The following is a 54,392-nucleotide window of genomic DNA, read 5'->3' on the forward strand; positions in this document are numbered from 1 at the left end:
CCGGAGGCCTCGCCGACGACGGGCCGGACGGGCCACGCGGGCACGTCGGCGCCGGGAAGCGGCACCCACCCCGCCGGTCCGTTCGTATCCGGAGACTCCGGCACCGCCGTCCACCCCGCCCGTCCGTTCGTGACCGGAGACGCCGGCACCGCCGCCCGGGCCTCCCAGCGGCCCCAGGACTCCGCAGGACCGCACGCGTCCGACGCGCCACAGGTCCGTCCCTCGTTCCAGGGGCTGCGCCCTCGTACGGTCCGCGCCAAGATCGTCTCGCTCCTGATGGTCCCGGTCGTCTCCCTCCTCGCCCTCTGGGGCTTCGCCACCGTCAGCACCGCGCAGGACGTGGCCCGCCTCCGCCAGCTCCAGCGCGTCGACGCAGAGATCCGGGAGCCCGTCACGGCCGCCCTCGCCGCGCTCCAGGCCGAACGGCGCGCCGCCGTACGGCAGGTCGCGGCGCCCGGAGCCGCCCGGGCCGCCGAGCTCAAGGACCGCGTCCGCCGTACGGACGAGGCCGTCGACCGGCTCCGTCTGGACGGCACCCACACCGTCGGCGACACCGGAGACCTCCCCGGCGAGGTCGCCGACCGGGTGAGCGTCTTCGTCGGCAAGGTCGAGGGCCTCGCCCGGCTCCGTACCGCCGCGGCCGACGGGCGTGCCGACTGGGACCAGGTCTACGCCGCGTACACGGACACCATCTCCGCCGCCTTCGCGGTCGGCGGCGCCCTCAGCGGCATCCAGGACGCCGAGCAGGGGTCCGACGCGCGCGTACTCCTCGAATTCGGCCGGGCCGGCGAGATGCTGTCCCGCGAGGACGCCGTCCTCACCTCCGCCCACCTCACCGGCCGGCTCACCGCGGACCGGCTCCGTGCCTTCTCCGGGGCCGTCGAGACCCGGCGTACCCTCACCGCCTCGGCCGCCGCCGACCTGCCCGCCGCCGAACGCGCCGCGTGGGTCCGGCTCGCCGCCGGCGACGACCACACCCGGCTCACCCGGGCCGAGGACCGGGTCGGCGCCGCGAGCCCGGGCCGCCCCGCAGCCCAGGCCGTCACCTCCGCCGAGTGGGACGACACCCTCGCCGCCGTACGCGGCGGACTCACCGCGATCGAGAACGACGCGCGCGGTGCGGCGGCCGGCCGCGCCGACCCCTTCGCCGGCGGTGCCCTCAGCGCGGGCGGCGCGGCGGTCATCCTCGGCCTCGCCGCCGTCGCCGCCTCGCTCGTCATCTCCGTACGCATCGGCCGCGGCCTCGTCGTCGAGCTCGTCAGCCTCCGCAACACCGCCCTCGGCATCGCGCGCCGCAAACTCCCTGCCGCCATGCGCCGGCTCCGCGCCGGCGAGGAGATCGACGTCCAGGCCGAGGCCCCGCCCGGGCCCGTCTCCCACGACGAGATCGGCCAGGTCGGCGAGGCCCTCACCACCGTCCACCGCGCGGCGCTCTCGGCGGCCGTCGAACGCGCCGAACTCGCCAGCGGCATCTCCGGGGTCTTCGTCAACCTCGCCCGCCGCAGCCAGGTCCTGGTCCACCGCCAGCTCAACCTCCTGGACAGCATGGAACGGCGCGCCGACGACCCCAACGAACTCGGCGACCTCTTCCGGCTCGACCACCTCACCACCCGCATGCGACGCCACGCCGAGAGCCTGATCATCCTCTCCGGAGCCGCCCCCGGTCGCGCCTGGCGCATGCCCGTTCCCCTCACCAACGTCGTCCGCGCCGCCGTCTCCGAGATCGAGGACTACGCGCGCGTGGAGGTACGCCGGCTCCCCGAGACGGCCGTCGTCGGCGGAGCCGTCGCCGACCTCACCCACCTCCTCGCCGAACTCATCGAGAACGCCGCCCAGTTCTCCCCGCCCCACACCAAGGTGCGGGTCAGCGGCGAACCCGTCGGAAACGGCTATGCCCTGGAGATCGAGGACCGGGGGCTCGGCATGGGCAAGGACACCCTCGCCGAGGCGAACGCCCGCATCGCCCAGTCCGAGGCCCTCGACCTCTTCGACAGCGACCGGCTCGGCCTCTTCGTCGTCAGCCGCCTCTCCTCCCGCCACGACATCAGGGTCCACCTGCGGCCCTCCCCCTACGGCGGCACGACAGCCGTCGTCCTGCTCCCGACCGACCTCCTCCAGGGCGCCCTGCCGCCGGGCCGCGGCGCGTCGGCGAGCGCTACCGGCACCCCTCACGCCGACACCCCTCCCGCCGGAACCCCGCGCGCGGGGAACCCTCCTCCGCACATGTCGGGCGGTCCGGTCGTCGACGGCAGGACCGGCGAGGCCCCGCACCACGACAACGCGCGCGCCGCCCGGGAACGTGAGGAGGCGCACCGCGCGGAGGCCCGCCGCTTCGGCCGGCCCCAGGCACCGCCGCCGGCCCCACCTGCCCCGATCACTCCCGCGCTCGCGGGGAATCCGGCCTCGCCCGTCGCCACCGGACGCCCGGTCCCCCAGCCGTCGCAGGGCGCGCGGCCCGGGAACCTGCCCCAGCAGACGGGCGGATCCCGCCCGTCGAACCCTCCGCAGCCCCCGACGCCCGCCCGCCCGCAGCCGTTGGCGCGCCCGACCGCCGTCCCCGCGCTCGGGGCACGGCCGGAGCCCGGCCCCGGCCCCGCTCCGGCACCCGCCGGCGTCACCGAACTGCGCCGCCGCGGGCCCTCCGTACCACCGCCCGTGCCGCCGCCCTCCCGGGAGCGGCCGCCTGCCGCACCGGCCGGCGAAGGGGCCACAGGTCGCGGTGAATCCGGGGTCGCTGCGGGTTCCGCGGGCTCCGCGGGCTCCGCGGGCTCCGCGGGCTCCGCGGGCTCCGCGGGCTCCGCGGGCTCTGAGGTCTCCGAGGTCTCCGACGTCTCTGGGCTCTCCGAGGGCGAACTGCCCCGTCGCGTACGGCAGGCGAGCCTCGTTCCGCAGCTGCGTGAAGCACCGGCCCCGCAGCCGGTGCCCGTACCGGTCGCACCCGGCACCGACGCACGGACACCGGAACAGGTCCGGGACCGCATGACGGCGTACCGGGACGGCTGGCAGCGGGGCGGTGGCGCCGCCCCGGGTGTCAGACGACCCCTCGGTACGGGCTTCGCCACCGACACGCGCCAGGACCAAGGCCACGGCACCGCCCCTCTCGACCCTCGCTCCCAAGGAGACGACGCATGATCGACCACGAGCGGATCTCGTACCACCGGTCCGGCGAACTGGACTGGCTCCTCGACGACCTCGTCATGCGGGTCCGCGAGGTCCGCCACACCGTGGTGCTCTCGAACGACGGACTCGCCGTGGGCGCCTCCAACGGACTCAGCCGTGAGGACGCCGAGCACCTGGCCGCCATCGCCTCCGGCTTCCACAGCCTCGCCAAGGGCGCCGGACGCCAGTTCCACACCGGCGGAGTCCGCCAGACCATGGTCGAGATGGACGACGGCTTCCTCTTCGTCGCCGCGGCGGGAGACGGCTCCTGCCTCGCCGTCCTCAGCTCCGTGAGCGCCGACATCGGCCTCATCGCCTACGAGATGGCCCGCCTCGTGAAGCGCGTCGGCGAGCACCTGCACACCCCGCCACGCCTCACGGTGACCCCACCGGCCGCCGGCTGACCCGGAGAAGCCCATGAACGACGACAGCACCGGCGCCGACCCGACCGTGCCGGGCAGTCAGTGGTACGACGCCGACGCGGGACCGCTCGTACGCCCGTACGCGATGACCGGCGGACGGACCAAACCGGGCCCCAGCAACGTACGGTTCGACCTCATCGCCCTCGTCGTCGTGGACGACGAGCCGCCCGGACCGGCCGAGGAAGCGCTCCTCGGCCCCGAGCACCGGTCCCTGCTCACCCTGTGCCGGGCCGAGACCCAGTCGGTCGCCGAACTCGCCGCGGACGCCGACCTGCCCGTCGGCGTCGTCCGGGTCCTCCTCGGCGACCTCCTCGAATCGGGCTTCGTGCGCGTCAGCCGGCCCGTACCCCCCGCACAGCTCCCCGACGAAAGAATCCTGAGGGAAGTAATCGATGGCCTACGAGCGCTCTGAGAGCACCGGCGCCGAGGACGGCGCGGACACCACCGCCCTCGCCCTGAAGATCCTGGTCGCCGGCGGATTCGGCGTGGGCAAGACCACCCTCGTCGGCGCGGTCAGCGAGATCCGGCCCCTGCGCACCGAGGAACAGCTCAGCAGGGCCGGCGAACTGGTCGACGACACGGGGGGCGTCGACCAGAAGACCACCACGACCGTCGCCATGGACTTCGGCCGCATCACGATCCGCTCCGGGCTCTCCCTCTACCTCTTCGGCACGCCCGGACAGGACCGGTTCTGGTTCCTGTGGGACGAGCTCTCGCAGGGCGCCCTGGGAGCCGTCGTCCTCGCCGACACCCGGCGCCTGGAGGACTGCTTCCCGGCGGTCGACTACTTCGAGCACCGGAAGATCCCGTTCGTGGTCGCGGTCAACTGCTTCACGGGCGCGCGTACGTACGGGGCGCACGACGTGTCCCGGGCCCTCGACCTGGACCGCGGCACGCCCGTCGTCCTGTGCGACGCGCGCGACCGCGATTCGGGAAAGGAAGTGCTGATCCGGCTGGTCGAGTACGCGGGGCGGATGCACACCGCCCGGCTCCTGGACTCGGTCGGCTGACATGGGCGGGGCGGTGGCATCCCGAGGCGGCCTGGCGGGACCTCAGTCGGCGATGCCGGCCTCGGCGATCACCTTCTCGATCCGCACCCGGACGAGGAGCTCGCCGGGGACCGCGTTGCGCTCCCCGAACTCCTCCGCCCGGTCCGCCCCCATGTAGCGGCCGCCGATCCGGGCGGCCCAGCGACGCAACTCGCCCAGTTCCTCACTGAGTTCGGCCCGACCGCGGATCGACACATAGGCGAAGGGCGGGGTGTCGTCGTCGACGCAGAGGGACACCCGGCCGTCGCGGGCGAGGTTGCGGCCCTTCACCGTGTCCTTGCCCGTGTTGAACACCACGTCGTCCCCGTCGAGCACGAACCAGACGGGGACGACGTGCGGACTGCCGTCGTCGCGCACCGTCGCCAGCTTGCCCGTACGGGTCCCCTCGGACACGAAAGCCCGCCACTGTTCCTCGGTCATTCTCGTCATGGCACCATCCTGCGGCACGCGCGAGCGTGGTGCGGTGCTTGCCCTGTCCACGACAGTGCGTAAGGCTTGCGGCGATACGAGGACGACGACGGTACGGACCACGAGGGCCGTGCGGACCAACAAGGCCCGCCCGAGGGGGACGTACCGGCTAGGGGGAGGACCACTGATGGCATTGGACAAGGGACTGGACTGGCTCCTGGACGACCTGACCCAGCGGGTCGGATACATACGGCACGCGCTGGTGCTGTCCAACGACGGTCTGGTGACGGGCGCGAGCAGCGGACTCGTCCGCGAGGACGCCGAGCACCTTGCGGCCGTCTCCTCCGGACTGCACAGCCTCGCCCGGGGCTCGGGCCGGCACTTCCGAGCGGGCAGGGCGCGGCAGACGATGGTGGAGTTCGACGATGCGCTGCTCTTCGTGACGGCGGCCGGCGAGGGCAGCTGCCTGTGCGTCCTGAGCGCGGCCGAGGCGGACGTCGGTCAGGTGGCGTACGAGATGACGCTGCTGGTCAACCGGGTCGGCGAACACCTCGGCGTGGCCGCGCGGCAGCCCGGAATCCCGGACGGCGGCGTCATCTGACGCACCTGCGGACGGTTGTCCATAGGGCGTTGTCCACAGGTCGTGCGACTGTCGTCACTCTGCGTTACGTTCTTCTGTGTGGGTCCGAGGGCCCGCGACGGGAGCGAACACGGACGCAAGGGGGAGGGCCGCCGAATGACGGTGGACGAAGGAGCGCGCACGGTGACACCGGGGCGGGCCGCGCTGGAACTGGAGCTGAGGCGCGACGAGTTCCGGCTCGCGGTCCAGCTCGGCCTGGTGAGGACGGTGCCGGCCGGCGAGGGAGAGCGGCGGCGGGTCGAGCGATGCGAGCTCGACCGGCTCAGGGCCGCCCCGGACTTTCCCGCAGGCCTGCGCGAGCGGGTGCGCGCGGTCGGTACGGGGGAGGCCGCCGTCCTCCTCGGGATCACGGCCGACCGGTTCACCCGGCTGGCCCGGACGGGGCACGTCAGTCCGGTGCGGTTCTCGCTGAACCGCTACCGGGCCGTGGTCTGGATGTATCTGGCGCAGGAGGTCGCCGAGTTCGGGCTCACGCGCCCGGACCTCCTCACGGGGCGGCTGCCGCTGGAGCTCCGTGCGCGTCTGGCCGCGCACGAGGACCGGCGGGCCAGGAACTGGCGGGCGCGGCGGCTCGCCCTGCTGCTCCGTGCCACCGAGGACCCGTGGGCACGGGCAGCCGCCATCGCGTCGCTGCTCGACCCGGTCCAGGTGGCCGAGGTCGTCGACGATCCTTATGAGCGCACGCACCTCGACCGATTGCGCCCGCCTCCGCCGCCGGGGATGCCCGTGCCGCCGGTCGCGCGCGAGCTCGCCGAACGGCTGACCCTGGCCGACGACCCGGACGAGATCCTCTGGCACCGCCTGAGCCTGGCCCTGGCCCTGGACGAAGCCCGCGCGGAGCGTCAGGCGCCGCATCCCGGGGATGCGGGAGCCGCTTCGCGGGTACGGGAGGCGTTGGGGAGGCCATGGGCGCCGCTGAAGGGGCCGGCTCCGAGGGCGGAGGCGCCCGGGGCGCCGGTCGGCGCTGTGGGGATTCCGGCGCCGTGGAGTTCGGCGGTGCCGGTTCGTGTGAGGGAGGCTCCGGTCGTTCGGGCTTCTGGGGTGCTGGTTCGCGGGGTAGAGGCTCCGGCGGTACGGATTCCCGCCGGGGTGGTTACCGAGGCGCCGGAACCTGGGGTGCGGGAACCCGCGGTGCCGGAGGCCGGGCAGCTGGTGCGCGCCGTGCCGGACGCTGGCGGAGCAGGTCCGGGCGATCGGTCGGCGGTGGTCGGCCGGCCGCCGGGGCGGCCCAGGCGGAGCGGGCTGTTCGAGCGTTTCCGGCGCGGGAGGGCGGCGGGTGCGGCGCGGCCCCGGCGGCGGAGGCGGCCGGTGGACTGGCCGTGCGGGGCCGCTCCGGCGTGCGGTCGGGGCGGCGGGCCGAGAGGATGGGCCCATGCTGCTGGCGCGTGTCGCGGAAGTGTCCCGGGAGGTCGCCGCCACGTCCGCACGCTCGCGCAAGATCGCTCTGCTGGGCGAGCTGTTCGCCGAGGCGGGGCCTGAGGAGAGCCCTCTCGTCATCGCGTATCTGTCCGGGCGGCTGCCGCAGGGGCGGATCGGGGTCGGGTGGAGCATCCTCAAGGAGGTCATCCCGCCGGCCGTTCCACCCGCCGATGAGCCCCGGCTCACGCTCGGGCAGGTCGACGAGGCGATGGCGGAGCTCGCCGCCGTGTCCGGCGCCGGGGCCCGCGCCGAGCGGACCCGGCTGGTCCACGCTTTGCTTGCGGCCGCCACCCTCGACGAACAGGAACTCCTGCTGCGGTTGCTCGCCGGAGAGGTTCGTCAGGGGGCTCTCGACGCCATCGCCCTGGAGGGCGTGGCCAAGGCCGCCGGGGTGCCGGCCGGCGAACTGCGGCGCGCCGTGATGCTCGAAGGCTCGCTGCCCCCGGTGGCCCAGGCCGTGCTGGCCGAGGGGGTGTCCGCGCTCGACCGGTTCACGCTGCGGGTCGGCAGTCCCGTGCAGCCGATGCTCGCGCACACGGCCGCTTCCGTCGCCGAGGCGATCGCCGGCCTGGGGTCCTGCGCGGTGGAGGAGAAGCTCGACGGGATCCGGATTCAGGTGCATCGGCGCGGCGAGGACGTGCGGGTGTACACCCGCTCCCTCGACGACATCACCGACCGACTCCCCGAGGTGGTCGCGACCGCCGGCGCGGTCGACGCCGACGCGTTCATCCTGGACGGCGAGGTGATCGCCCTCGACCCCGGAACCGGGCGCCCCGTGTCGTTCCAGTCGATCGCGTCCCGGGTCGGCTCCCGGTCAGACGTGGCCGGTGCGCGCGCCGCGCTTCCCCTGACGCCGGTGTTCTTCGACGTCCTCGCGGCGGAGGGGGAGAGTCTGATCGACCGGCCGGGCGTGGAGCGGCACGCCGTTCTCGCCCGTCTGCTGCCGGAGGCCCAGCGGGTCCGCCGGACCGTCGTGACCGATCCGGCCGATCCCGGGCAGACCGAGGCCGCCGAGGGGTTCTACGCGGACGCCCTGGCCCGGGGGCACGAAGGGGTGTTGGTGAAGGCGTTGGAGGCGCACTATGTGGCCGGGCGCCGGGGGCGTACCTGGCTGAAGGTGAAACCGGTCCACACCGTCGACCTCGTGGTGCTCGCGGTGGAGCGGGGCCATGGCCGCAGGACCGGACTGCTCTCCAACCTCCACCTCGGCGCACGGACAGCAGACGGCGGCTTCGTCATGCTGGGGAAGACCTTCAAAGGGCTTTCGGACAGCATGTTGAGCTGGCAGACCGAGCGGCTCGGCGAGCTCGCCGTGTCGGACGACGGCTTCACCGTACGGGTACGGCCCGAACTCGTCGTGGAGATCGCGTACGACGGACTCCAGGCCTCCACGCGCTATCCGGCCGGTGTCACGCTCAGGTTCGCCCGGGTCGTACGGCACCGGCCCGACAAACAGGCCTCGGAGGCCGACACCGTCGAGCGGATCATCGAGGGCCACTGACCTCGTTCGGCGGCCCTCGCGGGGTGGGCTCCCGAGAGGGATGCTGGAGACCTGGCACGACGAGCGCCCGGCCCGAGGAGCGCGTGGCACCACGAGCGGCCGACGGGCCGCGAGGAGATGAGCGACGTGTACGACTTGCACATCGACACCGACGTCACCGTGCAGCTGAGCGACTGCTGCAAGGAGGACGCCCAGGCCGTGTTCGACGTCCTCGACCGCGTCTACCAGTTGGAGGACATGGAGACGGTGAGCCCGCAGGCCGCCACGGGACCGGAGCCCACGGTCTGGAGCGCCACGTTCGACACTGCCGCCGGACGGCACGAGGACGTGGGGCCCACCCATCTGACCGCCCCGGTCGGCGCCACCCTGACAGGTGGCTACCACGCCGTCGACGAGGTCGAGAAGGTGCTCGCCACCGGCTTCGACATCCAGTCCCTGCAGTCCGTCTCCGGTGACCAGGAGACGGAGGCCAGGCTGTTGCTCGCGTCCCGCTGAGCGGGACGCGTGGACACTCCGGGCGACGCGGACGGGCGCCGCCCGGGGTTCTCGTGTGCCCGTGAGAGGTGAGAGGCCGGGGGACCCCGCCGACATCCCCGCTATACACCGTATGTAGAGTGCCTTCCGATCAAGCGCACCGCCCTGACCAGCGGTGACGGCTGTACCGAAGACACCACGGGGAAAGCGGGTCCACCCATGTTCCGATCCAGGCCTGGCCGCGCCAGGACAGTGACCACCGCCCTGCTCGCCGCGGCATCGCTGATGCTGACGCTGAGCGGCTGCGGAGTCGATCCGATCACCCCGCAGGACGCCCGGGGCGAGGCCGGAACGGACGGCAAGGCGGGCGGCGCGGCCCGCCGCGTCGACTGCGCCAAGGTCACGTGCATAGCCCTGACCTTCGACGCCGGACCGGGCAAGGACACCCCCCATCTCCTCGACGTCCTCAAGGAGAAGCAGGTGCCGGCGACCTTCTTCCTCCTCGGCAGCAACCACGTCGACCGCTACCCCGAGGTGGTCAAGCGCATCGCCGACGAGGGCCACGAGGTGGCCAACCACACCTGGTCGCACCGGATCCTCACCGACCTCGACGAGTCGGAGGTCCGCGAGGAGCTGTCGAAGACCCAGGACGCCATCGAGAAGATCACGGGCCGGAAGCCCACGCTCATGCGCCCGCCGCAGGGCCGCACCGACGGCACGGTCTCCGACGTCAGCCGCGAGCTGGGACTCGCCCAGGTCCTGTGGAGCATCACCGCCAAGGACTACTCCACCACCGACACGGCGCTCATACGCCAGCGGGTTCTGGAAGCCGCGCACCGCGACGGGATCATCCTGCTCCACGACATCTACGACGGCACGGTGCCCGCTGTGCCCTCGATCATCGACGAGCTCAAGCGGCGCGGCTTCACGTTCGTGACGGTCCCGGAACTGCTCGCTCCCGGAATGGCCGAGCCCGGTGAGGTCTACCGCCCCGAGAGGGACTGACGGACCTGCCGAAACCGGGTGAGGTGCCTCACATCGTCCACCCGGGATTTCTCGGAACATTCGGGAAAGGTTTACCGTTCATACGTATGTGACTGCGAAGGGGTCCGGTCCCCAAGGTCCCCCCCGAGAGGTGACCGCTCTTCGTCCGTCACGGCGATCGGCCCCGGTTGGAATCCCCCGTCCAACCGGGGCTTTGTCGCGCAGGCGTCCTGACACCCCCCTTTTCCTCCGCCGCCCCTTCATGACACGTCGGCTGGAGACACGTCAGCGGCGCGGCTACGGCGCGTGAGGGGCGCGCACCCCGGCGCGTTCGACTCGTTCGAGTGAGCCTCGGCATGGTGGCCCGACCGCCGGGCAGTGATCTTCCCGAGCCGGTCAAGACGATCACCGCCGGCCGCTCCGACCAGGGACGATCGAAGGGGGAGCCCCATGGTCCGCACCACCTCCCGCATCACCTCCCGTGCCCGTCGCGGCCTCCTCGCCGCGGCCGCCACGCTCCTGCTCTCGGGCTGCGCCACCATCGGACCCGGCGGGCCGGCGCCCCCCGGTGTTCCGGCGGGCACCGCGGCCCAGGACGAGCTCCTCAGGGCCGCCGAGCACCGCCTCGTGGCGGACTGTCTCGATGCCAGGGGACTCACCCTCGCTGCCCGGCCCCGCGCTCCGGACGAGGACCGCGCCTTCCAGGCGGCGCTCTTCGGCGCCGGGCCCCACGAGCTCTCCGTCACCCTCGCCACGGGCGCCACCGTCACCGCCCACGAGGACGGCTGCCTCGCCACCGCCCGCCAACGGCTCTACGGCGACCAGCGCCGCTGGTTCCGGGCCCAGGTCACCGTCGACAACCTCCGCTCCGAAGCCCAGGCTCGGATGCGCGCCGACCCGGCCCACCAGGCGGCGCTCGCCCGCTGGACCCGATGCGCGACCCAGCCCGGTCACCCCCGCTCCGACCGCCCCGCTCCCGCCGTCGCGGCCCGCTGCGCCCGCGAAACCGGACTCACAGACGTCCGCGCCCGGCTGGAAGCCGCGGAACTGGTCATGGTGCGCACCCTGCGCCGCGACGAACTCACCACCTACCGGCAGCTGCGCGCCCGCGCACTGCGGCGGGCAGTCGAACTGTCCGCCTCCACCCACCCGCAGAAGGGCTCCACCCACTCGTGAAGCGACTCATCGCCACCTCCGCCGCTGCCCTCCTCGCCATCACCTCCGGACTCGCCCTCGCCACCACCGCCGGAGCCGCCGAATGCCCCAGCGGCGAGTTCTGCGTCTGGCAGGACGCGAACTTCGGCGGTCAGCGCGCCAACTGGAGCGGGGACGACGGCTGGTGGGAGAGCTGGATCTCCGACACCGACTCCTCGTGGGCGAACCACGGCATCTCGGGACCAGGGATCAAGGACCACGTCCAGGTCTACGACAGCGCCTGGCAGGGCGGCAGCATGACCATCTGTCTCGCCCCGGGGCAGGAGGTCGGCTACGACGGCGCCGCCAACGACCGCGGCGACTCCCATATCTGGTCCACCGGCTGCTGATCCCGGCGTCAGTCGCGTGACAGGGCGCCGGCCGGGTGGCGGAGGGCGGAGGCCAGCATCAGACCGGCGCCACGGACGACGCTCGTGGACGGATCGTTCGCCAGACGGAGCCGGGCACGGAGGAGGTGGGCCAGCCGACCTGTCACATCGAGGCGCAGGGCGCCGCCGCCGGTCACCAGGACGCCCCGGCGCAGCGCCCCGCGGACCGCGCCGGTGCGGTCCTCCCGCCACAGGTCGCTCACCATGTCGGCGGTCGTCGCGGCGATCGCGTCCGGCGCGCTCCCCGACTCGGGCAGGTCGTCGAGGCCCACCTCGGCGAGCCGGGCGTCCTCGACGAGCCCGTCCACGACGAGCGTGACCTCCGTCAGCTGGGCGCCGAGGTCGACCACGAGCAGCGGGCCCCCGCCCGACGGGGCGGCGTAGGCGGCGGCCGCCCGGGCGCTGTCCACGGCGATGACCCGCACCGGGCCGAGACCGTCCACGAGCCGCTTCGCGGCCGCTCGCTCGTCCGGGGCGGCGAGGACCGGGTGGGTCAGCATCACGACGGTGTCGTGCCCGCTGTCACCCGGGGCCGAGGCGGCCAGGCGCCGGAGCAGACGGAGCTGGGAGTCGGCATCGGTCACCCGGCCGCGGCGCACCGGACCGCTCGGCACGTCCGCGAAGACGCCCGCCCCCGGAGCCCAGGCGCGGGTCCGGGAGCTGCCGATGTCGAGGGCGATCCCGCGCACCGGCCGCCCCGGGCCCCTGCCGTTCCCTGCTGCTCCGAACGATCCCATCGCTTCCGTCCATTTCCTGCGAACCCGCTGATTGCGAGGTTGATATGGCACCTCACTATGCAATACCCATGGAATTAACGCCATGGTGCTTGGGGATCGAAGGGGGCTGAAGGGGGTTGAAGGGGGCTGAAGGGAGGTGAAGGGAGCTGAAGGGGGAGGGTGGCGAGAGGTCAGCCCTCGGCGCCCAGCCACAGGTCGGGGCCGAACACCTCGTAGTGGATGTCGGCCGCGGCGGTGCCCCGGCCGAGGAGGTCGCCGCGCACCGCGCGCAGGAAGGGCAGCGGACCGCACAGGTACGCGGTGGTGCCCGCCGGCAGGTCGATGAGCGTCACGTCCGCGCGGCCGGGACGGGCGCCGGACGCGGCCGGCTCCTCGTACCAGAGGTGCAGTGTGCCCTGCGGGAGGGCGTCCACCAGGCGTCGCAGCTCGCTCGCGTGCGCGTGGGAGTCGGGCGTGCGGTCGGCGTGCACCACGACGACCGGCCGGGTCGATCCGGCGGCGGCGAGGTGGTCGAGCATCGCCAGCATCGGGGTGCTGCCGATGCCCGCGGAGGCGAGCAGCAGGGGGCTGTCGCCCTCGGGCAGGACGAGGTCGCCGAACGGGACCGAGACCTCCACGGTGTCGCCCGTGCGGGCGTGCGCGTGCAGCCAGGAGGAGACCTCGCCCGCCGGGTCGCCGTCGACCCGCTTCACCGTGATCCGCCACTGCGGGTGCCCGGGAGCGGCGGACAGGCTGTACTGGCGGATCTGCCGGGCGCCGTCGGGCAGCGCGACCCGGACGCTCACGTACTGGCCCGGCCGGAACGGGGTCGTCGGCGACCCGTCGGCGGGGCGCAGGACGAAGGACACCGTGTCGGCGGTCTCCTCCCGCCGCTCGGTGATCTCCATGGCCCGCCAGACCTGGCCCTCGGTGACACCGGCCTCCTGGTAGAGACGGGCCTCCACGGCGATGAGCGCGTTCGCCATCAGCCAGTAGACCTCGTCCCACGCCTGTGCGACCTCGGGGGTCACCGCCTCGCCGAGGACCTCCACGATCGCGGCGAAGAGGTGCTCGTGCACCGTCTTGTACTGCGCGGAGGTGACGCCGAGCGAGGCGTGCTTGTGCGCGATCCGGGACAGCATGGCGTCGGGGCGGCTGTCCGGGTTCTCGAGCAGGGCGACCGCGAAGGCGGCTATCGAGCCGGCGAGGGCCTTCCGCTGCTCGCCGTTGGCCTGGTTGCCCCGGTTGAACAGGTCGCGCAGGAGCTCGGGGTGGGCGGCGAAGAGGCGCCCGTAGAAGCGCTCGGTGATCTCGTCGAGCGCGCCGCCGACGGCGGGCAGGGTGGCGCGGACGACCGGTACGGCCTGCTCGGACAGCATGAGAGCTCTCAATCTGGTAGATGATCTACCTATTTAAAGGTGTGCGGATGCCCCTCCGTGGCCCATCGGAAGCGTGTGGAGGGGGGAGGAGGGGGCTCGGTCAGGGGGTCTGTGTGGGACGTGGGCTGAGAGTGAGGAGCAGCGGGCCGGTCGGCGACTCCACGAGCGAGGCCACGGTGAGCGGGTCGAGCGCGCGGTAGAAGGCCTCCTGCGCCTCGCGCAGTGCTCCGCGCAGCCGGCACGCGGTGCGCAGCGGGCACGGCGGGTCGCCCTCGCAGGCGACGACCTCCTCCTCGCCCTCCAGGGTCCTGGTCAGCCAGCCCACCGAGGAGCGGCGCCCGAGTTCCGTCAGGGCCAGGCCGCCACCGCGGCCCCGCCGCGCCTCGACCACGCCGAGATGCTGGAGCCGTGTGACCACCTTCGCCATGTGCGCGTAGGGCACGTCCATCGACTCCGCCACCTCGCGGGTGGTGACGGACTCCTCCGGTGCGGTGACCGCCAGGCGCATCACGGCACGGAGCGCCAGGTCGGTGAACTTTGTCAGCCTCACGCCATGACCGTATCAAAGCGGTATCTCGTGTACGTATTAAGGGGGTGGCTCTCGACGACGCCTCCGGCGGTGCCACAGCCACCAGCCGCCCGTGAGCAGGCAGCTGGTCACCAGGACGATCCCGGCCACGGGCCACTGTCCGCCCGCGATCCGGAGGTCCGTGGCGGCGACCACGAGCAGTCCGCCCACCGGGAGCACCACCGATCCCAGCGCGCGAAGCCCGGCCGTGGCCATGTCCGGGTCGACCCGGACACGGCGCGGCGAGCGCAGGTCGCGCGAGCCGACGTAGAAGACGGTGGCCCGGTCCATCAGCTGGTTGGTGGCGCGGTTGTACGAGACCGCCATGTACGGCAGCCAGACGAGCGGGGCCACCAGGCCGATGAGGAACACGCAGGCCACGAGCACCCACTGGCCGAACCGTGCGAGCCGGCCGGGGCCGTCTTCGGAGGGCGTGAGCAGTCCGAGGAGCCGGGCCATCCGCATCACCAGGTCCCACAGGGCGCCCGTGCGCCCTCGTCCGTCGCGCGCGCGGGGCTCGGCCGCGTAGGAGTCGAGGGCGGCCAGGGCTGTCACGGTGTCTCCGTACACCCCTTGCAGGACGAGCAGTTCGGCCGCCCGCTCCGGATCCGTGGGATCCCGCCCCTCGCTGGCGGCGAGTTCGAGCACCGTACGCGCCTGGGAGAGGAGGGCGGCGCAGAACGCGACGGGGATGAAGAGGAGGAACGGGCCGCCGACGAAGGCGCCTTCCGCCACGACCCTCCGGCGGCCGCGGCTGAGGACGAGGGACCGCAGAGCCGCCGCGTCGGCTTCCGGATGGGCGGCACGGAGGCGTGCGACCGCCGGCCCGGCCCCGGGCCCGAGGTGGCGCAGGGCGAAGGAGGCGAGCGCCTCCGGGAGCCTCCCGGGTGCCGCCGCGACCTCCCGCAGCAGGGAACCCGAGAGCCCGGCACCGCGCCCGCCTTCCTCCGGGTTCGCCGCCCGCCGCCTTCTCGGTCTCAGGACAGGACCTTGGCCTTGGCCTTCTCGAACTCCTCGGGCGTGATGGCGCCCTTCTCCTTGAGCTCGGCCAGCCGGGCGAGTTCGTCAGTGGGGCTGGTGCCGCCGCCCTGCGTCCCGGCGGTCTTGCGGATGTAGTCCTGGAACGCCGCCTCGCTCTCCTTGGCCTGCTTGATGTCCCGCTGGCCCATGCTCCTGCCGCGTGCGATGACGTAGACCAGCACGCCGAGGTACGGGAGCAGGATGCAGAAGATGAGCCAGCCTGCCTTGCCCCAACCGCTGAGGGAGTGGTCCCGGAAGATGTCGGTGATCACCTTGAACAGCAGGAACAGCCACATGATCCAGAGGAAGAACCACAGCATGGTCCAGAAGACGTTGAGGAGGGGGTAGTCGTCCATTCCTGCACTCCGTTCCCGCACAGGCCGGGGAAGGCCTGGCGATGCAGCGAGTTTCGCTCAGCCCTCGCACGCCCGCATGTCGTAAGCCTGCGCGTGCGGGCCCGGCGCCGCCGTGTTCGGATGGAGGCCGCGAATCGCACGAGAAACGGAACGGAGCACCATGGGCCCGGTGGAATGTGTCGTGCTCGCCTTCCCGGGGGAGCGGCTGAAAGTGGCGGCGGTGACGGCGATCGCGGAGCTGCGCAGAGCGGGCCAGGTGCGCCTGATCGACTCGCTCGTCGTCGTCAAGTCCGTCGCGGGCGAGGTGTCCACCTCCGAACTCGTCGAGTACGAGGAGTACGACGACGCCACCGCCGAGATCGGACCCGAGGCCAATCTGCTCGGCCCCGAGGACGCGGCCGAGGCGGCCGAGACGCTCGAACCGGGTTCCTGCGCCCTGATGCTGCTCGTCGAACACGTGTGGGCGACGCGGGCGGCGGACGCGATCCGCGAGGCCGGCGGCCGGATCGCCGGGGCCGTGCGCGTACCGCCCGAGCTCGTCGAAGAGGCGCGGGTCGCGCATCGCGAGGCTGTGGCCGCCGCATCGGTCGGAAGGAGCTGAGCATGTTCCTGCGACGACGCCCCCTCCTGCGGCCGGTCGTCCGGCCCGTCGGCGCGCCCCTGTTGCGCGGCGCGCTCGTGGGCGGCGCGGCCTATGCGGCGGGGCGCAGCTCCGCCCGCGCCGCGCGCCGCGAGGAGGACCAGGAGCGGGCCATCGCCGACCTGCAGGCCCAGCAGCAGTCGCCGGCGGTCCCGCCGCCCGCGCCCTCGACTCCCGCGGCGCCGCCCGCCTCCGGCGGCGCGCCGTCGATCACCGACCAGCTGGCACGGCTCGGCGAGCTCGCCCAGCAGGGTCTGCTCACGCCCGAGGAGTTCGCGGCCGCCAAGGCCAAGCTGCTCGGCGTCTGAAGGCTCCGCCCGGTCAGGCGCCGCGCAGGGCCGCGAGGGCACGGTCCGCGTGGGCGCTCATCCGCAGTTCGCTGCGGACGACCTCCCGGACCCGCTGGTCCTGGCCGATCACGAAGGTGACCCGCTTCGTCGGGGCGAGCGAGAAGCCGCGCTTCACACCGAACCGTTCCCGTATGGCGCCGTCCGGGTCGGACAGCAGGGGGTAGCCGAGCGAGTGCCGCTCGGCGAACTCCTGCTGCCGCTCCACCCCGTCGGAGCTGATGCCGACCGGCAGGGCGCCGACGGCACGGAACTCGGCCGCGAGGTCACGGAAGTGGCAGGCCTCGGCGGTGCAGCCCGGGGTGAGGGCCGCCGGGTAGAAGAAGAGGACGACCGGGCCTTCGGCGAGGAGGCCGGTCAGTGAGCGCGGCGCGCCCGTCTCGTCCGGAAGGGTGAAGTCCTCGACGAGGTCACCGACATTCATTTCAGGCCGTCCTCGGTCCGTCCGTGTGCGCCGCCGGTGCCTCCGGTGGCCGGCCCGTGACGTTACCGCACAGTAGGGCCGGCGTCACCCCTGGCGTACCGCCTCCGGGGCCGCGCTCCGTGCCGCGGCGCGCCGGTCGAGCACGGCGAGGGCCCGCTCGCCCCAGCGCAGGTTCTCCTCCTCGAAGAACCGCCCCCGCATCAGCGTGAGGTACGGTCCGACGCGCTCCGCCTCGCCCAGGTACGTCTCCTCGTCCCGGCCGTCGAGCATCCACTCCCGCAGCCGGTCGTAGCGGGCGAGCTTCGCCCGGGACGCCTCCATCCGCTGCGCCACGAACTCCCGGACGGCCGCGGTGTCGCCCTCGTCGCAGGCCTGGACCTGCACCATCAGCTCGTCGCGGACGGCGCTCGGGCGGGGCGGGGTGCCCGTGTAGGCGACCAGATCCCGCCGGCCCGGCTCCGTGAGGCTGAACATCCTCTTGTTGGGGCGCCGTTCCTGCTCCACCACGCGGGCCGTGATCAGACCGGCCTCGGCGAGCCGCTCCAGCTCGCGGTAGAGCTGCTGCGGAGTGGCGGCCCAGAAGTTGGCGACGGACACGTCGAAGATCTTGGCCAGGTCGTATCCGGAGGCCTCGCCCTCCAGGAGAGCTGCGAGGACGGCGTGCTTGAGCGACATCCGGACACGCTAGCAGCACGTTGAATAGTTTCCTCCGCACCTATTCAACCGGGTGGCCGCCCGAGGGAGCCGGACGGCGGTCCTTCGCTGGCAGGTCCGTCCGGCGCCTGCCTAGGCTGGAGAGGGGCAGGCCGCGGGGCAGCAGATCCGAGGGGCAGCGCGATGGACAGTGACACGTTCGTGTACACCACCTATATCCGGACCACGCCCGAGGAGCTCTGGCAGGCGCTCACCGAGCCGGAGCTCACCCGCCGCTACTGGGGCGTGGCCTTCGAGTCGACGTGGACCCCGGGCGCGTCGATGGTCTGGGACGAGCAGGGCCGCAGGACCGTCGACCCCGAGCAGGTGGTCCTGGAGGCCAAGCCCGGCCGCCTCCTCTCGTACACCTGGCACACCTTCACCCCGGACTGGGCGGAGGCCGTCCGTCTCGACCAGGAGGCGTACGAGCGCCTCACGCGCGAGCGCCGGTCCCGGGTCACCTTCGTGATCGAGCCGTCCGGCGACACGGTGAAGCTCACGGTCACCCATGGCGACCTGGAGCCCGACGGCACCATCAAGGGCCTGATCGGCGAGGGCTGGCCCGCGCTGATCTCCAGCCTCAAGTCCCTTCTGGAGACCGGCGAGGAGCTCCCGGAGCCGCCCCGCTGAGACCGGCCCGGCCGCCCGACCTCATCCGTCCCCGCCTGATCTCGTCCGCCCCGCCCGACCCCGTACGTCCCCAGCTGCCCCCGGCCGCCCGGCTGACCCATTCGAGTCGTCTCGCCCCCGACTCCGCGCCACGCCCGGCGCCTTGATCATCTTTTTCTCCTTTCATCCGTTTTGATGCTGCGGTCGGCAACGCCCGCCGACGCCACCGCACGAAGGGGAGGCTGTCCGACGTGTCGTCACGCCGATACGCACGGGGATGGGGAGCGCTCTCCCTCGCCGTCGGAGCCGTCCTCGTCAGCACGGCCGCCCAGTCGCCCGCCCCGGACTCCGCACGCGAGCAGGGAACCGCCGCGGACCGGGACGCCACCGCCGTCGTCTCCCTGGACGGCTGCGCAGCCGACGGAGGCCTGTGCTCCGCCCCGCCCCACACGGTCGTGCTCGGCGGCGACCGTGTTCTCACGGGCCGCCCGTTCACGCTCGGCCCGCGGGCCACCGGCCCCGTGGAGCTCTCGCTCCGCACCCCGGGTGTGCTCGCCGACATCAACGTCACCGACGAACGCGGCCGCCGGATCGCCGGAGCGCAGAGCGCGGACCACACCCGGTGGACCAGCGCCGCGCCCCTGCCGGCCGGAGCCCGCTACGCCGCCCGGATGGTCGTCGACGGGACGGGGGCGTACGGCCCGCACCGCGCCCGCCTCGACTTCCGGACCGCCCCGATGCCCGCCGGCGAGCGGCTCACCGTCGCCTTCGGACCGGACGACGGCGGCACGTACGGAGTGGGGCAACCGGTCACCGCCGAGCTCAGCCGGCCCGTCCCGGCGGACGACCCGGGCGCCCGCCGCGCCGTGGAACGGGCGCTGGACGTACGGGCCGATCCCCACGTGGAAGGCGCCTGGCACTGGGTCGACGCCCGTACCCTCCACTACCGGCCCCGCACGTACTGGCCCGCGCGTGCCACGGTCCGCGTCCGCAGCGGCCTCGACGGGGCCCACGTCGGAGCCGGCCTCTACGGCGGTCCCTCACGCCCCCTCACCTTCACCACCGGAGCCCGGATCGAGGCGGTCACGGACGTCTCCGCCCACAGGATGAACGTGTTCCGCGACGGGGAACTCCTGCGCACGCTCCCGGTGACCACCGGCAAGTCCGGCTACCGGACGAGAGGCGGTGTCAAGGTCGTCCTCGGCAAGGAGCCCCTCGTCCGCATGCGCGGCGACTCCATCGGGATCGCCCGCGGCAACAAGGAATTCTTCGACCTCAAGGTCTACTGGGCCACCCGGGTGACCTGGAGCGGCGAGTACCTGCACGCCGCGCCCTGGTCGCTCGACTCCCAGGGCAGCGAGGACGTCAGTCACGGCTGTACGGGGATGAGCACCGAGGACGCCTCCTGGCTCTTCCACACCGTCCGCGAGGGCGACCTCGTACGGGTCGTCAACGGGTACGGGGAGCCCATGATGCCCTTCGGCAACGGCTTCGGCGACTGGAACCTCAGCTGGCCCGAGTGGCTCCGGGGCAGCGCCCTCGCCACGGACACCACCACCGACACCACGGGCTCAGCCTCCCGGTCCGTCGCGGGTGCCCTGAGCCCGACCCTCTGACCGTTCGACCGTAGGAGCACCGATGCAGGAGATCACGGAAATCGAGGTCGGGGACGCGACGCTCTTCGTGGAGGCACGGCGCCTCGGTCCCGAGCCCGAGCGCCTCGGCCCCGACTCCGAGCGGCTCCGTCGCGAGTCCGAACCCGAAGCGCTCGGCGACCACCTCCCCGACCTCTCCGGCGTCACCGAGGCCCTCTCCTCCTTCGCCGGACGGATCGGCGAGGCGCTCCGCCAGGCGGCCCCGGACCGCGCGACGGTCGAGTTCGGCTGCCAGCTCGGCCTGGACGCGGGCAAGCTCACCGCACTGGTCGTCCAGGGCAGCGCGAACGCGAGCCTGCGCGTGACCCTCGAATGGGTGAAGAAGCCCGGCTGACCGGTCAGTGCCCGGGCTCCGCCTCCGCCGACTCCGTCGTCGGGTCCCCCTGCGTGGCCGGGGCCGGTTCGCCGAGGCTGAGGCGGGGCCGCCGCTGGAGCCCGGCGCCGGCAGGAACACCACCTGGTCCGGGGTGTGCGAGCGCCGCTCGATCCAGGTCGCCATCGGGGGCAGCAGCATCCCGGCCGCGAAGGCGCCGAAGGTCGGCCCGGCGAACTCCGCGGCCACCGACTGCACCAGGCAGTCACCGGCAGGGCCGTACGGGCCGCCGGGAGCCGGTCGCCGAAGAGCCGGAGCAGGCCGACGCCCAGACCGAGCACCGTGTATCCGATGACGGCGGGGACGGTCGCGTGCCGCATCGCGCCGAGGCCGACGGTGAGGAGCACGTACCCGAGGACGGTGGCGGCCGGGCTGAACCGCTCGGGCCGTTCCCGGACCTCCCGCGGGGCGTGGCGCGCGTCCTCGAACGGCACCTCCGTCGCCTGCATCCGCTCGACGAGGGACTGCAGCGCCTCCACCTGGTCGAGGCGGAGGTCGGGGCCCTCGACCGGGGCGAAGTCCAGCTCGCCGCCCCGCCCGTCGGGGCCGCCCCCGACCCGTACGAAGAGGCCCGTGGGGACCACGAAGGAGCGGACCCGCATCCCGTACCGGGCGGCCACGTCGTGCAGGACGCGCTCCACCTCCGCGGTCCGCTCCCCGGCGCGGAAAACTGGCAGGACGGCGGTGGCACCGCCGTCCTGGCGCTCCCTCACACCCGCCCGCCGCCCTGTGTGTCCGAGGAGAGGCGCTGGGCCGCGTAGATCGGGATCACCGAGAGCAGGACGAGGGCCGCCGCCACCACGTTCACCACGGGGGCCTGCTGAGGGCGGGTCATGTTGTTGAAGATCCACACCGGCAGGGTCTGCACCGCGGGTCCCGCCGTGAACGTCGTCACCACGATCTCGTCGAAGGACAGCGCGAAGGCGAGCAGCCCGCCCGCGAGCAGCGCCGAGCGCAGCAGCGGGAAGGTGATGTCCCAGAAGACGCGGAAGGTGTGCGCCCCCAGGTCCATCGCCGCCTCCTCGTACGAACCGGGCAGCCGTCGCAGCCGTGCCACCACGTTGTTGAAGACGACCACGATGCAGAAGGTGGCGTGGCCCACGACCACCGTGAACATGCCGAGACCGACCCCGAGGGGTTCGAGAACGGTGCCGAAGGCCGAGTTGAGCGCGATGCCCGTGACGATGCCGGGCAGCGCGATCGGCAGCACCACCGCGAAGGAGACGGCCTCGCGCCCGAAGAAGGTGTACCGCTGCACCGCGAAGGCGATGAGCGTGCCGAGCACGAGCGCCACCGCCGTCGCCGCGAGACCGGCCCGGACCGAGGTCCACAGCGCCGCGCGGGCGCCCTCGTTGTCCCAGGCCGCCGCCCACCAGTCGAGCGTGAGGCCCGGCGGCGGCCAGCTCGCCGAGCGGTCCGGGTTGAGCGAGCCGAGCAGCACGAGCAGCAGCGGCAGGTAGATCGCCGCGAAGCCGAGACCGGCCGCGGTGCGCAGCGCGATCCGCGCGGGACGGGAGAGGTTCATCGGTCGCGGTCCTTCCGGCCGGTCACAGGCTGCGCAGCGCACCGGAGCGCCGCACCGCGAGCAGGTACACCACGATGACGGCGACCGGCAGGGTGCCGAGCGCGGCCGCCAGCGGCAGGTTGAGGGTGACGTTGGAGTAGACGAGGTTGCCGATCAGCTGGGTCTTCCCGCCGACGATCTGCACCGTGATGTAGTCGCCGAGGCTGAGCGAGAAGGTGAAGACGGATCCGGCGGCGACCGCCGGCCACACCAGCGGCAGCACCACCGAGACGAAGGTCCGCCAGGTCCTCGCTCCCAGGTCGGCGGAGGCGTTCAGGAGGTTGTCGGGGAGCTGGGCGAGCGCGGTGTGGATCGGCAGCACCATGTACGGCAGCCAGAGGTACGTGAGGACGAGCACCGTCGCCGTGAGCCCGTACCCGGGTCCGCTGAGGCCGAACGGCCGCAGCGCCCAGTCCAGCGGCCCGCCTTCGGAGAGGATGAGCCGCCACGCGTACACCTTCACCAGATAGCCGGCCCACAGCGGCATGAGCAGCGCCACCACGAAGAGCGGCCGGCGGCGCGGGTGCGCGACGCGCGCCGTGTAGAAGGCGAGCGGGAAGGCGATGACGGCGCAGAGGGCGGTCACCGCGAGGGCGACGCCGACGGTGCGCAGGGCGACCGTCCGGTAGACGGGCGAGCTGACGAGCTCCTCGAAGTTCGCCGTGGTCCAGATCCGGACGACCTCGGACGTGAAGCTGTCGGTCGACCAGAAGGCGGACAGGAACAGGGCCGCGAGGGAGCCGAGGTAGGCGAGGACGAGCCAGAGGAGCGGTGCGGTGAGCAGGGCCGCGAGCCGCAGCCGGGGCCGCCGGTGCAGGGCCCCGGCGAACCGCCGGACGGCGCTCCGGCCGGGGCCGGCGGCTCGTGTCGCGGACTCGGGGGAGAGTCCGGGGGAGAGTGCGGTCATGGCGTCGGGGTCAGCCCTTGATCTCGTTCCAGGCCTGGACCCACTTGGCGTACGGCACGCAGCGCGCGTCCGTCCGGCCGTCCAGGCACTGCTCGATGGGCGTCGTCCAGAAGTGGACCTGCTTCCAGTACGCCTCGTCGGTGGCGTGGAAGACGGCGCAGTGGTTCTTGTCGGCGGTCTCGGCGCAGGACTTCGCGTTGGCCGGGGCCTCGCCGAAGTACTCGGCGACCTGGGCGTTGGTCTTCGGCGAGACGATCCAGTCGAGCCACTTGTAGGCGCAGGTGGGGTGCTTGGCCTTGGCCGAGACCATCCAGGTGTCGGACCAGCCGGTCGAGCCCTCCTTCGGCAGGACCGCCTCGACCTTCGCGCCCTCGCCCTTCGCGAGGTTGGCGATCACCTGCCAGCTGGTGCCGACGACCGAGTCGCCGCTCTTGAAGGCGGAGATCTCCTTGAGGTAGTCGCTCCAGTACTCGCCGATGTGCCCGTTCTGCTCCTTGAGCAGGGCCACGGCGGCGTCGAACTGCCTCTGGTCGAGGGCGTAGGGGTTCTTGATGCCGAGCTCGGGCTTGGTGGCCTTGAGGTACAGGGCGGCGTCCGCGAGGTAGATGGGGGAGTCGTAGGCGGTGACCTTGCCGCTGTGCGCCGAGGCCTTGTCGAAGACGGCCGACCAGGAGTCGGGGGCCGGCTTCACCTTCTCCGTGTCGTACATGAGGAGGTTGGCGCCGCGGCCGTGCGGGATGCCGTAGGCGACGCCCTTGACGGAGTTCCACTCCTTGTTCTTGAGCCCGGCGAACACGTCGGCGTAGTTCGGCACCAGCGCCGTGTTCACGGGGGCGGCGTCGCCGGAGGCGATCAGGCGGAGGGAGGCGTCGCCGGAGGCGGAGACCGCGTCGTACGCGCCGGTCTTCATCAGCGAGACCATCTCGTCGGAGGTCGCGGCCGTCTTGGCGTTGACCTGGCAGCCGGTCTGCTTCTCGAAGGCGCTGACCCAGTCGACCTTCGGGTCGTTCGAGCCGTCCTCGACGTAGCCGGCCCAGGCGATCAGATTGACCTCGCCCTCGGCCTTGCCGAGTGCGGTCGGCGCCTTGAGGTCGGGCGGGTTGAGGCCGCCGGACTTCCCGGACCCCGCCGGGTCGGCCGATCCGCAGGCGGTGACGAGGAGCAGCCCGGAGAGGGCGGCTGCGGTCAGGAGGGAGCGGTGCGGGCGCACGTGGTTCTCCGTTGCGTGAGGGGACGGGGGCGTGGGGGAGCAGGGGTGCGGGGACCGCGGTCGCTCACGGGGTCTGCGGGACGAGCACGGCGTGGCTCGGGTGCCACTGGAGGCCGATCCGGGCGCCCCGGAAGGCGGCGAGGTCGGCGGAGGAGGTCTCCAGGTTCTGCTGGAGGGCGGTGAGCCGGCCGCCGCCGTCGAGGTCGACGAGGAAGCGGGTGGAGTCGCCGAGGTAGACGACCTCGGCGACCGTGCCGGCGGCGGTGGAGTGACCGGGGTCGCCGGGCGCCTTGTGGTCGGTGAGGATCCGGATCTTCTCCGGACGGATGCTGTACGTGCCCGGCGCCCCGACCACCCGTCGGGCGGTGTCCCCGGTCAGCAGGTTGGAGGTGCCGACGAATCCGGCGACGAACGGGGTCGCGGGGCGCTCGTAGATCTCGGCGGGGGCGGCGACCTGTTCGATCCGGCCCTGGTGGAAGACGGCGATCCGGTCGCTCATCGTCAGGGCCTCCTCCTGGTCGTGCGTCACGAACACGAAGGTGATGCCGACCTCCCGCTGGATCTCCTTGAGTTCGACCTGCATCCGCTCGCGGAGCTTGAGGTCGAGCGCCCCGAGGGGTTCGTCGAGCAGGAGCACGCTGGGGCGGCCGACGAGCGCGCGGGCCAGGGCGACCCGCTGGCGCTGACCTCCGGAGAGCTCGGCGGGCCGCCGTTTGCCGAGACCGTCGAGGCCGACCTGCGCGAGGGCGGCGCGGGCCCGCACCAGACGCTCGGCGCGGGCGACGCCGCGGACCTTCAGGCCGTAGGCGACGTTCTGTTCGACCGTCATGTGCGGGAAGAGCGCGTAGTCCTGGAAGACGGTGTGCACGTCCCGCTCGAAGGGGGCGAGCCGGGTGACGTCGCGGCCGGCCAGTTCGACGGTGCCGGAGGTCGGCTCCTCGAATCCGGCGATCATCCGCAGCACGGTCGTCTTCCCGGAACCGGAGGGGCCGAGCATCGAGAAGAACTCGCCGTCGGCGATCTCCAGGTCCACCCCGGCCACGGCCTCGGTCCGGCCGTAGGTCTTGCGCAGTCCCGTCAGCCGGATCGCCATTCCCTCCATGGGCGGGAACCTTTCTGGTGCGGTGGAGCGTTGTTCGGGCGTGGGCGTAAACATATGAAGTCATAGTTCAAATCTCAAGACCCCTTTAAGGTAAAGCCTGAGTCAACGCTCGACGCGCGAGGTGGTTAACCGTGAGACCGAACGGCAGGCCGGACGACGGCGGCGGCGCGGCCGGGACGGGCGCGGCCCGCAGGGCCGTCTTCACGCCCGTCGACACCCGGGCCCGGGTCGACACCGTGGTCCGCCGCATCGGCGACGCCATCGAACTCGGACTCCTCGCCGACGGGGAGCAGTTGCCCGGCGAGACCGACCTCGCCGGACAGCTCGGCGTCTCCACCGTCACCCTGCGCGAGGCCCTCATGGCCCTGCGGCAGCAAGGCCTCGTCACCACCCGCAGGGGCCGCGGCGGCGGCAGCTTCGTCACCCTGCCCGACAGCCCGCCGGAGGAGCGGCTGCGCGCCCGCCTCGCCGACTGGTCCACCGAGGAACTCCGCGACCTCGGCGACCACTGGGCGGCCGTCTCCGGTGCCGCCGCGCTGCTCGCCGCCCGCCGCACCCAGCCCGGAGACCTGCGCCCCCTGACCCGTACGGTCGAGGAACTCGCCGCCGCCGGAGATCCGGCGACCCGCAGCCGGCTCTACGGGCGCTTCCACGTCGAACTGGCCGCCGCGGCCCAGTCCGCCAGGCTCACCCGCGAGGAGATCGCCCTCCAGACGGACCTGGGCGCGCTCCTCTGTCTCGTCCTCGACGACCCGGTCCATCTCGGCAATGTGTCGGATCGTCACCGCGCCGTGATCTCCGCCGTGCAGGATGAGGCCGACGAGCGGGCCAGAACGCTCGCCGAGACGTGCGTACGGGAGTCAGTGGGGCGGCTGATCGCGCTGCGCCTCGGCACCCCCGGCCGCGCACCCGAGCCTCGTCCCGAGGAGGACACGCATGGGCAGGAGCACCGGGCTCGCGGGCCCCGCGGGGGCCATCGCTGAGGCCGTGAGCCGCTTCCGCGACGCGGACCCGGTCGACCCGGTCGTCCGCCGCGTCCGGGACACCCTCGAAGAGGTCTTCGCCGCCGTCGCCGAGACCGGCGCCGACACCGGCGCCCTGCTCGCCGAGGCGGCCGCGCCCGGCCGTGAACCCCTCGCCGCCGACCTGGCCGGCCTGCGTCCCGGGCTGCGGGCCCGGCTCGCCGGCCACCCGCTCGTCTCCGGCGTGGGATTCGTCGCCGCGCCGGGCCTCCTGGCCGACGTGCCCGGCTGGCTCGAATGGTGGCAGCGCGGCCCCGACGGAGCCGTACGCCCGCTCCTCCTCGACCTCGACCCGCAGCACTCCGCGTACTCCGACTACACGCACTGGGACTGGTACACCCTGCCCCGCGAGACCGGCCGCCGGGCCGTCGCCGGGCCGTACGTGGACTACCTCTGCTCCGACGAGTACAGCCTGACGCTCTCCGCGCCGGTCGAACTCGGCGGCCGGTTCGTGGGCGTGGCCGCCGCCGACGTCTACCTCCGGCACTTCGAGGCGGCCGTGCTGCCCGTGCTCCAGCGGCTGCCCGCACCGGCCCGGCTCGTCAACGCGCGGGGCCGGGTCGCCGCCTCCACCGACCCGTCGCACCTCGCCGGCTCCCTCACCAAGGGCCCGGACTTCGCCGCCGTTCTCGCCGGCCCGCCGGCCGAACACCGCGCCGACGGCCTGCGGCTGCGCCCCTGCGGCGATACCCCGCTCGTCCTTGTCATGGCGGACGACTGAGCTTTCGGCTGTGGCGATCGAGCACTGCGCGGAGGACCTGGGCGCCTCGCTGCGACAGGGGCGGACCTGACAGAGGTGCGGGGCCCCCGAAACCGTTCGGCGTGGCAGCCCCGTCTGCGGGGACGGGGCCCTCCGGCCTCCTCAGGCCACCCCGAACCGGTAAGGAACGCACCTTTGTTCACCGCGATCTTCCAAGACCACTACGGCTACCTGGCCGGCTGCGCCCTGGCCGCCCTCGCCCTCGCGGGCGCGGCGTGGTGGGCGGCCCACCGGCTGGGCAGCCGCCGGGGCAGGTGGTGGGCGGGTCTCGCCGCCACCGTGACCCTCATGATCGGCGTCACCTTCATGGGAAGCGGCCCCGCCGCCGGCCAGTGCGTCATCAACCACGACGCCCTTGAGCCGTTCCGCACCACCCAGGGGCTCTGGAACCTCGCCATGACGGTGCCGCTCGGACTCTTCGCCATGATGGCGTCCCGCCGTCCCCTTCCGGTGCTCGTCGGTGTCGTGACGCTGCCCCTGGCCGTCGAGTTCGTCCAGGGGACCGTGGACGGGCTGGGGCGCGTGTGCGACAGCGCGGACGCCGAGATGAACATCCTCGGAGGCGTCGCGGGCGCCGCCGTCGCCGCCCTGGTGCTCGCCGTGCGGGGCCGCGTCGACTGGCGCGCGGGAGCCAGGGCCGCGCTGGTCGCGTCCGCGGTTCTTCTGGTGATCGGCGCCGGCGCGGCGCGTCCGGCGGTGTCCTTCACGCATCTGGACGGTACGGGCCTCTCGGAGGCGGGCACCGAGCAGCGGAAGGCCGTGGAGGAGGCGCTGCGGGAGGCGTTCGGCGACCGGTACGTGCTCGGGCGGGTGTACAACCAGCCGTGCGTCGGCGTGCCCTGCACGAACGTCTTCTTCGGCCTCCTCCGCCGCGACAAGGCACACCCGGAGGGCTATGGCGACGGAACCCTGTCCTGGCCGGACAGGAAGCGCCTGCGCATCGTGTTCGAGGACGGCGACCGCCCCACGGCGATGGGTTTCCCCGTCTCCGGTGCCCGGGCGCCCTCCGACGCGAAGGAGGCGTACGAGGCGGCACAGCGGTACGTGGGGGCGCACTACCCCTGGGCGCGCGAGGCCGGGGCCCACACGACGTACCCCGTGGGGGAGCGGGCGGAGCTGGGGTGGACGACCGGCTGGACCTGGGTGGACGACGGCGTCCTGATGCCGCGGGCGCTGGACGTCCAGATCGACCGGGAGGGGCGTGTCTCCCAGCTCGATGTGACCCTCGGGCCCACGCACCTGGAGCTGGAGAAGGCGAAGCTGAGCGCGGACCAGGCCGAGCAGGCCGTACGAGAGCGGCTCGTCGCCCGGTCCCGGGGGAGGGGACTGCCGGACGAGCTTCGGCTCAAGGCCCTCGCGCTCAAGGCCGTGGAGAGGGACGGCACCTGGCGTGCGGAGTGGCTGGTGAGCGAGACGTTCGGCGACGGCGGGCAGGGAGCCGCACCGCCGGATCCGTACTCGCCGGACGTCCGGTGGGTGGACTCCCTGACCGGAGACGTCTACACCGGCCTTTTCGACACAGCCGGCACCGAGTGACCGACGCCGGTCAGGCGGGACCGCGCGTCCGTCGCGGTCGTCCGTCGGTCACAGGCTCGCCAGGAGCTCGTCGAGCGGTGTCGGCACCTGGTCGGGACCGAGCGCCTCCACCAGGAGGGTCCCGTAGCGGATCTTGCGACCCTTCTTCGTTCCGAGGAAGCGCCGCAGCTGCTGATCGCGAGGCCGGCCGTGCTGGGCGGGCTGGCTCAGGAAGGTCTGCCAGGGGCGCAGGTCGCCCTCCGCCGCGATGATCTCCTCGACCTTCGCCGTGCCGAGCGCGCGGATGAGTTCGTCCTCCAGGTCCGCCACACAGACGAAGAAGTCCTGGTCAGGAGCTCCGGCCCGACGGAGGCCGCGCTCGTAGAAGCCCCGCTCGCGCTTGTCGCACAGGCCGGTCAGGCGCAGGTCGAGGCCGGGCGGCCCGAGCAGTTCGGCGTAGCGGGCGATGCTCATGGCCCCGCCCATCGACACCACGCACACGCCCTCCGCGGCGAGGTCCCGGCCGCGCCGCGCGGCCAGCGTCTCGACGGCCGCGAGATCGCTCGGCCCCTCCAGGAGCACCGCCGTCCGCAGCCCCAGGTCTTCGGCCAGCTCCCTCGCCGTGTCTCCGCCGTGGTCGTCGACCACCCAGCGGTCCATCTCGTTGTGGAACGCCCTCATCTCCGTCATGGGGCGAGTCTGCACGGACACGCACCCGCACGGCACCGGAATATCAAGCGCTCAGTCGTTCACGGCCGTCAGCAGCACCACCGCGTCCTCCAGGGCCGTCAGCCCGTGCCGCTCCTTGGGGATCATCCGCAGTGTGCCCGCCGGCAGTTCCTCCGCCCATCCGGCGGCCGTCAGGTTCACCCGGCCCCGCAGCACCTGGAGGCTCGCGGCCGGCGGCGCGTTGTGCTCGTCCAGGGAGGTGCCCGAGGTGAGGGCGATGACGGTCTGCCGCAGCACCCCGTCGTGCATGATCCGGTGGGCGCTGCGCCCGTGCGGTGCCGTACGGGCCGCGGCCAGGTGTTCGTCGGCGAGGGCGGTGAGGTCCAGCTTCATGACTCTCCCTGCGGGATGCGCGGGCGGATACCCCCAGCCTCCCGTGTGACGTCACGGACGCAACTCGGGGCCGCCGGTCGTGCCGCGACCGTCACCACGAGCCCGGCGGCGACGCATACCCCGGCGGCGAGCAGTGCGGCCTGCCAGCCGTGCGCCGCGTACAGCCACGATCCGGCGAGGGAGCCGAGGGCCCCGCCGCCGAACGTGGCCAGCATGAAGACGGTGTTGACCCGGGCCGCCACCGCCCGACCGATCGCGAAGATCCTCGCCTGGCCGGCGACCTGGCACGAGCTCACCCCGACCACGAGCAGGTTCGCCCCGGCCACCAGGGCCGCCGGGGAGTACGGGGCGAGCCCGGCCACGGCGAGGCCGAGCCCCGCGCAGGCCAGACCCCCGGCGCTCACCGCGGACGCCCCGTACCGGTCGGCCAGCGGCCCGGCCGTGGCCGACAGCAGAGCGGCCGGCAGGGTCAGCACCCCGAAGAGCCCCGCGGCGGCGGGACCGTACCCGAGCGGCGGCGCCGCCAGATGGAAGGCGAGGACCGACCAGAAGACGCTGAACGCGGCGAAGACGCACGCCCCGAGCAGCGCCGAGATCCGCAGCTCCCGGTGGACCGCGAGGAGCCGGGGAAGCCCGGCCAGGAGCCGGGCGTACGAGGTGTGTCCCCGGGACCCGAGCCGCTCGGGCAGTCGGCGTGGCAGGACGAGGAGCAGCGCGCCCGTCGCCACGGCCGCCACCACGTAGGCGGCCCGCCAGTTGCCGCTCGCGTCGGCCACGGCGCCCGAGACCGTACGGGACAGGGTCGAGCCGAGTGTCAGGCCGAGGCCGATCAGGCCCACGACCCGGCCCTGCCGTCCGGGGCCCGCGAGCACCGCCGCCACCGGTGTGAGGATCTGCGGCAGCACCGTAGTGGTCGACAGCGCGAGCGTCGCGAGGGTGAGGGTGACGATGTCGGGCGCCGCCGCGGCGACGAGCAGCGCGGCACTCGTCAGGGCGAGCAGCACCGAGGTGAGGCGGCGCAGCCGCGCGGAGTCGGCGAGCGGCACGAGCAGCAGGATGCCGAGCGCGTAGCCGATCTGGGCGGCCGAGGCGATCAGCCCCGCCGTCCGCTCCGACACGTCGAGGCCGCGCGCCACGGCGGCGAGCAGCGGCTGCGGGAAGTAGATGTTGGCGACGGTGGCCGCCCCCGCGACGGCGAGGAGCAGGACGTTCACGGGCCGGGCGGGGGCGCCGGGAGTCGGGGCGTGCGAGGCCATGGAGGCTCTTCCGTACGGGGGAGGGGGACACCTCAAGGCTCCTCGTCGCCGCCCCCGCGCATCAAGGTGTCATCATGAAACCGGCGTTGAGTCACGCTCAACCATCAGTCGGTGGCGAAGGGACGGGCCGGTGCTCGAACGGTACGAACTGGAGGCGTTCCTCACGCTCGCCGAAGAACTCCACTTCGGGCGCACCGCCGAGCGCCTCGGCGTCTCCACCGGCCGGATCAGCCAGACCGTGAAGAAGCTGGAGCGCCGCGTCGGCACCCCGCTCTTCGCCCGCACCAGCCGCAGCGTCCGGCTCACCCCCGTCGGCCAGGCCCTGTACGAGGATCTCCTGCCCGCGTACCGGCAGATGGGGGAGGCCCTCGCACGTGCCACCGCCGCCGGGCGCGGCGTCCACGGCAGGCTGCGCGTCGGCTTCTCCACCCCGTGGGGCGGCGAACTGCTCACGGCCGCCGCCGACGCGCTGGCCTCGCTCCACCCCGGCTGCGAGATCACCGTCCGCGAGGTCCCCCTCGACGGCGGGGTCCGCGCCCTCCAGGACGGGACGCTCGACGTCCAGTGCGCGGCCTTCCCGGTGCGCGAGCCGGACCTCACCACGGGGCCCGTCGTCGTCACCGACGAGCGGGTACTGCTCCTCCCCGCCGCCCACCCGCTGGCCGGCCGCGCCTCCCTCGGCCCGGAGGACCTCGCGGGCCTCGACCTGATCGCCCCCGGCGGCACCGTCCCCCGCTACTGGGTCGACCACCACTACCCCCGCAGCACCCCGTCCGGCGCCCCCGTCGGCAGGGGGCCGGCCGCCGCCACCTGGCAGGAGGTCCTGTCCCATGTGACCGCCGGCCGGGGTGCCTCCCCGGGTGCGGCCCGGGGCGCCCGGTACCACCCCCGGCCCGGCATCGCCTACGTCCCCCTGCACGGCGCCCCGCCCCTGGAGTACGGACTCGTGTGGCCGACCGCCGCCGAGTCCGCCCTCCTCCGTGCCTTCGTCGCCGCCGTCACCATGTGACAGGCACGGGAGCCGTGTCACCGACCGGCTTTCGGCCCCCGCCGCTTACCGTGAACCGGTGCGACGCCTCACCACCGACCAGGCCGCCCTCGCGGCGTTCGCGGCCGCCGCGCTCTTAGCCGGGGGCAATGCGGTCGGCGTCCGCTTCAGCAACCGCGAACTCGCCCCGCTGTGGGGAGCCGCGCTGCGGTTCGGTGCAGCGTCGATCGTCCTGTTCGTCCTCATGGCCGTCCTGAGGCTCTCCTTCCCGCGCGGGAAGGCGCTGCGCGGCGCCGTCCTGTTCGGGGCACTGAACTTCGGCGTCACGTCCGCCCTCGTGTACTACGCCCTCGTCCGCCTGCACGCCGGAATCGGTCAGACGATCCTCTCGCTCGTTCCGCTCGCCACCCTGCTGCTCGCGGTCTCCCAGGGCCTCGAACGGTTCCGGACCGCCGCGGCCGTCGGAACGGTCCTGGCCGCCGCCGGGGTCGCCGTCGTCTCCGGAGCCACCCCGAACGGGTCCTTCCCCGTCCTGTCCTTCCTCGCCCTGCTCGGCGGCATGCTGTCCTTCGCACAGGCCACGGTGCTCGTCCGCCGCCTCCCGCGGCTGCATCCGGTGACGACGAACGCCGTCGGAATGTGTGCCGGGTCCGTCCTCCTCCTCGTCGGCTCCCTCGCCGCGGGCGACACCTGGCGACTACCGGTCCGGGCGGCGACCTGGTGGGCGCTCGCCTACCTCGTGGTCGCCGGCTCCGTCCTCACGTTCGTGCTGTTCCTCTTCGTCGTGCACCGCTGGAGCGCCTCACGGGCGGCGTACGTCTTCGTCGTCATCCCCGTCGTGACGATCGTCCTCTCGGCCCGGCTCGATGACGAACCCCTCACCGCGTCCCTGCTCATGGGTACCCCGCTGATCCTCGCCGGCGTCTACCTCGGCGCCCTGCGCAGGCCCCGCCCGCACGTGTGATCACGGGACCAGTGCTCCCGTCAGATGGTCGTACGCCACGTGCGCGTGGAGACGGACACCGGTGACGAGGGTGTCGTCGTCCGCGTAGAAGTGCGGGTTGTGGTTGGTGACCAGACCGCGCCCGCCCGCGACCGGGACCGGCCGGCCGGAGGCGTCCAGCGTCGCGTCCTGGACGCCGAGCATCACGTACAGGCCGCCGAACCGGCCGACCAGCTCGGAGACGTCGTCGTACCCGAGCGTCGCACCCGTCTCCACCACGCGGTCCCCGCCGGCCACCCGGCGGAGGGTCGGCAGAGCGGCCTCCACCCACGGCCCGCTGTTGTGCACCGGCGGCACGGCCTGCAGATACTCCACGGTCGCCGTCGCCCCGTACGCCGCCGCGGAGTGCTCGACCAGTGTCGTCAGCCGTCGCTGGACCTCGGCCATGTCGGACTCCACGGCACAGCGGACCGTGCCCCACAGGGTCACCGTCTGGCCGATGATGTTGAACCGGCCCACGTCCTCGACATGACCGATCGTCACCGTGACCGGGTCGAAGGCCGAGACCTGGCGGTACAGCTGGCCGATGCCGGTGAGGACGGCGCCCACCGCCGGCATCGGGTCGATCCCCTCCCACGGCGTGGACCCGTGGACCTGCTTTCCGGTGACGATGACACGGACCAGGGTGGACGCGCCGTACTGGTTGCCGACCCTGTATCCCACGTACCCCTTCGGATACGGCGTCACATGCAGGCCGAAGGCCATCGTCGGCACCGGATCGGCGAAGGCGCCCGCCTCGACCATCGCCCGCGCCCCGCCCTCCTCCGTCACCGGCGGGCCCTCCTCGGCGGGCTGGAAGACGAAGAGGACCGTGCCGGGAAGCCGGTCCCGGACTCCCGCGAGCACCGTCGCCGCGCCCATCAGCACGGCGGTGTGGCAGTCGTGCCCGCAGGCGTGCGACACGGGGAACGGGCCGCCCGGATAGTCGGCGTCCACCACCTCGGAGGCGAAGTCCGCCCCGCAGAGGTCCTTCACCGGCAGCGCGTCCATGTCCGCCCGCAGCGCCACCACCCGCCCGCCGCCGGACACCGTCCGCCCGCCGTCCGGCGCCGACCCGCGCAGGACGCCCACGACCCCGTGCCCCGCGATCCCCGTACGGACCTCGTCGAGGCCCAGGCCGCGCAGGTGGTCCGCCACCAGGCGAGCCGTGTTCACCTCCCGGTTGGACAGCTCCGGATGCCGGTGCAGATGGCGCCGCCAGGCGACCACCCGCTCCGCCACCTTCGCCGCCCGCTCGTCCAGTTCACCGTGGATCGCCTCGCTGCCCAACGGGGACTCCCTCCTCGTACCGGCCGGCGCCGTGGCCCTGGGAACCGTGCCCGACCAGACTGCCACCCGGGACGGCCCACGGCACCGGTCCGGTCAGCCGGTCGGGCCCACCGGGGCACTGCTGCGCCCCTGGTCCCTCCCGCTGAGCTCGGCGTCGAGCGTCTCCTGGGCCACCCGCATGGTCTCGGCGTACACCGGATCCTTGAGCCGTCGCCACATCTCGTCCTCGGCGACCTCCTCGACGAGGCTGCTCACCCACCAGATGTTCCCGAACGGGTCACGGACCCGCCCGCCGCGCTGCCCGAAGGCGTCGTCGGCGAGCGGGGTCACGACATGGGCGCCCGCGGCGGCGGCCCGGGCGAACGCCTCGTCCGCGTCGGCGACGAACACCCGCAGCAGGCTCGGCAGGACGGGCCAGTCCGGGCGCCGGTCGAAGGCCAGCACGACGGTGTCGCCGACCCGGATCTCACCGTGGCCGATCGCGCCGTCCTCGGTGGCCACCCGGGCCAGCTCCTCACCCCCGAACGCCCGGGTGACGAAGTCGAGGAAGGCCCCCGTGTCGTCGGTGACGACCCAGGGCGCCACGGTCGTGTACCCCTGCGGAGTGGTGCCGCTCTGCTCGGACATCCTGATCCCTTCGCCCATGTGCCCCTCGCTGTCGTACGGGAGCCACGCTAGGCGCGAAGTAGGTCAGGGGCTGTCCGACATGACCGGTCAGGCCGGCGTGGTCTCCGCGTCCGGGCCGCTGCGCGCGATGATGGCCGCCGTGTCCACGCCGGCCGGCAGCGTGCCGAAGGCGAGGCCGCGGTCGCCGTCGAGGCGCGAGGCGCAGAACGCGTCGGCGATCGCCGGGTGACCGTGCCGGACGAGCAGCGAACCCTGGAGCACCAGGGCGAGGCGCTCGACGAGCCGCCGCGCCCCGTACGCCACCGCGTCCGGGTCACCGAGCCCCGCGAGGTCCTTGCGGAGGCCCGCGACCGCCGCGTCGAGCCTCCGGTCCGCCCCCGCGCCGCGGTCGACCTCCGCGAAGTACGCCTCCACCGCCTCCGGCTGACGGGTTATCGCCCGCAGCACGTCGAGCGCGGCGACGTTCCCGGAGCCCTCCCAGACGGACGGCAGCGGCGACTCCCGGTAGAGCCTCGGCAGGCCCGAGTCCTCGACGTAGCCGTTGCCGCCCAGGCACTCCAGGGCCTCCGCCGCGTGCGCGGGCGCCCGCTTGCACACCCAGTACTTGGTCACCGCGAGACCGAGCCGCCGCAGCCGCTCCTCCTCCGCGTCGCCGCGCGCCGCGCGGTCCACCGCCCCCGCGAGGCGCAGCGCCGCCACGGTGGCGGCCTCCGCCTCCACGGCCAGGTCGGCGAGGACGTTCCGCATCAGCGGCTGGTCCACCAGCCGCGCGCCGAACGCCGCGCGGTGCGTGGCGTGGTGCACGGCCTGCACGAGCCCGAGACGCATGCCGGAGGCCGAGCTGATGGCGCAGTCGAGCCGCGTCATGTTGACCATCCGGATGATGGTGGCCACCCCGCGCCCCTCCTCGCCGACGAGCCGGCCGAGGGCGCCCTCGTACTCGATCTCGGAGGAGGCGTTGGACCGGTTGCCCAGCTTGTCCTTGAGGCGCTGGAGCCGGATCGTGTTGCGGCTGCCGTCGGGCAGCACCCGGGGCACCAGGAAGCAGGACAGACCGCCGGGGGCCTGCGCCAGGGTGAGGAAGACGTCCGACATCGGCGCCGAGGTGAACCACTTGTGGCCGGTCAGCGCGTACATGCCGGGCTCGCCCGTGGGCACGGCCCGGGTCGTGTTCGCCCGGACGTCCGAACCGCCCTGCTTCTCGGTCATCGACATCCCGGCGATGATCCCGCGCTTCTCCGTCGGCACCCGAAGACCGAAGTCGTACGAGGAGGAGGTGAGCAGCGGCTCGTACACCTCGGCGAGCTCCGGCTGGACGCGCAGTGCCGGCACCGCCGCGTACGTCATCGAGACCGGACACAGGTGCCCCGCGTCGGCCTGCCCCCACACGAACACCTTCGCCGCCCGGGCCACGTGCGCGCCCGGCCGCTCGTCGCGCCAGGGAGCGCCGTGCAGCCCGTGCCGCACGGCGACGTCCATCAGCTCGTGCCAGTACGGGTGGAACTCGACCTCGTCGATCCTGTGCCCGTACCGGTCGTGGGTGTGCAGCACGGGGGAGTGGCGTTCGGCGAGCCGCCCCCACTCCTGGGCCTCCTCGCCTCCCGCCTTCGCCCCGAGCTCGCGGACCTCGGCCTCGGCCCAGCCCGCGCCCTCCCGGCGCAGCGCCTCCAGGAGCGCGGGGTCGGCGGAGACGTCGTAACCGGTCAGCGGCGGTACCTGGTTGGTGACCTCATGCGTGGTCGGCATCGGGAACTCCCAGTGCTCGCAGGGTGAACGTGACGAGTGCGGGTACGGTGCCGGGCCCGACGGACCCCTCCGCCAGCGGCCCGACGAGCGCCTCGGCGCCCGCCCCGACCAGCGCCGAGGCCGTCAGGACCGGGTCCTGGGGCGGCAGCTCGCCCGAGCGCACGCCCTCCGCGACGCGCGCGGCGAACACGTCCCGGAAGGCGCGCCGGAAGACGAGCCGCTCCGCGTCCACGGCCGGGTCGACCGGTTCGGCGAGCAGCGCGTAGGCGAGGCGCGGCGACTTCAGGGCGCGCTGGGCGAAGGTCTCGATGACGGCGACCACCCGCTCGGCCGCCGAAGAGTGCCCGGGATGCCCGGCCGCCTCGGAGACGGCCGCGACCTCCCTGCTCACCACGGTCCTGAACAGCTCGACGGCGAGCTCGGCCTTGCTCGGGAAGTGGCGGTACACGCTGCCCGTGGCGATCCCGGCGCGCGCGGCGACGGCGGCCATCGTGCAGCCCGCGTACCCCTGCTCGGCGAGCAGCCCGAGGGCCGCGTCGACGACCGAGGCGCGCTGGGCGTCGAGCCGGGCCTGGACGGCGGGGGTGCGTCGGTAGGGCATGGAAGGAGTGAAGCAGTGATTCAGTTCTTCATCAAGAGGCCGGAGAAGGGCGCACAGCCCGTCCTGGGACGGAACGCCGCACGCCCCTTCCCGTCCCGGGAAGGGGCGTGCGGCGGACAGGGGTCGCGCTCAGCCGGTGAAGACCTCGGCCAGGGACCAGAGCGCCAGCCCCGCCATGCAGACGCCGCCGATGCGCTGCACGGTCTTGAGCGGGACGCGCTTGGCGATGAAGCGGCCCGCGATCAGGGCGAGGGCGGAGACCGTCGTCAGGGCGGCGAAGGAGCCGATCGCCGTCGACCAGGTGCCGTTGGTGGCGGCCAGGTTGGCGGTGGTGATCTGGGTCAGGTCGCCCCACTCGCTGATGAAGACGGCCATGAACGCGGTCGAGAAGACGGGCCAGAAGCCGCTGACCGTCCGGCCGCCCTCGTCGGCCTCGTCGTCGTCGCCCCCGCCGCGCAGCAGCATGAACGCGCCGAAGCCGAACATCAGGGCCGAGACCAGCTTCACGGTCCAGCCCGGCAGCAGCCCGAGCAGGCTGCCGGCGCCCACCGCGATGGCGACGTGGGCCAGGAAGGCGGTGGAGGTGCCGATCCACACGTACAGCGGACGCATGCGCGTGCCCATGGCGAGGGACGCGAACATCGTCTTGTCGGGAAGCTCGGCGAGGAAGATCAGCCCGAAGGCGGTGAGGATCGCCAAGGGGTCGAGGTGCATACCGGGGCTCTCTGCTCGGTCCGGGCCCCGTGGCTCCGCACGACACCTCGGTGGGCGACGGGAGGACCACTCGGCCCGGCATGACGGACCACGCCCACGGGAACGCGGACGTGGCTGTTGCCTGGCCGAAGGTCTCGCCCGTCCGCGTCGTGCGCGGACCCGGTCACCGGGAACCCGGAGGTTCCAGTGTGTCGACGACCGGTTCGCAGGGCTACTCCCCTTCGCTGTCGCCCAGTGTAACGGATCGGGGCGCACCGTCGAGTAGACAGTGTCTACTCGATCTTGGTAGACAGTGTCTATGTCCCTTCATGAGAACGGTCGCGACAGCGGTCACGAGGGCGAGGGCGCCGACGGTCTGCGCGACCGGCTCGTCCGCGTCGGCGTCGAGCTGGTGAACACCGAGGGCGCCCAGGGCCTCTCCCTGCGCGAGATCGCCCGCCGCGCCGGCGTCTCCCACGGAGCCCCCCGCCGCTACTTCCCCGCCCACCTGGACCTGCTGTCCGCCATCGCCCGCCAGGGCTTCGCCGAACTGGCCGCACGCGTCGCCGGGGAGGACCCCGAAGGGGCCCCGGCGCGCGAACGGATCGAGGCGCTCGCCCGCGTCTACCTGGACTACGCCGGCACCCGGCGCGGCATGTACGAGCTGATGTTCCGCCACGACCTCCTGGAGAGCGGCCGGCTCGGGCTGCGCGAGACAAGCCTGCCGCTCTTCGCCCACCTCGCCGCACTCGTCGCCCGGGTCCGCCCGGAGGGCGACCCCGTCCTCCTCGCGGGCGCCCTCTGGGCCAACCTGCACGGCATCGCCCAGCTCTGGCACTGGGGCAGCCTCCGCCTCGCCACCGGCGCCGACGACCCGGGCCCCCTCCTGACGGCCGCGCTCGACGCCCACCTGGGGCGGTCCGCCCCGTGAACCGCACCCTCGCCTGCAGCGTCGTCGGCGCCGCCGTCGTCGCCCTCGACGGCACGGTCCTGACCGTCGCCCAGCCCGCGCTCCAGCGCGACCTGCACGCCCACGTCGGCCAGGTGCAGTGGACCAGCACCGGCTACCTCGTCGCCGTCGCGAGCCTCCTCGTCCTCGCGGGCCGCCTCGGCGACCGTTACGGCCACCGCCGGGTGTTCGCCGTCGGAGCCCTCGGCTTCGCCGCCGCCTCCGCCGGGATCGCCCTGGCCCCCGGCATCGGCACCGTCATCGCACTGCGGGTGCTCCAGGGCGTCTGCGGGGCGCTGCTCCAGCCCGCCACCCTCGGCATGCTCCGCACCGCCTACCCGCCCGACCGGCTCGCCACCCCGATCGCCGTACGCACCGCCGCCATCGGCCTCGCCGCCGCGGCCGGCCCGCTCGTCGGCGGCGCGCTCGTCTCCTCGTACGGCTGGCGCGCGGTCTTCCTCCTCGGCGTCCCCCCGACCCTGGCGATCGGCCTGCTGGCCCTGGCGTCACCGGACCGCCCACGGGGGAGTTCCCCACAAGACCCGGCCCCCGGCCCCGCCACCCGGTCCCGCCTCGCCGCTCTCGACCCCCTCGGTGCCCTCCTGCTCGCCGCCACCCTCGGACTGCTGGTCCAGGGGCTCGACGCGGCCTCCCGGCCCGGCGGCACCCGCGCCGCCGCCCTCGCGTGCGCCGCGGCCCTCGGGGCCGGGGCGGTCTTCGCGCGGCACGAGCGTCGCGTCGCGCGCCCCCTGCTGCCCCCGGCGCTGCTCCGGAGCGTGCCGGTCGTCGCCGGGCTCGCCGCGCTCCTCGCGGCCTCGGCGGCCCTCTCCGGGTCGCTCTTCGTCGCGACGTACTTCCTCCAGGACGTCCAGGGCCTCGACCCGCTCGGCTGCGCACTGCGCTTCCTGCCCCTCGCCGCCCTCATGATCCCCGGCGCGCTGGTCTGCCCGCCGCTCCAGCGACGCTTCGGTCCCCGGCGGACGGCGACGGCGGGCGCGGTGCTGCTCACCCTCGGGGTCCTGGGGCTCTCCCGGCTCGACGCGACGGCCGGCGCGGCCTCTGTCGGCATCGCCTCCGGACTCCTCGGCGCCGGGTTCGTCACGCTCATGGTCACCGCGACCTCCGTGGTCGTGCGCCGCGCCCCCGAGGAGCACGCCGGGGTCGCCGGCGGTCTCCAGCAGACCGTGATGAACGTCGGCCCGGCGCTCGGCGTCGCCACCGCGGCCCTCCTGCTCGCCCTCGTCCCGGACGGCGGCTTCGTACCGGCCCGGGGAGCCGCCCTCCCGGCCCTGGCGGCGATCGCCGCGCTCGCCCTCCCCGCCGCACTGGCCCTGCCCGGCCGCCGGGGGACACGCCCGGAGCCGACGGCACCCCGGGCCGGCGGACGGGCCTGCGTACGATCATGAGATGCCCGTAGCCGGTCACCGCAGCCCTCCCGGCACGGCGGCGCGCACCCAGTTCAACCTCGGTCGCGCCCTGCCCTTCCTGGTCCTGATCCTGACGGTCGTCGTCGATCTGGTCACCCCCGAGCGGGAACGGTTCGACCGTCTCCTCGTCGCCGCGCCCGCGCTCGCCGCCGTCACCTGGAGCGTGCTCGGGACCATCGGCATCGGACTGCTCGCCGTGGCCGTCCGGGCGCTGCTCAGCCCCGCCCGGGAGGGGGCCACCGCCCGTGATCTCATCGCCAGCGAGACGGTGCTGGTGATGGTGACCGCCGTCGCGGCCTGGGTCAGCCGGGTCAGGACCCGGTACGAGCAGGACCTCAGGGAGGTCACCGCCGTCGCCGAGGTCGTCCAGCGGGTCGTCCTGCGCCCGCTGCCCGAACGCCTCGGACGCTTCGAACTGCACCTGCTGTACGTCGCGGCCGCGGCCAAGGCGAGGATCGGCGGCGACTTCTACGAGGCCGTCAGGATCCCCGGCGCGGTGCGCGTGATGCTCGGCGACGTCCAGGGCAAGGGCCTCGGCGCCGTCGAGACCGCCTCCGTCCTGCTCGGTTCCTTCCGCGCCGCCGTCCACGAGGCCCGCGACCTCGCCGCCCTCGCGGACCGGCTCGACGAGGGCCTCGCCCGCTACGGCGCCTGGGACCCCGACTCGGACGCCGCCGAACGCTTCGCCACCGTCGTCCTGGTGGAGCTCCCGGACGGCCGGGACGTCGTACGGCTCCTCAGCTGCGGCCACCCCGCCCCGCTGCTCCAGCGCGCGACCGGCGTCGAGCCCGTGCACTTCGCCGACCCGTCGCTCCCCGTCAACCTCGCGGGCCTCGCCGAGAACCACCACCGGATCGAGGAGGTGCCCTTCGGGCCCGGGGACCGGCTGCTCCTCTACACCGACGGCGTCAGCGAGACCCGCGACCGGGCCGGCACCTTCTACCCGCTGGAGCTGCGCCTGCGCGGCTGGGCCAGGGAGCCGGCCGCCGAGCTGCCCGCGCTCCTCCACCGCGACCTCGCCGCCTACGGAGCGGGCGGCCTCGACGACGACGTCGCCGCCGTCGTCGTGGACCGCCCGCCCCGCACCGACTAGTCGGGCCCGGCCGCTCGGCGGCACCGGACGGACTCAGTTCTCCGTGACGGACACGGCCGTGACGGCCGTGCGGCCGTCCTGGAAGAAGCGGCGGTGGCGGATGCGGACGAGCAGCATCACGAGGCCTCCGAGGACGATCGAGCCGACGCCGAGGAGGAAGACCCCGCCGACTCCGCCGACGGACGTGGAGCCGTAGCCGGGGTCTGCCATGTCGTAGGCGCTGCGGACGAACGCCGCCAGCATCATCAGGCCGCCGGTCGCCGGGAGGACGCCCTTGACCAGCAGGTCGCGCGGGGAGTTCCGCAGCTGCCGGCGGAAGTACCAGGCGCAGGCGAAGCCGGTGACGCCGTAGTAGAAGGCGATCAGGAGCCCGATCGACAGGATCGCGTCGCCGAGGAAGTCGGCGGAGACCAGGGTGAGCAGGACCAGGGCGACGGCCGCGGCGGTTCCGCAGAACACCGTCCCGAAGGCGGGCGTGCCGAAGCGCCGGTGGATGCGTCCGAAGGCGCCGGGCAGGGCGCCGTGCGCGCTCATCGAGAGCGTGCTCCGAGGGCTGGAGCCCGCGCAGGTCAGCAGGGCGCCCACGGCCGAGACGGCGATGGCGAGGGTGACGGCCTTGCTCGCGGGGCCGCCGAGGACGGCCGGGGCGAGGAGGGAGAGGACGTCGGCCGCGTTCTCCGCGTTGCCGAGTCCGAGGCCTCCGGTGCCGGTCCCCGCGAAGGAGATCGCGGCGAACGCGGTGAAGAGGTAGGTGACGAGCAGGATCAGGGTGGAGGCGACCGCGGCCCTGCCGGGGGTGCGGTCGCTGTCGACGGTCTCCTCGTTGAAGGTGATCAGGGCGTCCCAGCCCCAGTAGATGAAGAGACAGAGGAGCACCGCCTCGGCGAAGGAGCCGAAGTCGTCGAAGGCGAAGGGGGAGACCCAGCTCAGCGAGGGGGCGGCGGCGCCGTCCCGGGCGAAGGCGGCGACGCCGAAGGCGAGCATCGCGAGGAGCTGGAGGCCGAGCATCGCGTACTGCACATGGGCGGCGAGCTGGATGCCCCGGTAGGCGACGACGACGACCAGGGCGATGAGGGCGACGGCGAGGGCGGTCACGGCGAGGGTGCTGCCGGCCGCCGCGTCGAGCCCGAGGAGGACGAGGATCGCGGAGGCGCCGACCTGGGCGAGCGCGGTCATCGCGAGGACGGTCGCGACCAGGACCGTCCAGCCGCCCGCCACCCAGCCGACGGCCGGGCCGAACGCCCGCGTGTTCCACACGAAGGTCGTGCCGCAGTCCGGCATCCGCCGGTTCAGCTCCCGGAACGCGAAGGCCGTGAGGACGATCGGCACGAAGCCGAGGAGCAGGGCGGCGGGGGCCAGGTCGCCGACCACCAGGGTCACCAGACCGAGGGTGATCGCGATGCTGTACGCGGGGGCGACGGAGGCGAGCCCGAGGGCGATCGTGGCGAGGAGACCGACGGAGTTCCCCCGCAGCCCCTTCCCGCCGGGTGGTGCCGCGGGGCGCGGGATGTCGGATGCGCTGGTCATGAGGGCCTCCTGGGGCAAGCGTACGGACGTGCCGCTTTCGTTAAACGGAGATTTAAGGAACGGCTCGTGGTGCGGTCAAGGCCCCGGGCTGTATCTTTTGGTTTCGATTTAGCTCATGAGTCGGAGGAGGGTCCCGATGGCGCGGGACGGGGCAGGCCGTCGAAGGCCCGGCCGGGCGGCGAGGCCGCTGTGCAAACATCGGCTCCGGGGCGGCTTGTGTCGTTGACGCCCGGTTGCGCGTCCCGTGCGCCGTTCGTGCGCTCTGGTCGCCCCGTTCCCGGTACGTGAGGCTTGCGTGCATCCGCAGAGCGGACAGCCAGCAGCGCCAGTCGAGAGGAACGGGTGCACGTGCCCCAGGACACCCCCTTCGTCAACGGATCGTCCGAAGAATTCCCCGGCTTCCCGGGCATCACGGCGGGCCTCACCACTGCCGAGGCCTCCCGCACGACCGGCCGCGGCCTCTGGGCCGCCGACGGAACCGTCGACCCCGACGTCGTCCGGCTCGCCCAGACCCTCACCACCGCCCTCCTGAACGGAGACGTCGGCGAACTCCCCGCCGAACTCGCCGCGCACATCGAGGAGGTACGGGGCCTCGCCCTGCCCGGGTACCACCGCATCGAGGCCACGGACGGCATCCGGCTCTCCGCCTTCAGCCTCCGGCAGCTGGGCCCCGGCCCGCACCCGCTGGTCGTCGTCCCGGCCGGCTGGACCCCGTTCGGCTGGCCGCTGTTCCTCCGGGCCTACCTCGCCCTCGCCCGCAGGGGTTACCACGTCCTGGCCTACACACCCCGCGGCCTCGGCATCCCCGGACTGCCCTCCACCTCCGAGGGCTTCGTCGACGTCGCCGGACCCCACGACTGGGCCGACGGCTCCGCCGTCATCGACTTCGCGGACGACCACCTCGCGCCGAGCGTGATCGGCTTCCTCGGCGAGTCCTACGGCTCCGGCATCAGCCAGCTCGTCGCCGCCCACGACGACCGCGTCGCCGCCGTCGTCGCCCTCAGCACCTGGGGGAACCTCGCCACCAGCCTCTACGACCACGACACCCGTCACCTCGCGGCCGTGAAGGCCCTCCTCGCCCTCACCGGCGGCCCGGTGGAGAGCAAGTTCGACGAGGCGAACCGGGAGATCCTCGCCGACTTCCTCGCCGACCGGAACCTCGACCGGGTCGTCGAGTGGGGCAGGCTGCGCGCCCCCGAGTCGTACCTCCACCTCACCAACGACAACGAGACCCCCACCTTCTTCTCGAACACCTGGCACGAGGGCCTCTTCGCCGTCAACCAGCTCCTGGAGACCTTCGACGGGCTCGACGTCCCCAAGCGGCTCAACCTCTGGATCGGCGACCACGCCGCCCCCGAGGGGCCGGGGCTCATCGGCACGGAGCCCGGCAGGACCAACGTGCCCCTGGCCGAGGCGTACGCCTGGCTCGACCACCACCTCAAGGGCGAGCGCAACGGGGTGGAGGACTGGGAACAGGTCTGCAACCAGGTCATGTTCACCTACGTCACCGAACCCGTCCTCGACCCCGACACCGGCGAGCCGACCGGCGAGAACCGGATCGTCGAAGAGGCCCACCGGGAGCACCGCGCCGACTGGAGCCGGGTCACCACCGGCGTCGAGGTGTTCGGCCTCACCGGCGACGGCGCGGGCGGCACCGACGGCCGGCTCCTCCCCGCCGGGGAGACGACGGCTCCCTCCGAGGTCACCGGCTGGCGCCGAGCGTTCCTCGCGGGCGTCGACACCGAGGCCACCGTCATGGACGCCCTCATGAAGACCGGCCAGGCGGAACGGGCCGGCAGCCCCAAGACCTACGACACCCGCAAGATCGACCGGCGGCACGCCCTCGTCTGGACCACCGCACCGCTCACCGCCCACGAGGGGGAGGGCGCGTCAGGCCGCCGCGTCCGGGGCGTCCCGCGACTGCGCCTCACCGTCCGCTCCACCGCGACCTCCGCCTGCCTGATCGCCCACCTCTTCGACGTCGCCGAGGACGACACGGCCCGGATCATCACCCACGAACCGCTCAACGTGTACGGCCTCACGCCCGACCAGGACCGCACCGTGACCTGGAAGCTCCAGGCCGCCGCGTACGACATCGCCGCCGGACACCGGCTGATCCTGGTCGTCGACAGCAAGGACCCGCTGTACGGGGACGCCTCCGTCACCTGGACCCAGACCGTCATCAGCTCCCCGGAGGACGCACCGGCCTTCCTGGAACTTCCGCTGGGCTGAGGACGGCCGCACGACGGAGGCGGGTGGCGGGAATCCGCGCACCCGCCTCCGCGGTGTCACGCCACCGGCGCGAGCCCCAGATGCTCCCGGAGCGTCGTCCCCGTGTACGACGTCCGGTACACGCCCCGCTCCTGGAGCTCCGGCACGAGCAGCTCGACGATGTCGTCGAGTCCGTCCGGCACCAGGTACGGCGAGATGTTGAAGCCGTCGACGGCCCCGTGCCGCGCGAACCGGGCGAACGTGTCCGCGAGCCCCGCCGGGGTGCCGACGTGGCCGTGCTGCGGACCGAGCTCGATGACCGTCTCGCGCAGCGACCAGCCGTTGGCATCGGCCTTCGCCCGCCACTCGGCCACCGTGTCCAGGGTCTCGCCCAGCTGACGGGTGCCGAACTTCCCGTCGTACGCGGCGACCACCGGATCCTCGGCGGGCAGCGGACCGTCCGCGTCCCGGCCGGACAGGTCGAAGCCCCACAGCCGGCTCGCGATGCCCAGCGCCACGGCGGGGGTGACCTGCTGGAGACGGACCCAGCGGGCCTTCTCCTCCGCCTCCTTCTCGGTGGCCCCGATGACGATCTCCGTGCCGGGCAGGATCCGCAGGGCGTCCTCGGGCCGCCCGGCCGCCCGCAGCCGGCGCCGGATGTCCTCGGCGAAGGCGAGCGCGTCGTCGAAGTCGTCACCGTGCGCGGAGAAGATCACGTCCGCGTTGCGGGCCGCGAAATCCCGGCCGTCGCCGGAGTCGCCCGCCTGGAAGATCACGGGATGCCCCTGCGCGCTGCGCGGGAGTGTCGGCGCCAGATCGACGTCGAAGTGGTCGGTCCGCGTCCGTACGCGTCCCACCGCATCCGGCACCGACCAGGACCGGGCATCGGTGGATCCCGCGACCGCGCCCTCCGCCCAGCCGTTCCACACGGCGCGCGCGACGGAGAGGAACTCCTCGGCGCGCCGGTAGCGGTCGGCGTGGTCGAGGAAGCCGCCGCGGCGGAAGTTCTCGCCGGTCCAGGCGTTGTGGGTGGTCACCATGTTCCAGCCGGCCCGCCCGCCGGAGAGCAGGTCGAGTCCGGCGAGCCGCCGGGCGAGGTCGCCGGGCTCGTTGAAGGTGGTGTTGGAGGTGGAGACGAGACCGATCCGCTCGGTCGCGGCGGCGAGCGCCGACAGTTGCGTGATCGAGTCCGGCCGGCCGGCGACGTCCAGCTCGTGGATGCCGCCCTCCGACTCGCGCAGCCGCAGGCCGTCACCGAGGAAGAAGGCGTCGAAGAGCCCGCGTTCGGCGGTCCTGGCCACCCGCAGGAAGGTCGCCGGGTCGATCTGGGAACCGCTGGACGGGTCCGACCAGATCGTCCAGTGGTTGACGCCCTGGACGAAGACACCGAAGTGCAGCTGGGCGTCCGGGCGCGGGACGCCGTCGAGGTCGGCGCGGGTCATCGGGTCTCCTCCCGGACGAGCGTGGCGGCACCGTCGGTCGTGAAGCGGCTGAGGGGCCGGGGGAGGCCCAGGGAGGTGCGCAGGGTGGTGCCCGGCAGCGGACGCGCGGCGATCCGCCGGGCGAACAGCTCGGGCAGGACGAGACGGGAGAGCACGGCCAGGTCCTCGTCGAGGACGAGCGGATGCAGCCGCACCCCGTCCACATGACCGCCGAGCTCCGTCAGGAGGTCGAGCAGACCGGCGGCGGAACCGGAGTACCGCAGCCGGCCCCGGCCGCCGTCCCACGGGGTGTACCGCTCCAGGTCGGCGATCCGCTCCCGCGCCGTGGCGCCCGGGGTGTCGAGGGCGACCTCGATCTCGGCGAAGGCGAGCGGCGCCCCGGCGGCCGCGGCCGCCTCGCCCACCTCGGCGGGCGTCGCACCGCCGACCAGCGCCACATCGGCGAGACCGGCCGGGACGAGACCCGCGGGGGCGAGGACGACGGGCCGGCCCTGCGGCGGACGCGGCACGATCGACGGGCCCTTCACGGAGTACGTCTCGCCCGTGAAGTCGATGGCGTGGAGCCGCGAGCGGTCCAGGTAGCGGCTGGTGGCCACCGACCGTATCACCGCGTCGTCCTCCCACGAGTCCCACAGGTCCCGTACGACACGGAGACCGTCGCGGGCCTCGCGGGCGATCGCGTCGGCGCCCTCGACGAGCGGGCGCCCCCAGGCGCGGGCGGCGGCGGGGTCCTCCTCGGTCCCGACCACCCAGCCGGCCCGGCCGGCCGAGACGTGGTCGAGCGTGGAGAGCTGCGAGGTGATGTGGAACGGCTCGGCGTACGTGGTCGCCACGACCGGAGCGACGCCGAGGACGCTCGTCGAAGCGGCCGCGAACGCCGCCCGCTCCACCGCGCCGATCCGTCCCACGGGACCGGACTCGGCGGCGGACCCGTCACCGGGCGGCAGGATCGAGTCGTCGAGGGTGACCAGGGTGAAGCCGGCGTTCTCGGCGGCGGCGGCGACCCGGGCGAGCCGACGCGGGGTCAGCAGCTCGCCGGGGGAGTGCGCGGCACGGCGCCACGCGGCCGGATGGGCACCGTCGCCGTCGATCTCGACGGCCAGGTGCAGGGCAGGGCGGGGCATGGGAGTCCTTCCGAACGACAGGGACGCACGACGGCGCGGCAGCGGTGCGGAGCACGGCTGCGCGGGGCCGGGCGACGGGACGTCACGGGACGCGCGGACCCACGCGGAGCGGGGTCAGGCGCGAAGGGAAGGACAGATGGCCGAGGAGGTACGGCAGTAGTCGACGTGCCGACGGCAGACGAGACGGGTGCTCGAACGGGCGGAGACGTGCGCCGTGGTGAGCGTTGCGAACACGTGCGCCTCCCCCCGGTTCCGGTCCCGTCCCGGGTGCGGACGGTGACTCCTCACCATAGGCAGCCCGCCTTCGGCACTGTCAAGATCGTCTCGAACGCCGGGACGTCAGGCGGGTCACGTCCCGCCAGGCGCCCCGCACCGGACACCGGGTCAGACCCCGGACTGATAGAAGGTCGCCCCGTGGACGGACGCGCCGGTCCGGTACCGGCGCCTAGCGTGCCCACATGATCCGATTCACCAGGGCGGCCGCGGCCGCCGTTCTCGTCTGCTCCCTCGCCTTACCCGCGGGCGTCGCCGCGGCGGCCGACACGGACCGGCCCACCACGGGCGCTCCGGCGCAGGTCGCACGGCCCGCCACACTGCCGGAGCCCACCGGGCCGTACTCCGTCGGCAGCACGGTCCTGCCGCTCGTCGACCACTCCCGAACCGATCCATGGGTGCCCACCGCCGACGGCCGCGCGCTCATGGTCACCCTCCACTACCCGGCCGCCCACCCCGGCGGCGGCCGCCCCGCCCCGTACGCCACCCGGGACGAGGCGCGGCTCCTCGCCGAACAGCTCGGGCCCGGTGTCTCCGGCGACGTCCTCGCCCGCACGCGCACCCACAGCAGGGCCGACGCCCGGCCCGCGCCCGGCCGACATCCCCTGGTGCTGCTCTCGCCGGGATTCAGCGTCTCCCGCTGGACGCTCACGAACCTCGCCGAGGACCTCGCCTCGCGGGGCTACGTCGTCGCCTCCGTCGACCACGCCTACGAGTCGTACGGGATCAGCCTGCCCGGCGGCCGTACCCTCACCTGCGTCGCCTGCGCGGCCCTCGACGGGGGCGGGGTGCACGGCAGCGTCGTCACCACGACCCGTGCCGCCGACATGCGGTACGTCCTCGACCGGCTCACCGGGCCCGAGCCCGCCTGGCGGTACGCCGGTGTGATCGACGCGCGCCGCGTCGGCATGGCCGGCCACTCCATCGGCGGGGCGAGCGCCGCCACCGCGATGGCGGTCGACCCGCGGATCGACGCCGGCGTCGACATGGACGGCTCCTTCTGGGAGGACCTCCCGGCGGAGGGCCTGCGGGGCCGCCCGTTCCTGATGCTCGGCACGCACGACGAGATGCACCTGCCCGGCGGGAAGGACGCCAGCTGGGACCGGACCTGGTCCCGGCTCGACGGCTGGAAGCGCTGGCTCACGGTCGCCGGGGCCGAGCACTTCACGTTCTCCGACGGTCCCGTGATCCAGCGTCACTTCGGACTGCCCCAGCCCGAACTGCCCGCCGACCGGGCCGTCGCGGTCACCCGAACCTATGTCGCGGCCTTCTTCGACCAGCACCTGCGCGGGATCCCGCGCCCGGTCCTCGACGGCCCGACGCCCGCGAACCCGGAGGTCCACTTCCAGCACCGCTGACCCGCGGCGGGGCGGGGGTCAGGAGCGGTACGGGGTGTTCGCCTCCGCCCAGTCGGCCAGCGCCCGCGCGCACTCGGCGACCGATTCGCGCCAGGTGCGCGCGGCACCGTCACCGGCCTCGTCGCTGACGTGCTTCACGATGCGCAGCGGGACCCCGGCGAGCTCCGCGGCCGCCGCGAGCGCGTACCCCTCCATGTCGACCAGGGGCGCCCGCTCCGCGAGCCGGGCGCGGGCCGCCTCGTCCGAGACGAACGTGTCGCCGGTGGCGAGGACCACGTCACCGCCGTCCGGCAGCGTCAGCGGCGCGCCGTACGTCTCGCCGGTCAGCGTGGCGAGCAGCTGCCCGTCGAGGTCGTGCTGCAGCACCGTGCCGACGACGTGCGTCCCGGTCCAGCCGGACCGCAGCGCCCCGGCCGTCCCCAGGTTCACGATCCCGGACGGCCGGGGCCCCCGGCCGAGCACGGTCGCGAGCGCGGTGGCCGCGTTCACCTTGCCCATGCCGGTGAGCAGGACGGGCAGCTCCGTGTCGAGGAACTGCGCCTCTTCCTTGACCGCGAGGACGAGCAGGGGCCGGTCGGCGGTGATCTCTCCCAAGAGTTCCATGGGGGCCACGCTAGTTCGAGGGCCCGCCCGTCGTACAACCGGGCGGGCCTCGACCTGGCGAAACACCCGGCCGGTACGGGTCCCCGCCGGCCGTGCCCCGCCCTCAGACGGGCAGCAGCCGGCCGATCAGCTCCCCGAGCTGGCGGGCGTTGCGGCAGGGGCGCATCTCCACGAGCTCCGCGTAGGCCGGGGCCACCGAGTCGCCCGTGCCCCAGAGCGAGGGCTGCTCGGGGTTGAGCCAGTGGACCCGCCGCGCGCGGTCCGCGACGGTCCGGAGCGCCGCGAGGTTCGGGTCGGCGCCGTTGGTGCGGGCGTCGCCGAGGACGAAGACCACCGTGCGCGGGCCGACCGCCTCCGCGTACCGCTCGGCGAACTCCCCGAGCGCCGTCCCGTAGTCGCTCTGCCCGTGCCAGCCCGTGAGCTCCGCCTCCGCGAGGATCCGGTCGCCGAGCCCCGCCGGGTCGGCCGCGCCCCGCGCGATGAGCCCGGTCACCTCGTCCACCCGGTTGACGAAGGCGAAGACGCGCACGCGGCTGAACTGGTCGTGCAGAGCCTGCACCAGGAGCATCGTGAACTGGGCGAACCCGGCCACCGACCCCGACACGTCGCACAGCAGGACCAGCTCGGGACGGCGGGGACGGCGCCGTCGCAGGACCGGGCGCACCGGCACGCCACCGGTCGACAGCGAGCCGCGCAGCGTCCGCCGCAGATCGATCTCCCCGCGCGCCGCCCGGCGCCGCCGCGCGGCGAGCCGGGTGGCGAGCTTCCGCGCCAGCGGCCGTACCGTACGCCGCAACTCGTCCAGCTGCGCCCGCCCGGCGAGCAGGAAGTCCACGCTGTCCGCCGTCCCCGCGACCGCCCGCCGCGCGACCCGGTCACGGCCCTGCCGCTCGGCGACGCGCCGCCGGGCCTCGGTCCGCACCCGCTCCCGGAAGGCCTCGATCCGCCGCCGGATCTCGTCGTCGAGGAGCCGCTCGGTGAAGTCGGGGTCCTCGTCCGTGGCCGCCGCCCGCAGCCGGTCGCGCACCCGGGCGAGCAGGGTCTCGGGGCGCAGCCGGGAGAGCGTCCGGTACGAGGACCAGCCGTCCGACTCCGGGCCGGAGCCGTAGCCGCCGAACCCGCCCACCGCCTCCGCGGCCAGCCGGTCGAGCGCGGCGCCGTCACCGGCGGTGAGGGCCTCCGCGAGCCGGTCCCGGAGCGCCGCCAGGTCCGCGGCGGTGTTCTCGTACGTCTCGCCCGGTCCGGGAGCGCCGCCGAGCGGGAAAAACAGATCGAAGACCTGGTCGAACACCCTGCGCCGGCCCTCTCCGTGGAGCAGCGTCGCCGCCAGCGCCTCCCGGACCCGCTCCCGGTCGGCGAACCCGACCGCTTCGAGCGCGAGGCCCGCGTCGACGGTCTCGCCGGTGCCGATCCCGAACCCGTGCGCGCGCAGCGCCGCGACGAGCCCGGTGAGCCGCACCGCGACCCCGGCGGGGGCCACGGGACCGGCGGCCGACCCGCTCACACCGCGTCCAGGTCGAGCTTGGCCGCCGCCTTCACGATGTCCTCCTGGTGCTTGAGGAGCACGCCGAGGGTCTCCCGTACGACCCGCTCGTCCAGCCGGTCCGCGCCGAGCGCGAGCAGCGTGCGGGCCCAGTCGATCGTCTCCGACACGGACGGCACCTTCCGCAGGTCCATCGCCCGCAGCGCCCCCACGACCCGCACCACGGACGCGGCGAGCGCGGCGTCCAGACCCGGCACCTTGAGGGTCACGATGCGGCGTTCCAGCTCTTCCTCGGGGAAGCCGATGTGCAGGAAGAGGCAGCGCCGGCGCAGCGCCTCGGACAGCTCGCGGCTCGCGTTCGAGGTGAGGACGGTGAACGGCCGCCGCTTCGCCGTGATGGTGCCGAGCTCGGGCACGGTCACCTGGAAGTCGCTGAGGACCTCCAGGAGCAGCCCCTCCACCTCGACGTCGGCCTTGTCGGTCTCGTCGATGAGTAGCACCGTGGGCTCATCGGAGCGGATGGCGGTGAGCAGCGGCCGGGGGAGCAGGAACTCCTCGCCGAAGATGTCCGTGCGCGTCTCGTCCCAGGACTCGCCCCGGCCGGCGGTGATCCGCAGCAGCTGCTTGGCGTGGTTCCACTCGTACAGCGCGCGGGACTCGTCGACGCCCTCGTAGCACTGCAGCCGGACCAGGCGCGCCCCCGTGACCTCGGTGACGGCCTTGGCGAGCTCCGTCTTGCCGACGCCCGCGGGGCCCTCGACGAGCAGCGGTTTGCCCAGCCGGTCGGCGAGGAAGACGGTGGTGGCGACGGCCGGCGACGCCAGGTAGCCGGTGGTGGCGAGCCGCTCGGCGACGTCGTCGACGGAGGTGAAGAACCCGGTCGTGGTGGTTGATCCGGTCGTCATGCTGTCCCCCCGGGAAGCGAAAACTCGTACTGGCCAGTAGCCTCAGGTGTACTTGATCAGATCGGGCACCACCGCACAACCGTCCCGGGCGCGCTCCGTGCCGCGCGCGGGACGGCGGCCGCTGGTGCAATGGGGGGACCGGGTGCACCGCACGGCGGTGGAGGTGTCGTGGCGGAAGAGGACGAGGCCGCTCTGACCAGGGCGCGGGCCCTGGAGCAGGCGATCGGCGAGATCGGTACGACGCTCGACGCGGCGACCACCTGCCGTGAGCTCGCGGCCTTCCTCGCGCGGCATCTGCACGGCTCCGCCACGGTCGATCTCCTCGACGAACCGGGCGGCCCGGTCCGGCGGGCGGCCTCGGCGGGCGCGGCCGGGACGGCGGACACCGGCGGTGGCGACCGGCCCCCCAGCCTCGCCGTACCCCTCGCCGTCCACGGTGAACGCCCCCTCGGGGCGGTGATCGTCACCCGCCGCGGCCCCGGTTTCACCGCCGGCGAGGTCGCGGTCCTCCGGCACACGGTCCGGCTCGCCGCCCGCCACCTCGGCCACGCCCGCCGGCTCGTCGAGACCGAGGAGACCGCCCTCCACCTGCAGCGGGCCCTCGTCGCCGAACCCGGTCTGCCGCACCCCAACCTGGAGATCGCGGGCAGTTACCTCCCGGCGGGTCCGCACGCCCTCGTGGGCGGCGACTGGTTCGAGACCGTACGGCTCCACTTCGGCCGCAGCCTCCTCGTCGTCGGCGACGTGATGGGCCACGGACTCGACGCGGCCGTGGACATGAACGCCTATCGCGCGCTGCTCCGCGAGGTCGCCGGGACCGATCTGCCGCCGCACCGGGTGCTGCGCCACCTCGACTCCGTCGTCGCCGATGACGACGCCCGTCGGCCCGCCACCTGTCTGATCGTCCGGGTCGACCCGGTCCGTGGCGCCGCCACCTTCGCCAGCGCCGGGCACCTCCCGCCCGCCGTGTTCGGCGCGGACGGCTCCGTGGAGATCGTCGACCTCCCGGTGGGGCCGCCGCTGGGCACCGGCGTCGGGGGCTACGAACCCACCACGCGCCCGCTCACTGCCGGGGAGACCCTGCTGATGTTCACCGACGGCCTCGTCGAGCGGCGCGGGGAGGACGTCGACGTCTCGCTCGCCCGCCTCGCCGCCCTCCGGCTCCCCGCTGACTCCGGCCCCCAGCAGGTCGTCGAGGAGGTGCTCCACCGGCTCGACGCCCACCACGCGGAGGACGACGTGGCCGTCCTCGCGGCCCGCATCCGCGCCCGCCCGGCACCCTGACGCAGAGTCACATCCTCCCCACGCGCCGCCGTGACGCACGGTCACACCACCCCCGCCGACGACGTGTTTCCCGCCGCGGCGGGATTGTTGCCGCAGGACGCTTGTGCGCGGCCCCGCCGCCCGGCACGCTCCTCGTATGAACACGGCCAGGCATGCCAGTGAACGTCTGATGAGCTGGCCCTCGCTGACCCCCGGCCGCGCCCATTGCGGCGCCGAGCTCGGACTGGGCACCGGGACGCAGGAGATCGTCCACTTCCACGGCGAACACGAGGCGGACGTCCACCTCACCCGCGCCATGGTCGCGAAGCTGCGCCCCGCGCTCCTCGGGTCGAGCGCGGTGAGACTGCGGGCCGGATCGGGCTGGGTGACGGTCCGTCTGGACATGGGCTCGGACATCGACCTGCTCGCCACCCTGGTGAGCGCCGCACTCCAGGCCAACGGCGTCCCCGACGTCGCCCCGGACGGCTGCACCCGCACCCGTCCGGTCTCCGGCACCCGCTGAACCCGCCGTCCCAGGGGCTGTCTGACGATTCCCGCCGGGTCCGGCGCGAATGGTCGGACAGCCCCTAAGACGGCACCGGGAACAGCATGCAGGTGCTGGTCGCGTGACCGAGGAGACGGTCCTCCGCGTCGTACAGGCCGGCCTCCGCGAGGGCCGTGCGGCGCCCCTGCGACAGCACCGTGCCGACGGCCCGGATCTTGCCCGTGTCCATCGTGATCGGGCGGAGGAACCGCGTCGACAGGTCGAGCGACGTGTACGCCATGCCCTGCGGCAGCGTGCTGTGGACCGCGCAGCCGGCTGCCGAGTCGAGCAGCGTCGCGTACACGCCCCCGTGCACGCTCCCGATCGGGTTGTAGTGCTCCTCGCCCGGTTCGATCGCGAACACCGCGCGCCCCGGCTCGACCTCCTCCAGCGCGAATCCGAGGAGGGCGGCGATCGGCGGCGCGGGCAGCCTGCCCGCCACCATC

General features: G+C 73.7%; 55 protein-coding genes and 1 pseudogene (2 of these 56 running past the window's edge). 28 read left to right on the top strand and 28 right to left on the bottom strand.

Annotation, left to right across the window (positions count from 1 at the left end; translation table 11 throughout):
• The 4 genes in view from AB5J54_RS39005 to AB5J54_RS39020 are tightly spaced (at most 13 nt apart) and all read left to right on the top strand, a layout consistent with a single transcriptional unit that may run on beyond the window.
• Positions 1–3,132: the 3' portion of a nitrate- and nitrite sensing domain-containing protein gene (locus tag AB5J54_RS39005; protein ID WP_369148690.1), read on the top strand. Its footprint begins 114 nt before the window's first position; the window shows 3,132 of its 3,246 coding nt (coding positions 115–3,246); its start codon lies beyond the left edge, outside the window; its stop codon occupies positions 3,130–3,132.
• Positions 3,129–3,563, top strand: coding sequence for a roadblock/LC7 domain-containing protein (locus tag AB5J54_RS39010; protein ID WP_369148691.1), 435 nt, complete (start codon positions 3,129–3,131; stop codon positions 3,561–3,563). Before AB5J54_RS39005 ends, AB5J54_RS39010 begins: the two co-directional genes overlap by 4 nt.
• Positions 3,564–3,576: 13 nt before the next feature.
• A complete protein-coding gene (locus tag AB5J54_RS39015) occupies positions 3,577–3,993 on the top strand; it encodes a DUF742 domain-containing protein (RefSeq protein ID WP_369148692.1) in 417 nt (138 codons plus the stop codon).
• Positions 3,974–4,591: an ATP/GTP-binding protein gene (locus AB5J54_RS39020; RefSeq protein WP_369148693.1), complete on the top strand. Its 618-nt coding sequence runs from the start codon at positions 3,974–3,976 to the stop codon at positions 4,589–4,591. Before AB5J54_RS39015 ends, AB5J54_RS39020 begins: the two co-directional genes overlap by 20 nt.
• 42 nt (positions 4,592–4,633) lie before the next feature.
• Here the strand turns inward: AB5J54_RS39020 and AB5J54_RS39025 are convergent, their stop codons facing one another.
• Positions 4,634–5,059: a PPOX class F420-dependent oxidoreductase gene (locus tag AB5J54_RS39025; RefSeq protein WP_369148694.1), complete on the bottom strand. Its 426-nt coding sequence runs from the start codon at positions 5,057–5,059 to the stop codon at positions 4,634–4,636.
• Between the two features lie 166 nt (positions 5,060–5,225).
• Here AB5J54_RS39025 and AB5J54_RS39030 point away from each other — a divergent pair, with 166 nt between their 5' ends.
• The 7 genes from AB5J54_RS39030 (at position 5,226) to AB5J54_RS39060 (ending at position 11,600) form a co-directional block, all read left to right on the top strand.
• Entirely contained in the window at positions 5,226–5,639 is a 414-nt protein-coding gene (locus tag AB5J54_RS39030; RefSeq protein WP_369148695.1) for a roadblock/LC7 domain-containing protein, read from the top strand.
• 135 nt (positions 5,640–5,774) lie between these two features.
• Positions 5,775–7,157, top strand: a complete 1,383-nt coding sequence (locus AB5J54_RS39035; RefSeq protein ID WP_369148696.1) for a DUF6397 family protein — start codon at positions 5,775–5,777, stop codon at positions 7,155–7,157.
• The gene (locus AB5J54_RS39040; RefSeq protein ID WP_369148697.1) at positions 7,051–8,598 is read left to right on the top strand and encodes an ATP-dependent DNA ligase; all 1,548 of its coding nucleotides are present in this window, start codon (positions 7,051–7,053) and stop codon (positions 8,596–8,598) included. The genes AB5J54_RS39035 and AB5J54_RS39040 overlap by 107 nt, the downstream gene beginning before the upstream one ends.
• Positions 8,599–8,715: 117 nt before the next feature.
• On the top strand, positions 8,716–9,093 hold the full coding sequence (locus tag AB5J54_RS39045) for a hypothetical protein (RefSeq protein ID WP_369148698.1): 378 nt from the start codon (positions 8,716–8,718) through the stop codon (positions 9,091–9,093).
• Between the two features lie 198 nt (positions 9,094–9,291).
• On the top strand, positions 9,292–10,077 hold the full coding sequence (locus AB5J54_RS39050; RefSeq protein ID WP_369148699.1) for a polysaccharide deacetylase family protein: 786 nt from the start codon (positions 9,292–9,294) through the stop codon (positions 10,075–10,077).
• Positions 10,078–10,506: 429 nt separating this feature from the next.
• Positions 10,507–11,232, top strand: coding sequence for a hypothetical protein (locus AB5J54_RS39055; RefSeq protein WP_369148700.1), 726 nt, complete (start codon positions 10,507–10,509; stop codon positions 11,230–11,232).
• On the top strand, positions 11,229–11,600 hold the full coding sequence (locus AB5J54_RS39060) for a peptidase inhibitor family I36 protein (RefSeq protein WP_369148701.1): 372 nt from the start codon (positions 11,229–11,231) through the stop codon (positions 11,598–11,600). The genes AB5J54_RS39055 and AB5J54_RS39060 overlap by 4 nt, the downstream gene beginning before the upstream one ends.
• Positions 11,601–11,608: 8 nt before the next feature.
• Here AB5J54_RS39060 and AB5J54_RS39065 read toward each other — a convergent pair whose 3' ends face one another.
• From AB5J54_RS39065 to AB5J54_RS39085, 5 genes are all read right to left on the bottom strand, one after another.
• Positions 11,609–12,376 carry a rod shape-determining protein MreC gene (locus AB5J54_RS39065; protein WP_369148702.1) on the bottom strand — a complete coding sequence of 256 codons (768 nt, stop codon included), beginning with the start codon at positions 12,374–12,376 and terminating at the stop codon, positions 11,609–11,611.
• 170 nt (positions 12,377–12,546) lie between these two features.
• Positions 12,547–13,734 (bottom strand): globin domain-containing protein, encoded by a 1,188-nt coding sequence (locus AB5J54_RS39070; RefSeq protein WP_369148703.1) that lies wholly within the window; start codon positions 13,732–13,734, stop codon positions 12,547–12,549.
• A 100-nt stretch (positions 13,735–13,834) separates the two neighbouring features.
• Positions 13,835–14,284, bottom strand: coding sequence for an Rrf2 family transcriptional regulator (locus tag AB5J54_RS39075; RefSeq protein WP_369148704.1), 450 nt, complete (start codon positions 14,282–14,284; stop codon positions 13,835–13,837).
• Positions 14,285–14,320: 36 nt separating this feature from the next.
• Positions 14,321–15,037: a hypothetical protein gene (locus AB5J54_RS39080; RefSeq protein WP_369148705.1), complete on the bottom strand. Its 717-nt coding sequence runs from the start codon at positions 15,035–15,037 to the stop codon at positions 14,321–14,323.
• Positions 15,038–15,279: 242 nt separating this feature from the next.
• Positions 15,280–15,678: an SHOCT domain-containing protein gene (locus AB5J54_RS39085; RefSeq protein ID WP_369148706.1), complete on the bottom strand. Its 399-nt coding sequence runs from the start codon at positions 15,676–15,678 to the stop codon at positions 15,280–15,282.
• A 160-nt stretch (positions 15,679–15,838) separates the two neighbouring features.
• Between AB5J54_RS39085 and AB5J54_RS39090 the strand changes: the two genes are divergently transcribed.
• Together AB5J54_RS39090 and AB5J54_RS39095 are read left to right on the top strand one after the other, a co-directional pair.
• The gene (locus AB5J54_RS39090) at positions 15,839–16,279 is read left to right on the top strand and encodes a DUF6325 family protein (RefSeq protein WP_369148707.1); all 441 of its coding nucleotides are present in this window, start codon (positions 15,839–15,841) and stop codon (positions 16,277–16,279) included.
• Between the two features lie 2 nt (positions 16,280–16,281).
• Entirely contained in the window at positions 16,282–16,626 is a 345-nt protein-coding gene (locus AB5J54_RS39095) for an SHOCT domain-containing protein (protein ID WP_369148708.1), read from the top strand.
• 13 nt (positions 16,627–16,639) lie between these two features.
• On the opposite strand, the gene AB5J54_RS39100 is transcribed toward AB5J54_RS39095, so the two are convergent.
• Both AB5J54_RS39100 and AB5J54_RS39105 read right to left on the bottom strand, forming a co-directional pair.
• The gene (locus AB5J54_RS39100; RefSeq protein WP_369148709.1) at positions 16,640–17,089 is read right to left on the bottom strand and encodes a peroxiredoxin; all 450 of its coding nucleotides are present in this window, start codon (positions 17,087–17,089) and stop codon (positions 16,640–16,642) included.
• 84 nt (positions 17,090–17,173) lie between these two features.
• Positions 17,174–17,764 (bottom strand): PadR family transcriptional regulator, encoded by a 591-nt coding sequence (locus AB5J54_RS39105; RefSeq protein ID WP_369148710.1) that lies wholly within the window; start codon positions 17,762–17,764, stop codon positions 17,174–17,176.
• A 162-nt stretch (positions 17,765–17,926) separates the two neighbouring features.
• Here AB5J54_RS39105 and AB5J54_RS39110 point away from each other — a divergent pair, with 162 nt between their 5' ends.
• From AB5J54_RS39110 to AB5J54_RS39120, 3 genes are all read left to right on the top strand, one after another.
• Complete coding sequence (locus tag AB5J54_RS39110) at positions 17,927–18,412, top strand: SRPBCC family protein (protein ID WP_369148711.1); 486 nt, start codon at positions 17,927–17,929, stop codon at positions 18,410–18,412.
• 230 nt (positions 18,413–18,642) lie between these two features.
• Complete coding sequence (locus AB5J54_RS39115; protein WP_369148712.1) at positions 18,643–20,007, top strand: Ig-like domain-containing protein; 1,365 nt, start codon at positions 18,643–18,645, stop codon at positions 20,005–20,007.
• Positions 20,008–20,029: 22 nt separating this feature from the next.
• Positions 20,030–20,380, top strand: a complete 351-nt coding sequence (locus AB5J54_RS39120; RefSeq protein WP_369148713.1) for a CU044_2847 family protein — start codon at positions 20,030–20,032, stop codon at positions 20,378–20,380.
• Between the two features lie 281 nt (positions 20,381–20,661).
• Here AB5J54_RS39120 and AB5J54_RS39125 read toward each other — a convergent pair.
• From AB5J54_RS39125 to AB5J54_RS39145, 5 genes and pseudogenes are all read right to left on the bottom strand, one after another.
• Positions 20,662–21,132: pseudogene (locus AB5J54_RS39125) on the bottom strand (threonine/serine exporter family protein); the annotation flags it as partial.
• Positions 21,129–21,944, bottom strand: coding sequence for an ABC transporter permease (locus AB5J54_RS39130; protein WP_369148714.1), 816 nt, complete (start codon positions 21,942–21,944; stop codon positions 21,129–21,131). The pseudogene AB5J54_RS39125 and the gene AB5J54_RS39130, both read right to left, overlap by 4 nt.
• A gap of 22 nt (positions 21,945–21,966) precedes the next feature.
• On the bottom strand, positions 21,967–22,890 hold the full coding sequence (locus AB5J54_RS39135; RefSeq protein ID WP_369148715.1) for an ABC transporter permease: 924 nt from the start codon (positions 22,888–22,890) through the stop codon (positions 21,967–21,969).
• A gap of 10 nt (positions 22,891–22,900) precedes the next feature.
• Entirely contained in the window at positions 22,901–24,100 is a 1,200-nt protein-coding gene (locus AB5J54_RS39140; RefSeq protein WP_369148716.1) for an ABC transporter substrate-binding protein, read from the bottom strand.
• A 64-nt stretch (positions 24,101–24,164) separates the two neighbouring features.
• Complete coding sequence (locus AB5J54_RS39145; RefSeq protein ID WP_369148717.1) at positions 24,165–25,202, bottom strand: ABC transporter ATP-binding protein; 1,038 nt, start codon at positions 25,200–25,202, stop codon at positions 24,165–24,167.
• A gap of 131 nt (positions 25,203–25,333) precedes the next feature.
• Between AB5J54_RS39145 and AB5J54_RS39150 the strand changes: the two genes are divergently transcribed.
• The 3 genes from AB5J54_RS39150 to AB5J54_RS39160 all read left to right on the top strand — a co-directional run bounded on the left by AB5J54_RS39150 (position 25,334) and on the right by AB5J54_RS39160 (position 28,520).
• Positions 25,334–26,185, top strand: a complete 852-nt coding sequence (locus AB5J54_RS39150; protein ID WP_369148719.1) for a FadR/GntR family transcriptional regulator — start codon at positions 25,334–25,336, stop codon at positions 26,183–26,185.
• Complete coding sequence (locus AB5J54_RS39155; protein WP_369148720.1) at positions 26,139–26,945, top strand: cache domain-containing protein; 807 nt, start codon at positions 26,139–26,141, stop codon at positions 26,943–26,945. The genes AB5J54_RS39150 and AB5J54_RS39155 overlap by 47 nt, the downstream gene beginning before the upstream one ends.
• 174 nt (positions 26,946–27,119) lie before the next feature.
• Complete coding sequence (locus tag AB5J54_RS39160) at positions 27,120–28,520, top strand: VanZ family protein (protein WP_369148721.1); 1,401 nt, start codon at positions 27,120–27,122, stop codon at positions 28,518–28,520.
• Between the two features lie 48 nt (positions 28,521–28,568).
• On the opposite strand, the gene AB5J54_RS39165 is transcribed toward AB5J54_RS39160, so the two are convergent.
• Genes AB5J54_RS39165 through AB5J54_RS39175 form a run of 3 tightly spaced genes read right to left on the bottom strand, consistent with a single transcriptional unit; the run spans position 28,569 to position 30,817 of the window.
• Positions 28,569–29,189, bottom strand: a complete 621-nt coding sequence (locus tag AB5J54_RS39165) for a TOPRIM nucleotidyl transferase/hydrolase domain-containing protein (RefSeq protein WP_369148722.1) — start codon at positions 29,187–29,189, stop codon at positions 28,569–28,571.
• A gap of 51 nt (positions 29,190–29,240) precedes the next feature.
• Positions 29,241–29,561 (bottom strand): cupin, encoded by a 321-nt coding sequence (locus AB5J54_RS39170; RefSeq protein ID WP_086829565.1) that lies wholly within the window; start codon positions 29,559–29,561, stop codon positions 29,241–29,243.
• Positions 29,558–30,817: an MFS transporter gene (locus AB5J54_RS39175; RefSeq protein ID WP_369148723.1), complete on the bottom strand. Its 1,260-nt coding sequence runs from the start codon at positions 30,815–30,817 to the stop codon at positions 29,558–29,560. The genes AB5J54_RS39170 and AB5J54_RS39175 overlap by 4 nt, the downstream gene beginning before the upstream one ends.
• A 130-nt stretch (positions 30,818–30,947) precedes the next feature.
• Between AB5J54_RS39175 and AB5J54_RS39180 the strand changes: the two genes are divergently transcribed.
• A complete protein-coding gene (locus tag AB5J54_RS39180; RefSeq protein WP_369148725.1) occupies positions 30,948–31,826 on the top strand; it encodes a LysR family transcriptional regulator in 879 nt (292 codons plus the stop codon).
• Between the two features lie 58 nt (positions 31,827–31,884).
• Positions 31,885–32,769, top strand: coding sequence for a DMT family transporter (locus AB5J54_RS39185; RefSeq protein WP_369148727.1), 885 nt, complete (start codon positions 31,885–31,887; stop codon positions 32,767–32,769).
• Here AB5J54_RS39185 and AB5J54_RS39190 read toward each other — a convergent pair whose 3' ends face one another.
• The 5 genes from AB5J54_RS39190 to AB5J54_RS39210 form a co-directional block, all read right to left on the bottom strand.
• Positions 32,770–34,077, bottom strand: a complete 1,308-nt coding sequence (locus AB5J54_RS39190) for a M20 family metallopeptidase (protein WP_369148728.1) — start codon at positions 34,075–34,077, stop codon at positions 32,770–32,772. It lies immediately after the preceding gene.
• Positions 34,078–34,170: 93 nt separating this feature from the next.
• Positions 34,171–34,704, bottom strand: coding sequence for a VOC family protein (locus tag AB5J54_RS39195; RefSeq protein ID WP_369148730.1), 534 nt, complete (start codon positions 34,702–34,704; stop codon positions 34,171–34,173).
• 87 nt (positions 34,705–34,791) lie between these two features.
• Positions 34,792–36,450, bottom strand: a complete 1,659-nt coding sequence (locus tag AB5J54_RS39200; protein WP_369148732.1) for an acyl-CoA dehydrogenase family protein — start codon at positions 36,448–36,450, stop codon at positions 34,792–34,794.
• Positions 36,434–37,051 carry a TetR/AcrR family transcriptional regulator gene (locus tag AB5J54_RS39205; protein ID WP_369148734.1) on the bottom strand — a complete coding sequence of 206 codons (618 nt, stop codon included), beginning with the start codon at positions 37,049–37,051 and terminating at the stop codon, positions 36,434–36,436. The genes AB5J54_RS39200 and AB5J54_RS39205 overlap by 17 nt, the downstream gene beginning before the upstream one ends.
• Before the next feature lie 129 nt (positions 37,052–37,180).
• Positions 37,181–37,765, bottom strand: coding sequence for a TMEM165/GDT1 family protein (locus AB5J54_RS39210; protein WP_369148736.1), 585 nt, complete (start codon positions 37,763–37,765; stop codon positions 37,181–37,183).
• Between the two features lie 298 nt (positions 37,766–38,063).
• Between AB5J54_RS39210 and AB5J54_RS39215 the strand changes: the two genes are divergently transcribed.
• Genes AB5J54_RS39215 through AB5J54_RS39225 form a run of 3 tightly spaced genes read left to right on the top strand, consistent with a single transcriptional unit; the run spans position 38,064 to position 41,213 of the window.
• Positions 38,064–38,675 (top strand): TetR/AcrR family transcriptional regulator, encoded by a 612-nt coding sequence (locus tag AB5J54_RS39215; protein WP_369148738.1) that lies wholly within the window; start codon positions 38,064–38,066, stop codon positions 38,673–38,675.
• A complete protein-coding gene (locus AB5J54_RS39220; RefSeq protein WP_369148740.1) occupies positions 38,672–40,099 on the top strand; it encodes an MFS transporter in 1,428 nt (475 codons plus the stop codon). Before AB5J54_RS39215 ends, AB5J54_RS39220 begins: the two co-directional genes overlap by 4 nt.
• A 1-nt stretch (position 40,100) precedes the next feature.
• Entirely contained in the window at positions 40,101–41,213 is a 1,113-nt protein-coding gene (locus tag AB5J54_RS39225) for a PP2C family protein-serine/threonine phosphatase (protein WP_369148742.1), read from the top strand.
• Between the two features lie 33 nt (positions 41,214–41,246).
• Here AB5J54_RS39225 and AB5J54_RS39230 read toward each other — a convergent pair whose 3' ends face one another.
• Positions 41,247–42,740: an APC family permease gene (locus AB5J54_RS39230; RefSeq protein WP_369148744.1), complete on the bottom strand. Its 1,494-nt coding sequence runs from the start codon at positions 42,738–42,740 to the stop codon at positions 41,247–41,249.
• 348 nt (positions 42,741–43,088) lie between these two features.
• Here AB5J54_RS39230 and AB5J54_RS39235 point away from each other — a divergent pair, with 348 nt between their 5' ends.
• Complete coding sequence (locus AB5J54_RS39235) at positions 43,089–44,972, top strand: CocE/NonD family hydrolase C-terminal non-catalytic domain-containing protein (protein WP_369148745.1); 1,884 nt, start codon at positions 43,089–43,091, stop codon at positions 44,970–44,972.
• A gap of 56 nt (positions 44,973–45,028) precedes the next feature.
• Here the strand turns inward: AB5J54_RS39235 and AB5J54_RS39240 are convergent, their stop codons facing one another.
• Together AB5J54_RS39240 and AB5J54_RS39245 are read right to left on the bottom strand one after the other, a co-directional pair.
• Positions 45,029–46,393: an NtaA/DmoA family FMN-dependent monooxygenase gene (locus tag AB5J54_RS39240; RefSeq protein WP_369148746.1), complete on the bottom strand. Its 1,365-nt coding sequence runs from the start codon at positions 46,391–46,393 to the stop codon at positions 45,029–45,031.
• Positions 46,390–47,517: an LLM class flavin-dependent oxidoreductase gene (locus tag AB5J54_RS39245; protein WP_369148747.1), complete on the bottom strand. Its 1,128-nt coding sequence runs from the start codon at positions 47,515–47,517 to the stop codon at positions 46,390–46,392. The genes AB5J54_RS39240 and AB5J54_RS39245 overlap by 4 nt, the downstream gene beginning before the upstream one ends.
• 458 nt (positions 47,518–47,975) lie before the next feature.
• Here AB5J54_RS39245 and AB5J54_RS39250 point away from each other — a divergent pair, with 458 nt between their 5' ends.
• Entirely contained in the window at positions 47,976–49,148 is a 1,173-nt protein-coding gene (locus AB5J54_RS39250; protein WP_369148748.1) for an alpha/beta hydrolase family protein, read from the top strand.
• A gap of 18 nt (positions 49,149–49,166) precedes the next feature.
• Here the strand turns inward: AB5J54_RS39250 and AB5J54_RS39255 are convergent, their stop codons facing one another.
• From AB5J54_RS39255 to AB5J54_RS39265, 3 genes are all read right to left on the bottom strand, one after another.
• Positions 49,167–49,751, bottom strand: coding sequence for a nucleosidase (locus AB5J54_RS39255; protein ID WP_369148750.1), 585 nt, complete (start codon positions 49,749–49,751; stop codon positions 49,167–49,169).
• Between the two features lie 103 nt (positions 49,752–49,854).
• Entirely contained in the window at positions 49,855–51,255 is a 1,401-nt protein-coding gene (locus AB5J54_RS39260) for a VWA domain-containing protein (RefSeq protein ID WP_369148752.1), read from the bottom strand.
• On the bottom strand, positions 51,252–52,139 hold the full coding sequence (locus tag AB5J54_RS39265; protein ID WP_369148754.1) for an AAA family ATPase: 888 nt from the start codon (positions 52,137–52,139) through the stop codon (positions 51,252–51,254). Before AB5J54_RS39265 ends, AB5J54_RS39260 begins: the two co-directional genes overlap by 4 nt.
• A gap of 168 nt (positions 52,140–52,307) precedes the next feature.
• On the opposite strand from AB5J54_RS39265, the gene AB5J54_RS39270 reads away from it, so the two are divergent.
• Positions 52,308–53,423, top strand: a complete 1,116-nt coding sequence (locus AB5J54_RS39270; protein WP_369148755.1) for a PP2C family protein-serine/threonine phosphatase — start codon at positions 52,308–52,310, stop codon at positions 53,421–53,423.
• Positions 53,424–53,559: 136 nt separating this feature from the next.
• Positions 53,560–53,925 (top strand): luciferase family protein, encoded by a 366-nt coding sequence (locus tag AB5J54_RS39275; RefSeq protein ID WP_369148757.1) that lies wholly within the window; start codon positions 53,560–53,562, stop codon positions 53,923–53,925.
• 64 nt (positions 53,926–53,989) lie between these two features.
• Here AB5J54_RS39275 and AB5J54_RS39280 read toward each other — a convergent pair whose 3' ends face one another.
• A protein-coding gene (locus tag AB5J54_RS39280) for a PaaI family thioesterase (protein WP_369148758.1) crosses the window boundary here: on the bottom strand, positions 53,990–54,392 show its 3' portion. The gene runs 89 nt beyond the window's last position; only the last 403 of its 492 coding nucleotides appear in the window; its start codon lies beyond the right edge, outside the window — the gene reads right to left on this strand; it ends in the stop codon at positions 53,990–53,992.

The sequence above is a fragment of the Streptomyces sp. R44 genome (assembly GCF_041053105.1).
In the GTDB taxonomy this organism is placed as follows: domain Bacteria; phylum Actinomycetota; class Actinomycetes; order Streptomycetales; family Streptomycetaceae; genus Streptomyces.

What these genes read in the sequence shown, in the direction of transcription:
- AB5J54_RS39265 (WP_369148754.1), bottom strand. Translation starts at nt 52,139, where the DNA reads ATGACGACCGGATCAACCACCACGACCGGGTTCTTCACCTCCGTCGAC.
- AB5J54_RS39210 (WP_369148736.1), bottom strand. Translation starts at nt 37,765, where the DNA reads ATGCACCTCGACCCCTTGGCGATCCTCACCGCCTTCGGGCTGATCTTC.
- AB5J54_RS39100 (WP_369148709.1), bottom strand. Translation starts at nt 17,089, where the DNA reads ATGAATGTCGGTGACCTCGTCGAGGACTTCACCCTTCCGGACGAGACG.
- AB5J54_RS39250 (WP_369148748.1), top strand. Translation starts at nt 47,976, where the DNA reads ATGATCCGATTCACCAGGGCGGCCGCGGCCGCCGTTCTCGTCTGCTCC.
- AB5J54_RS39050 (WP_369148699.1), top strand. Translation starts at nt 9,292, where the DNA reads ATGTTCCGATCCAGGCCTGGCCGCGCCAGGACAGTGACCACCGCCCTG.
- AB5J54_RS39120 (WP_369148713.1), top strand. Translation starts at nt 20,030, where the DNA reads ATGCAGGAGATCACGGAAATCGAGGTCGGGGACGCGACGCTCTTCGTG.
- AB5J54_RS39040 (WP_369148697.1), top strand. Translation starts at nt 7,051, where the DNA reads ATGCTGCTGGCGCGTGTCGCGGAAGTGTCCCGGGAGGTCGCCGCCACG.
- AB5J54_RS39130 (WP_369148714.1), bottom strand. Translation starts at nt 21,944, where the DNA reads ATGAACCTCTCCCGTCCCGCGCGGATCGCGCTGCGCACCGCGGCCGGT.
- AB5J54_RS39225 (WP_369148742.1), top strand. Translation starts at nt 40,101, where the DNA reads ATGCCCGTAGCCGGTCACCGCAGCCCTCCCGGCACGGCGGCGCGCACC.
- AB5J54_RS39245 (WP_369148747.1), bottom strand. Translation starts at nt 47,517, where the DNA reads ATGCCCCGCCCTGCCCTGCACCTGGCCGTCGAGATCGACGGCGACGGT.
- AB5J54_RS39215 (WP_369148738.1), top strand. Translation starts at nt 38,064, where the DNA reads ATGTCCCTTCATGAGAACGGTCGCGACAGCGGTCACGAGGGCGAGGGC.
- AB5J54_RS39145 (WP_369148717.1), bottom strand. Translation starts at nt 25,202, where the DNA reads ATGGAGGGAATGGCGATCCGGCTGACGGGACTGCGCAAGACCTACGGC.
- AB5J54_RS39065 (WP_369148702.1), bottom strand. Translation starts at nt 12,376, where the DNA reads ATGGGATCGTTCGGAGCAGCAGGGAACGGCAGGGGCCCGGGGCGGCCG.
- AB5J54_RS39170 (WP_086829565.1), bottom strand. Translation starts at nt 29,561, where the DNA reads ATGAAGCTGGACCTCACCGCCCTCGCCGACGAACACCTGGCCGCGGCC.
- AB5J54_RS39200 (WP_369148732.1), bottom strand. Translation starts at nt 36,450, where the DNA reads ATGCCGACCACGCATGAGGTCACCAACCAGGTACCGCCGCTGACCGGT.
- AB5J54_RS39240 (WP_369148746.1), bottom strand. Translation starts at nt 46,393, where the DNA reads ATGACCCGCGCCGACCTCGACGGCGTCCCGCGCCCGGACGCCCAGCTG.
- AB5J54_RS39015 (WP_369148692.1), top strand. Translation starts at nt 3,577, where the DNA reads ATGAACGACGACAGCACCGGCGCCGACCCGACCGTGCCGGGCAGTCAG.
- AB5J54_RS39035 (WP_369148696.1), top strand. Translation starts at nt 5,775, where the DNA reads ATGACGGTGGACGAAGGAGCGCGCACGGTGACACCGGGGCGGGCCGCG.
- AB5J54_RS39275 (WP_369148757.1), top strand. Translation starts at nt 53,560, where the DNA reads ATGAACACGGCCAGGCATGCCAGTGAACGTCTGATGAGCTGGCCCTCG.
- AB5J54_RS39230 (WP_369148744.1), bottom strand. Translation starts at nt 42,740, where the DNA reads ATGACCAGCGCATCCGACATCCCGCGCCCCGCGGCACCACCCGGCGGG.
- AB5J54_RS39205 (WP_369148734.1), bottom strand. Translation starts at nt 37,051, where the DNA reads ATGCCCTACCGACGCACCCCCGCCGTCCAGGCCCGGCTCGACGCCCAG.
- AB5J54_RS39135 (WP_369148715.1), bottom strand. Translation starts at nt 22,890, where the DNA reads ATGACCGCACTCTCCCCCGGACTCTCCCCCGAGTCCGCGACACGAGCC.
- AB5J54_RS39010 (WP_369148691.1), top strand. Translation starts at nt 3,129, where the DNA reads ATGATCGACCACGAGCGGATCTCGTACCACCGGTCCGGCGAACTGGAC.
- AB5J54_RS39195 (WP_369148730.1), bottom strand. Translation starts at nt 34,704, where the DNA reads ATGTCCGAGCAGAGCGGCACCACTCCGCAGGGGTACACGACCGTGGCG.
- AB5J54_RS39255 (WP_369148750.1), bottom strand. Translation starts at nt 49,751, where the DNA reads ATGGAACTCTTGGGAGAGATCACCGCCGACCGGCCCCTGCTCGTCCTC.
- AB5J54_RS39025 (WP_369148694.1), bottom strand. Translation starts at nt 5,059, where the DNA reads ATGACGAGAATGACCGAGGAACAGTGGCGGGCTTTCGTGTCCGAGGGG.
- AB5J54_RS39085 (WP_369148706.1), bottom strand. Translation starts at nt 15,678, where the DNA reads ATGGACGACTACCCCCTCCTCAACGTCTTCTGGACCATGCTGTGGTTC.
- AB5J54_RS39045 (WP_369148698.1), top strand. Translation starts at nt 8,716, where the DNA reads ATGAGCGACGTGTACGACTTGCACATCGACACCGACGTCACCGTGCAG.
- AB5J54_RS39165 (WP_369148722.1), bottom strand. Translation starts at nt 29,189, where the DNA reads ATGACGGAGATGAGGGCGTTCCACAACGAGATGGACCGCTGGGTGGTC.
- AB5J54_RS39020 (WP_369148693.1), top strand. Translation starts at nt 3,974, where the DNA reads ATGGCCTACGAGCGCTCTGAGAGCACCGGCGCCGAGGACGGCGCGGAC.
- AB5J54_RS39055 (WP_369148700.1), top strand. Translation starts at nt 10,507, where the DNA reads ATGGTCCGCACCACCTCCCGCATCACCTCCCGTGCCCGTCGCGGCCTC.
- AB5J54_RS39030 (WP_369148695.1), top strand. Translation starts at nt 5,226, where the DNA reads ATGGCATTGGACAAGGGACTGGACTGGCTCCTGGACGACCTGACCCAG.
- AB5J54_RS39155 (WP_369148720.1), top strand. Translation starts at nt 26,139, where the DNA reads ATGGGCAGGAGCACCGGGCTCGCGGGCCCCGCGGGGGCCATCGCTGAG.
- AB5J54_RS39175 (WP_369148723.1), bottom strand. Translation starts at nt 30,817, where the DNA reads ATGGCCTCGCACGCCCCGACTCCCGGCGCCCCCGCCCGGCCCGTGAAC.
- AB5J54_RS39090 (WP_369148707.1), top strand. Translation starts at nt 15,839, where the DNA reads ATGGGCCCGGTGGAATGTGTCGTGCTCGCCTTCCCGGGGGAGCGGCTG.
- AB5J54_RS39110 (WP_369148711.1), top strand. Translation starts at nt 17,927, where the DNA reads ATGGACAGTGACACGTTCGTGTACACCACCTATATCCGGACCACGCCC.
- AB5J54_RS39095 (WP_369148708.1), top strand. Translation starts at nt 16,282, where the DNA reads ATGTTCCTGCGACGACGCCCCCTCCTGCGGCCGGTCGTCCGGCCCGTC.
- AB5J54_RS39105 (WP_369148710.1), bottom strand. Translation starts at nt 17,764, where the DNA reads ATGTCGCTCAAGCACGCCGTCCTCGCAGCTCTCCTGGAGGGCGAGGCC.
- AB5J54_RS39070 (WP_369148703.1), bottom strand. Translation starts at nt 13,734, where the DNA reads ATGCTGTCCGAGCAGGCCGTACCGGTCGTCCGCGCCACCCTGCCCGCC.